Origin of the sequence: Halobacillus litoralis, assembly GCF_020524025.1 — a bacterium.
Taxonomy (GTDB): Bacteria; Bacillota; Bacilli; order Bacillales; family Halobacillaceae; genus Halobacillus; species Halobacillus litoralis_D.
In genome coordinates, this window is sequence record NZ_JAIVKN010000001.1 from 863710 (window position 1) to 921380 (window position 57671).

The window sequence follows — 57671 nt, forward strand, 5'->3', positions numbered from 1 at the left end:
TTCTTTATTGAAGAAAAATCGAGAAGGAATCCTTGTGGGTTCCGGGTGTGATAAAGGTGAAGTATTTGAGACAATGATGCAGAAATCCGAAGAAGAAGCAGAAAAAGTAGCGGACTTTTATGATTATATCGAAATTCAGCCTCCAGGAAATTACCGTCACCTTGTTGAAAAAGACCTAGTTCAGACAGAAGCACAAATCCTGGATATTTTGAAGCGTCTTGTAGCCATGGGAGAGCGAATGGGCAAGACAGTTGTTGCTACTGGGAATACCCATTACGTGGACCCTCATGAAAAGCAGTACAGGCAGATACTCATATCCTCCCAAAACGGTAACCCGCTGAACCGTCAGACGTTACCAGAAGTTCACTTTAAAACGACCAACGAGATGATTGATGAACTCTCTTTTCTGGGACAGGACAAAGCCAAAGAACTGGTTGTAACAAACACGCATAAAATTTCCGGGCAGATTGGTGAAGTTTCCCCTGTAAAGGAAGACTTGTATACACCGAATATTGAAGGTGCCGACCAAGAGATCAGGGAAATGTCCTATAACAAAGCCAAAAGCCTTTACGGTGAAAATGTTCCTGAATTAATTGTCAAACGATTGGAGAAAGAACTGGATAGTATCATTGGTAATGGGTTTGCCGTTATCTATCTAATCTCCCAAAAGCTTGTAACAAAGTCCCTTGAGGATGGTTACCTTGTTGGTTCGCGGGGTTCTGTCGGCTCTTCCTTTGTTGCGACAATGACCGAAATCACCGAGGTCAACCCTTTACCTCCTCATTATGTCTGTCCTTCCTGTCAGTTTAATGAGTTCTTTACAGATGGCTCTGTTGGTAGTGGCTTTGATTTAGAGGAAAAAGATTGTCCAGAATGTGGTACGCCGTTGAAAAAAGATGGGCAGGACATTCCGTTTGAAACATTCCTTGGGTTTAAAGGGGATAAAGTTCCCGATATTGATTTGAACTTTTCAGGGGAATACCAGCCGCACGCCCACAACTATACGAAAGAGTTATTCGGTGAAGACAGCGTCTTCCGTGCTGGAACCATCGGCACGATTGCTGAGAAAACGGCTTATGGTTATGTGAAGGGGTATGCCGGCGACCATCAGCTTCATTATAAAAATGCTGAAATTGACCGCTTAGTCCAAGGCTGTACCGGGGTCAAGCGTACAAGTGGACAGCACCCAGGTGGAATTATAGTTGTACCGGATGATATGGAAATTTATGATTTCTCACCGATTCAATTCCCTGCAGACGATACGAAATCAGAATGGCGGACGACGCATTTCGATTTCCATTCCATTCATGATAATTTGTTGAAGCTTGATATACTCGGGCACGATGATCCAACCGTTATTCGTATGCTGCAGGATCTAAGCGGAATAGACCAAAAAGAAATCCCTGTGGATGATCCGGAAGTTATGAAAATTTTCAGTGGTCCAGATGCTCTTGGAGTAACTGCTGAGCAGATCATGTGTAAAACCGGCACGCTTGGAGTACCTGAATTTGGAACGCGGTTTGTCCGCCAGATGCTGGAGGATACAAAACCGAAAACATTTGCCGAACTTGTCATCATCTCGGGCTTGTCTCATGGGACAGATGTTTGGCTGGGGAATGCAGAACAGTTAATCAATGACGGTATTTGTACGTTACCTGAAGTAATTGGGTGCCGTGACGATATTATGGTGTATTTAATGCATAAGGGGCTCGATCCTTCTCTTGCTTTTAAGATCATGGAATTCGTTCGTAAAGGACGCGGGCTGCAGGACGAATGGATTGAAGAAATGAAAAAGCATGGTGTACCGGATTGGTATATTGAATCTTGTAAGAAGATTAAATACATGTTCCCGAAAGCACACGCGGCTGCTTATGTATTAATGGCTGTGAGAATTGCATATTTCAAAGTGCATTATCCGATCTACTTTTACGCGGCTTACTTTACTGTGCGAGCTAGTGACTACGAGTTAGAAACGATGACCAAAGGGTCTGATGCAATCCGTGCCCGGCTTCAGGAAATCCAAAGTAAAGGGCTGGATGCTACTCCTAAAGAGAAAAGCTTGATGACAGTTCTTGAAATTTCTCTTGAGATGTGTGAAAGAGGGTATGGATTTAAGAATGTCGACCTTTATCGTTCAAGTGCGACAGACTTCTTAGTCGAAGGAAATGAATTAATTCCTCCATTTAATGCAGTTGATGGCTTAGGTACAAACGCCGCTATCAATATAGTAAATGCTCGTGAGGAAGGTGAATTTCTATCTAAACAGGACTTAAGAGAAAGGAGCCGTATTTCAAAAACGGTTCTTGAATACCTGGATAACTTCGGCTGCTTAGAAGGAATGCCTGATGAAAATCAGCTCTCACTATTCTAAGTAAACACCTTCAGGCTCTGGTGCCATTGACTTTCCTGTGTTGCAAAGATCAAGTATCTATGGTATATTTTCTATGGTGAGAAGAGCGATATGAACGACAGAAGAGTGGGGAAACCCACTCTTTCTTCATATATCAGACTCTTGCTTGTGGAGAAATTTCGATGCATCAGGGGCTGGGATGCCCACGAGAAGAACCGCTATGATCCTGTCATAGCGGTTTCTCTTGGCGCCTGATATTGGAAAGCCCTGGTACTTAAATGAAATAAGCCAATACATCCCATACTATTAAGAAACAAACATTATTGTGTTCAAAGGAGGGAAGAGCATGAGTAATCATGTTACATCCGTTACGGAACGTCTTGTCCAACCTATACTGGATGAAATGAACTTGGAGCTTGTCGATATCGAGTACAAAAAAGAAGGTCAGAATTGGTACCTCCGCGTCTTTATTGATAAAGAAGGCGGCGTTTATATTGAAGAATGCGGTCAAGTATCTGAACAGTTAAGTGAGAAACTGGACGAAGAGGATCCGATTGAAATTCCTTACTTTCTAGAAGTTGCTTCTCCTGGGGCTGAACGTCCATTAAAAACAGAAGCAGACTTTCACAAATACGTTGGCGAACATGTGTATATGAAGTTATATGAACCAATTGACGGCGAGAAAGAGTTTGAGGGAACACTTAAATCCTTTGAAGACTCAACGGCTGTTGTTGAAATTCGTATTAAAACAAGAAAAAAACAGCTGGAAGTGCCGTATCAAAAAATAGCCAAAGCAAACTTAGCTGTTACGTTTAATTAAGGGGGAGAAACTGTTGAGTAGTGAATTATTTGATGCCATGGATTATTTAGAGAAGGAAAAAGGCATCGACAAAAATCTGTTGTTGGAAGCGCTTGAAGCCGCTTTAATTTCTGCTTATAAGAAAAACTTCAATTCTGCAACAAATGTTCGTGTGGATATTAATGAAGAAGAGAGCGCTATGAAGGTTCTTGCCAGAAAAGAAATAGTAGAAGAGGTCATGGACCCGCAGCAGGAAATTTCATTGGAAGAAGCAAATGAAATTGATCCAAACTATGGTCTGGAAGATGTCATCGAAGTCGAAGTGACACCTATGGACTTTGGCCGAATTGCAGCTCAGGCTGCTAAGCAGGTCGTTACTCAGCGCGTCAGAGAAGCTGAGCGTGGCATAATTTATGGGGAATATGTGGATAGAGAAGAAGATGTAATGACGGGAATCATTCAACGAAAAGATCCACGATTTGTTTATGTGAATCTTGGTAAAATTGAAGCACGACTTCCTGAAGGTGAACAAATGCCGACAGAAACGTATGAAGTGCATGACCGTCTGAAAGTATTTGTTACGAAAGTAGAAAACAGTAACAAAGGACCGCACATCTATGTTTCAAGAACACACCCGGGCTTGTTGAAGCGGTTATTTGAAATGGAAGTGCCTGAGATTTACGATGGTACCGTAGAGGTAAGATCGGTGGCTCGTGAAGCGGGTGACCGTTCCAAGATTTCTGTATACGCTGAAGACCAGGAAATCGATCCGGTTGGTTCTTGTGTTGGTCAACGCGGCCAGCGTGTACAAGCGATCGTTAATGAATTAAAAGGGGAAAAAATTGATATCGTTCAGTGGTCTGAAGACCCTGTGGAATATGTTTCTAATGCCCTGAGTCCTTCTAAGGTTGTTGAGGTACTCGTTGATGAAGAAGATAAAGCTACAACAGTCATTGTGCCAGATTATCAACTGTCCCTGGCTATCGGCAAACGCGGGCAGAATGCTCGTCTGGCGGCTAAATTAACGGGCTGGAAGATTGACATCAAGAGTGAAAGTGAAGCTCGTGAACAAGGATTGCTGTCTGAGCAGGAAGACGCTGATCATTCCTCAGATCTTGATGAAGAAATGTTCGAAGATTAAGGAGGGGTAAGAAAAATGACCCGTTCCAAAAAACAACCACTTCGAAAATGTATTGTTACACAAGAAATGGTCCCTAAGCAGCAGTTGATTCGTGTCGTCCGCAATAAAGATGGAGAGGTTTTTGTGGACGATACAGGGAAAAAGAATGGACGAGGTGCTTACCTTTCAAAGGACCTTGAAGTGATCGAGCAAGCAGAAAAGCAGCAGATTCTGAACCGTCACCTTAAAGCGAACGTAGATCGTGATATATACGAAGAATTAAAAGCGAAAGTGAAAAGAGACCAATCATGAGCGGGAACTATCTTAATCTAATTGGTCTGGCAATGAGGGCCGGTCAGTGTACGCTTGGAGAAGAATCCATTATAAAGGATATTCAAAAGAAAAAAGCGAAGCTGGTTTTAATTGCTGGTGACACAGGTAAACAAACAAAGAAAAAGCTCACAGACAAGTGCAGCTTTTATGAAATACCCTGTTATGTGGTTGATGATAGAGACACACTATCACAAGCCATCGGAAAGGCAGGGAGAGTCGCGATCGCAGTTCTTGACCAAGGATTTGCGAAAAAGTTGCAATCGCTACTCGATGAATCTATTCGGGGGTGAAGATTTTATGAGTAAAATGCGCGTATATGAATATGCCAAGAAAAATGAACTATCCAGTAAACAGGTGATCGAAAAACTGCAAAATCTAAATATAGAAGTAAATAACCATATGTCTACATTGGAAGATGATGCAGCGAAGAAACTAGATCAAGCATTTGGTAAAGCAGCAAATGCCGGCCAGCCGAAACAGGATAAAGGTCCTAAGGGCAAAACCAATAAGAAGCCTGGTAATAATAAGGCGAAAAACAACAACCAGAAAAAACATAAACCTGCACCACAGCAGCAGGGACAGAAGAAGCCTAAAAAACAAACACCTGACAAGATTACTTATGCTGGTACTTTATCAGTAGGTGAATTAGCTGAAAAGCTGAACAAAGATTCTTCTGAAATCATTAAAAAGCTGATGTTCCTTGGGGTTATGGCTACCAAAAACCAAGAGCTTGATGCTGATTCAATTGAATTGATCTGCGGTGAATTCAATGTTGAAGTTGAAGAAGAAGTGATCGTCGATGATACAGATATTGAAAGCATGACTTTTGATGATGATCCTGAAAGTCTGCAGGAACGTCCAGCTGTTGTAACAATTATGGGTCACGTTGACCATGGTAAAACAACACTATTGGATCGAATCCGCCACACGAAAGTTACAGAAGGCGAAGCAGGTGGGATTACTCAGCATATCGGTGCCTACCAAATTGAAGAAAACGATAAAAAAATCACTTTCCTTGATACTCCAGGACACGCAGCGTTCACTAGCATGCGTTCACGAGGAGCACAAGTAACAGACATTGCCATCCTTGTTGTTGCCGCTGATGACGGTGTAATGCCTCAGACAAAAGAAGCTATCAGTCACGCGAAAGCTGCTGAAGTTCCTATTATCGTAGCTGTTAACAAAATGGATAAAGAAGGGGCAAACCCCGAGCGTGTGATGCAGGAATTGATGGAGTATGAGCTGATCGCAGAAGACTTCGGTGGTGAAACCATCTTTGTTAAAATGTCTGCCGTAAACGGTGAAGGTATTGATGAACTACTGGAAATGATCGTTCTCGTATCTGAAATGGAAGAGCTTAAAGCAAATCCAGACCGTCCAGCTTATGGTACAGTAATCGAAGCGGAATTGGATAAAGGACGTGGGCCTGTTGCGACACTTCTTGTTCAAAATGGAACACTGAATGTAAGTGATTCCATTGTTGTTGGTAATACTTGGGGACGAGTTCGTGCGATGGTCAATGATATTGGCCGACGCGTGAAGGTAGCAGGTCCTTCCACACCAGTCGAGATTACTGGTCTGAACAACGTGCCGCAGGCTGGGGATCGTTTCTTAGTCTTTGAAGATGAGAAAAAAGCCCGCTCCGTAGGTGAAGCCCGTGCCCAGAAACATCTGGAAGAGAACCGCAGCTCCACGGCTAAGGTTAGTCTTGATGACTTGTTTGACCAGATTAAACAAGGGGATGTAAAAGATATTAACCTGATCGTTAAAGGTGATGTGCAGGGTTCAGTTGAAGCTCTTGCCGGCTCTCTTGAGAAGATCGAAGTAGAAGGTGTGAAGGTTAAAATTATTCATACAGGTGTAGGAGCGATTACAGAGTCTGACATCGCGCTTGCTTCTGCTTCTAATGCCATTATTATCGGTTTCAACGTGCGACCAGACGGGAATGCTAGAAAAGCAGCAGAGTCCGAGGATGTAGAAATCCGACTGCACAATATCATATACAAAGTTATGGAAGAAATTGAATCCGCAATGAAAGGGATGCTTGATCCTGAATTTGAAGAGAAGATCATTGGACAAGTCGAAGTTCGTGAAATCTTCAAAGTATCCAAGATCGGTACGATTGCCGGTTCCTATGTAACAGATGGTAAAGTCGGACGTAATTCCGGTGTACGTGTCATTCGTGATGGCGTAGTCATTTATGAAGGTGAAATTGACGCTCTTAAACGCTATAAAGATGATGCCAAAGAAGTTCAACAAGGGTACGAGTGCGGAATCACTATAAAGAATTTCAATGATATTAAAGTCGGCGATATCATTGAGCCATTTGAAATGCAGGAAATTGAACGCACATGATTATAAGCGCTGAAGTGGATTGTATAATCTATGATGCGCAATCGTTGAAGAATAAACGCGCTGTATTGAAACGGATCAAGACGAGGCTTCAAAATGAATTTAATATCGCTGTCGGCGAACTTGAGTTTCAAAATCTATGGCAGCGCACCCGTCTTGGTCTTGTTACAATTTCAAGTGATAAACAAATCGCTGAAAAAACAATGCAGCAGGCGTTAGCTTTCATCGATTCATTTCCAGAGATTGAACGGACAGAAACGCACCTGGAATGGCTGTGATGTCTTGTTAGAAGAGGTGGATAAATATGAATGATTTGAGGGCCAACCGCGTAGGGGAACAGATGAAAAAAGAGATGAGTGACATCATCAGTAAAAAAATTAAAGATCCACGCGTCGGTTTTGTTACAGTTACAGAAGTAAAGGTAACAGGAGATTTACAACAAGCAAAAGTATATATTTCCGTCTTGGGAGATGACAAGCAGAAGCATGACACTCTTGTAGGTCTTGCGAAAGCTAAAGGGTTCATCCGATCAGAAATCGGACAACGAATCCGCCTTCGTAAAACTCCGGAAATCATGTTCGAATTCGATGAAGCGATTGAAAAAGGAAATCGTATTGAAACAATTCTGCGTGATTTAAATGATACGGACAGTTAAGCAGAAATCCGTGCTCCCAGCAGCACGGATTTTACATATGAAAATTTATTAGTATAGAGGTGGAATAGATGGATGGTATTCTTCCATTATGGAAGCCCAAAGGGTTTACATCTCATGATTGTGTAAGTAAAGCAAGAGGGATGTTAAAGACTAAAAAGATTGGACATACAGGCACATTGGACCCTGAGGTCGAGGGAGTTCTTCCGTTATGCGTCGGAAAAGCCACTAAAATTGTACCTTTTCTAACGGATACAGACAAAGTCTACGAAGCGAGAGTAACATTAGGTTATGCAACAGACACCGAAGATGCAACAGGTCACACGATCTCAATGGAGCCTGTTAAGCATGCATGTTCTCAAGAGGATATACAAAAGGTGATTTCAGAATTCAAAGGAGAAATTGTTCAAACCCCTCCTATGTATTCGGCTGTAAAAGTGAATGGAAAAAAACTTTATGAATACGCACGAGAGGGTATTGAAGTAGAGCGGCCATCCAGGAAAGTCCTCATTAAGGGCATTGAAATAACCTCTATTCAAGAAGACGTGCAGGATGATACATACTCCTTCTCCATACGAGTGATCTGCTCTAAGGGAACCTATATCCGCACATTATGCGTGGATATAGGGAAGGCTCTTGGTTATCCTGCTCATATGTCTGAATTAGTCCGTACAAGGACGGCTGACATTTCAGGTGAGGAGTGTTTTACTTTCAGTGCGGTACAGGAGGTCGTTGATGAAGGGCATCCGGAGAAAGTCCTTCTTCCGCTTTCCCGCGGGCTTATTCATATGGAATCATGGAAAGTAGATGAACAGATACAGATAATGATTAAGCATGGACGGGTTTTAGAAAAGCCTGAAGAACTCCAGGCTGAGGTTTTCACGGTAATGTATGATGAAGATGTACTCGCCATTTATCAGCAGCACCCTACAAAGCAGGGCCTTATTAAACCTGTTCGCGTATTTTAATCCTCTAAATGAGCGGGTAAACGCCAGGCCCCAGGTAGTCTTTCGGTGCAGGATCATCCGTTAAGGAACTATATAAGCTCTTGAATAAATCAAGCTTACTATTTAAAAAAGCAGGTGAATGTAGTGAAAACATTTCATCTATCTCATAACACTTCTCCTTTTCCACCACCTGAACCAAGTGTTGTCGCGGTAGGTTTTTTTGATGGTGTTCACAAAGGTCATCAGCAAGTCATTCATTCGGCTGAACAGGAAGCAGCAGCGCTGGGTGTGAAAAGTGCCGTGATGACTTTTGATCCACATCCCTCAGTTATCCTAAAAAAAGGGAAACAGCAGGTTCACTATATTACTCCGTTAAGAGAAAAGGAACAGATTATTGAACAACTGGGAATTGATTATTTGTTTGTGGTCCGCTTTGACTTAACCCTGGCCTCACTATCACCTCAATCCTTTGTAGATCAATTTTTTGTACGCCTCCGTATTCAAAAAGTAGTGGCAGGCTTTGATTTTAGTTATGGATTTAAAGGAGAAGGTTCTATGGAAACACTCCCCAATCATGCAAAGGGAAGGTTCACCCATAAAGTAGTGGATAAAGTTGATCTGAACGAGGAGAAAATCAGTTCGACAAGAATTAGGCAGTTGTTAGATGAAGGGGCAGTAGCGGAAGCAGGAAATCTACTTGGAAGACCCTTTTATTTAAAGGGGGAATTGGTACAGCCACCATCTGATACGGGGACATCGGGTGAGTCCATGACATGTATTCGGACAGCTGACTATTTTTACCTTCCAAAGGACGGCACCTATTTTATAACCATTCGATATAAGGAAGAAATCGATTATGGTATGATAGTTATTGAAAAATCTTCAACTCTTCACGATGATTGTTCTCTATTTAATCTCTATTTGTTAAGCGGGCAGCCTTCATTGAAAGAAAAAGAAGTGACGGTTCAATTTTGGGGGTTTTTCAATGAATCCTCCACTACCACCAAAACATACTCAGAAGAGCAGAATAGTCTGATTGTGGGACATATTCAAAGATTTTTTGGCTTATCATAGTAGTTTTCCTTGCATTTCAACAGAAAAAATTGTACCCTTTAATATGGAACCTTCGCTTGGCGGTACGTAACTCCGACGACCGCTCGGGGAAAGGGAATTCTTAAAATTTTCTAGGAGGTGTAGTCATAATGGCTATCACACAAGAACGTAAACAAGAACTAATCAATGAGTACAAAACTCATGATAACGACACAGGTTCTCCAGAAGTACAAATTGCTGTACTTACTGAGCAGATCACTACTTTGAACGATCACCTGCGTACACACAAGCAGGACCACCACTCTCGTCGTGGACTGCTTAAAATGGTAGGTAAGCGTCGTAACCTATTGAACTACCTTCGTAATAAGGACATTACACGTTACCGTGAGTTAATCAAGAGCCTTGGCTTGCGTCGTTAATGTATGGGAAAAAGCGGGAGTATTCCCGCTTTTTCTGTATGTTTACATACAGAAGGGTGTAAACTGACAATAAACCCTTAAGTTGAATAAGAAGAGTTATCGAGAGGAGTTAAGTTCTTTATGGCAGAAGAAAAACAAGTTTTTTCGATTGATGTCGCAGGCCGTACGTTTACAGTTGAAATCGGTGAACTGGCTAAACAAGCAAATGGCGCGGCACTTATCCATTATGGAGATACGACTGTCCTGTCCACAGCGACTGGTTCCAAAGAACCGAAGGACCTGCCGTTTTTCCCTTTGACTGTAAATTATGAAGAGCGTTTATACGCTGTAGGTAAAATACCAGGAGGCTTTATTAAACGTGAAGGCCGTCCAAGTGATAAAGCTGTATTGGCATCACGCTTAATTGACCGTCCAATCCGCCCATTGTTCCCGGAAGGATTTCGTAATGATGTTCAAGTAATCAGCTCTGTGATGAGTGTAGACCAGGATTGTTCATCTGAAATGGCGGCAATGCTTGGGTCCTCTATCTCCCTTGGCGTATCTGATATCCCATTTGAAGGTCCAATTGCTGGTGTGATTGTTGGTCGTGTAGATGGCGGATTCGTTATTAATCCGACGATAGAGCAGCAGGAGAAAAGTGATATCGATCTGACCGTTGCAGGGACCAAAGATGCGATTAATATGGTAGAAGCAGGAGCCAACGAAGTATCTGAAGAAGATATGCTTGAAGCTATTATGTTCGGGCATGAAGAAATTAAGCGTCTCGTTGCATTCCAGGAAGAGATTGTAGCTGCTGTTGGTCGTGAAAAGATGGACGTTCAGTTGTTCGATTTAGATGCTGAGCTGAAAAGCAAAGTGGAAGAAGAGGCAACGAGTGCCATTGTAGAAGCGATTAAAACAGAAGAGAAGAAAGCTCGTGAAGCAGCCATTGATCAAGCAAAATCTGACGTCATTGCTTCTTATGAAGAGCAGGAAGCTGATGAGGAGACTTTGAAGCAGGTAGGATCAATTCTTGACAGTATGGTTAAGACAGAAGTCCGCCGCTTAATTACAAAAGATAAAGTCCGCCCTGATGGTCGCGGTGTAGATGAGATTCGTCCTTTGACATCCCGCGTAGGGTTACTTCCAAGAACACATGGCTCTGGTTTGTTCACACGTGGGCAGACACAGGCTCTAAGTGTATGTACTTTGGGTGCGCTGGGTGATGTTCAGATTTTAGACGGGCTGGACCTGGAAGAATCCAAACGTTTCATGCACCACTATAACTTCCCTAAATTCTCTGTTGGGGAAACCGGCCCGATCCGAGGTCCAGGACGTCGCGAAATCGGTCACGGTGCGTTAGGAGAACGCGCTCTTGAAGTAGTTATTCCTTCTGAGAATGAATTTCCTTATACGATCCGCCTTGTATCCGAAGTTCTTGAATCAAACGGATCGACATCTCAGGCCAGTATTTGTGCAAGTACGCTTGCCATGATGGACGCAGGTGTGCCAATCAAAGCCCCTGTCGCTGGTATTGCTATGGGTCTGGTTAAGTCTGGCGAAGATTACACCATTTTGACAGACATTCAAGGTATGGAAGATGCTCTTGGTGATATGGACTTTAAAGTAGCTGGAACTGAAAAAGGTGTAACCGCTCTTCAAATGGACATTAAGATTGACGGTCTTTCAAGAGAAATTCTTGAAGAGGCACTTGCACAGGCGAAGAAAGGCCGCATGGAAATTCTCGGTCACATGCTTGAGACAATTCCTGAGACACGAAACGAACTGTCTGAACATGCACCGAAAATTATGACAATGAAGATTAATCCGGATAAAATTCGTGATGTCATTGGACCAAGCGGTAAGCAGATCAATCAAATTATTGATGATACAGGTGTGAAAATTGACATTGAACAGGATGGCACCGTGTTTATTTCTTCTACAGATGCCAGTATGAACGCAAATGCTCAAAAAATTATCGAAGACATCGTACGTGAAGTTGAAGTAGGAGAACTTTATGACGGTAAGGTAAAACGAATTGAAAAATTCGGTGCGTTTGTTGAGCTGTTCAAAGGCAAAGAAGGTCTTGTTCACATCTCTGAAATGGCTGAGGAACGTATTGGTAAAGTCGAGGATATCGTATCTATTGGAGACACGATTCAGGTGAAAGTCAAAGAAATCGACAACCAGGGACGTATTAATCTCTCTCGTAAAGCCGTTCTCTTGGATGAGAAGAAGAAACAGGAATCAAATGTTGAACAATAATAGATAGAAAAGAAAAGATTCTGGCTTGCCAGTCTCTTTTTTTTTAGTCTAATTACTCGAATGAATCCATATAATGGTCTCAGGGGTGAATGTCCATGAGTTTTCGAGTAGTTGGACTTTTTTTTATTGTCCTTTCTTTTTTTACTGGTGTTGGACTAGCATTTGTTACAAATAATGAAGCGGTTTCTGTAAATACAGACAGTTCGCTGTATCAAAAAATTTCTGAGGAAAAAAGTAAATATGAATTAGAAGCAGAAGATGCCAAAATTGATTCTGTATGGAAAAAGACACCCGGCATTGTGGGGCGAAGAGTAGACGTAGAAGCATCTTATAAGAATATGAAAAAAAAAGGAACGTACGATCCGAAAAAACTGGTGTTTAAATTAATCAAACCAGACGTATCATTAACAGATCTTCCACCTTCCCCTATCTATAGAGGGCATCCAGATAAGGTGGCTGTCTCCTTTCTTATAAATGTTTCCTGGGGGGAAGAATTCATTCCTGAGATGATTGAAATCCTGAATAAACATCAGGTGAAAGCTACCTTTTTCATAGATGGAGCTTTTGCCAATGATTTTACCGACCTTGTACAAATGATTGAAGAAGAAGGGCACACGATTGGCAGCCACGGCTATAGACATAAGGATATGGCCAAGATGACAAAAGCTGATGCTGAAGCAAACCTCACACAGGCGGATGAAATTTTATTTGCTTTAACAAAAGAGAAGATCCGCTATTTCGCACCGCCATCAGGCAGCTACAATGACGGTACGGTTGAAGTGGCTCATGAAATGGGGATGGAAACCATTCTATGGACGGTCGATACAATTGACTGGAAAAAGCCTACAGAGGCAGTTCTTCTCAGCCGAGTGATGAATAAACTCCATAATGGCGCTACGATCCTGATGCATCCGACTCAAGTGACAGTAGACAGTCTTCCAGATCTTATCGAGGGGATTCAAAAGGAGGGCTACCGGATAGCTGCTCTTCCAAGACTGTTAAGTGAGGAGCGGTAAGGAGGAAAGAATATGAGGATGAAGTCATTAGCTAAAAAAGAGGTCATTGATGTGGAGAGTGGAGTAAAGCTTGGAGTGCTGGGCAGAGCCGATTTAATCATTGATCCAGAATCCGGTGATATTAAGTCACTGATTATTATGAATCAGGGATTGATTGGATTTGGTGCTTCAAGAAAAGAGTTGACGATCGATTGGAATCAAATTGAAACTATTGGCGAGGATACCATCCTTCTAAAAAAAAGCTAAAACACCGCAGCATAAGCTGTGGTGTTTTTTTGTTGTTGGACCAAATCACTAACTCTGCATTCCGGCATAGGATACAAAGAGATAAGACACTAGAAAAGGAGACATCCGGGATGCTAACAGGACATCATGTTGCGGTAATAGGAGGCGATGCCCGGCAGATTGAGCTCATTCGTAAATTGAATGAGTGGGACGCCACCGTATACTTGGCAGGTTTCGATCAACTGAACGAGAGCTTCCGAGAAGCCATCGATCTGGATCTTGAAAGCAGTCAAGTCGAAAAATTAGACGCCATTATCCTTCCGGTTCCAGGAACAGATGGAGATGGGAAGATTGAAGGCATCTTTTCTAATCAGTTGATTCATCTTTCTGAAGAATGGTTAAAACAAACTCCAGAACACTGCCAGATCTATACAGGAATTGCTAATGATCATCTCATCAATTTAGCAGCTAAAGTGAATCGAAAACTGATTCCGCTTATGGATCGGGATGATGTAGCTATTTATAACTCTATTCCTACTGTTGAAGGTACCTTAATGCTGGTCATTCAACATACGGACTTTACCATTCATGGTTCAAAAGTCATTGTCCTTGGACTTGGCAGGGTAGGAATGAGCCTTGCAAGGACCTTTGATCATTTAGGAGCTCAAGTATCTGTTGGCGTTCGTTCTACGAGCAGTGCAGCGCGGGTATATGAAATGGGATTAACTCCGATTGATATGAAAAATTTAGAAAATACATCTATGGCTTGTGACATTTTATTAAACACAGTCCCTCACCAGGTTGTCGATGCCTCTGTAATTAAACAACTCCCTTCACATGCACTGATATTAGACTTAGCTTCAAAGCCTGGAGGTACAGATTTTAAGTATGCAGATAAAAGAGGGATAAAAGCGCTGCTTGCGCCGGGTCTCCCTGGTATTGTTGCGCCAAAGACAGCAGGTAGAATCATAGCTGATGTTGTTTCGAGGCTAATAAAAGAAGGGTCACGAAAGGAGAATAAATCATGACAAAATTAAAAGGCAAAGTCATTGGTTTTGGATTAACAGGATCACACTGTACGTATCACGAAGTGTTCCCTGTCATGCAGGAGCTTGTAGATATGGGAGCGACAGTAATTCCGGTTTTGTCCTATACGGTTCAAAAAACGGATACTAGATTCGGTGATGCTGAAGATCATCTGAAGAAAATAGAAGAAATTACAGGTGAAAAACCGATCATGACGATTCCTGATGCTGAGCCATTAGGACCGAAGAGGCCGTTGGATTGTATGGTCATTGCACCGTTGACTGGAAATTCTACAAGTAAGTTTGCCAATGCTCTTACTGACTCTCCAGTCTTAATGGCCGCGAAAGCAACCTTGCGTAACGAAAGTCCTGTTGTTGTAGCTGTATCAACGAATGATGCCCTTGGGTTAAATGGTGTGAATGTAATGAGGTTAATGGCGACAAAAAATATTTATTTTGTACCATTAGGTCAGGACCATCCGTATAAGAAGCCAAATTCTCTGGTCGCAGATATGACGTTAATACCAGAAACGATCGAAGCTGCCCTTGAAGGGAAACAGCGTCAGCCTGTTTTAATTGAAAGGTATCCAAATTAATTCAACTTTTCGTACCAGGTATTCGAGCAAATGTGATAAAATAACAAAAATAGTGACATGTCTTACTATTCTTACAATAAACCTATAGAAAAGAGGATGCCGAGTATGAGTGAAACAACATATAATGTAGCTGTCGTAGGTGCTACAGGAGCTGTAGGCCAAAAAATGCTGGAAACACTGGAAGAACGTAACTTTCCCATTAAGGAATTAACCCTTCTTTCATCCAGCCGTTCTGCTGGTCTGAAAATGACATTTAAAGGGAAAGAATACACGTTGCAGGAGGCAAAGCCTGAAAGCTTCGAAAAAATCGATATTGCCCTGTTTTCAGCAGGTGGATCGATCTCAAAACAATTAGCTCCTGAAGCGGTGAAACGCGGGGCTGTTGTGATCGACAATACAAGCGCTTTTCGAATGACTGAAGGCGTTCCTCTTGTTGTGCCTGAAGTGAATGAAGAGGATATCCGAAATCACCAGGGGATTATTGCCAATCCGAACTGTTCAACGATCCAAATGGTGGCTGCGCTTGAACCTGTCCGAAAATCATTGGGAATGAAACGAGTCATTGTTTCAACTTACCAGGCTGTTTCAGGAGCTGGAAATGAAGCTGCAGATGAACTGCGTGAACAGTCTCAGTCTTTTTTAAATGGTGAAGAACTTGAGGCGAATATCCTGCCTGTCAAGGGAGATAAACAGCACTATCCAATTGCGTTTAATGCTTTACCTCAAATTGATGTCTTCCAGGACAATGGATATACATTTGAAGAAATGAAGATGATCAATGAAACAAAAAAGATTATGCATGCGCCTGATCTTTCTGTAGCAGCCACATGTGTAAGACTTCCATTCTTTACTTCCCATGCAGAAAGCGTCTACGTAGAAGTGGAGAAGGAGGGGGTTTCGGTTGAGGAAATCAAGCAGCTGATGGAAGAAGCTCCCGGTATAACCCTGGAAGATGATCCATCTGCACAATCTTATCCTACACCGCTGAGTGCAGCAGGAAAGAGGGATGTCTTCGTAGGTAGAATCCGTAAAGATCTGGATGATGAAAAAGGGTTCCACTTATGGGTTGTATCCGACAACCTTTTAAAAGGGGCAGCCTGGAATTCTGTACAGATCGCAGAGCGTCTTGTTGCTAATCAGTGGCTGTAAACTTCTTTTGAGTTGAGGTGGCCAAATGAAGCTACTAGTACAAAAGTTTGGTGGTACATCGGTCCGGGATCAAAAAAGCAGATCCCGGGCAATCCATCATATTAAAAAGGGATTAAAGGAAGGGTACAAAGTCGTTGTTACGGTTTCGGCTATGGGTCGAAAAGGCAGTCCTTATGCAACGGATACCCTCCTTGGTCTTATAGATTTTCCAAATACGCATGTGTCATTGAGAGAGCAGGATTTAATGATGTCCTGCGGAGAGACGATCTCTTCTATTGTGTTTTCTCATGAATTATGTGAGGAAGGGATAGCTGCGGTTTCACTAACCGGGGCACAAGCTGGAATTGTTACCAACAATGACTTTACGAAGGCAAAAATCACTCAGATGAATCCTTCGAGAATTTTAGAAGAGCTTAAAGAAAAAGATGTAGTAGTTGTTGCTGGCTTTCAAGGTCAAACAGTAAGAGGTGAAGTGACTACGATTGGCCGGGGAGGCAGTGATACGACAGCTGCAGCTTTAGGAGCTGCACTTCAGGCTGAGTATATCGATATTTATACAGATGTAGAAGGGATAATGACAGCAGATCCCAGACTTGTTCAGGAAGCAAGACCTCTCAACACGATTACCTACAATGAAATTTGCAACTTGGCCTATCAAGGTGCCAAGGTTATCCACCCTAGAGCTGTAGAAATAGCCATGTATGCAAAAGTTCCCATCCGTGTCCGATCCACCTATTCAGATCTTCCAGGCACCCTTGTCACAGGGATGAAAGAACAAAGGAGCGGTCCGGATATAACTGAAAAGACCGTGACCGGTATTGCACATATGGACGGTCTTACGCAGATAAAGGTTCAATCCAAGGAAGATCCATCAAAACTTCAATCGGATGTCTTCAAGTCCATGGCTTCAGCAAACATTTCGGTAGACTTCATAAACATCTCTCCAAGCGGTGTCCTGTACACCATCAACCACTTATATACAGATAAGGCGGCACAAATTCTCCGTAAGCTGGGGTATGAACCTGAAATAAGAAAAGGCTGTGCTAAAGTGTCGACGGTAGGAGCAGGCATTACCGGCATTCCAGGTGTGACGGCAGATATTGTTCAGTCGCTGACGGATGAGGGCATCCAAATCTTACAATCCGCCGATTCCCATACAACCATCTGGGTATTAATAAAAGAAGAAGATCTAATTTCTGCTGTCAATGCACTCCATACAGCCTTCGGTTTAAATAAGACATCTAAGAAGGGAGAACGACAGACATGAAATTTGGTAAGGTTTTGACAGCTATGGTGACGCCTTTTGACCAGCAAGGTTCAATTGACTTTGAAAAGACCACTGATCTTATTGAATATTTGTTAAGCAACGGAACAGACGGGTTAGTTGTTGCGGGTACAACAGGAGAATCACCAACCCTTGATAACAACGAGAAAGTCCAGCTATGGAAACATGTGGTGAATGTTGTTAACAATCGTGTCCCGGTGATAGCGGGAACAGGCAGCAATAACACCAAACAGTCTATAGAGCTGTCTCAAAAAGCTGAAGCTGTCGGCGTTGATGCGGTCATGCTTGTTGCTCCTTACTATAACAAACCAAATCAAAAAGGACTTTATTCACATTTTAAAACAATAGCCGATTCTGTTTCCCTTCCTGTTATGCTTTATAATGTTCCAGGGCGCTCAGTCGTGCGAATTTCACCAGAAACTATAATTCAATTATCTAAAGTCAATAATATCGTGTCCGTCAAAGAAGCAACAGGAGACCTAAATGGAATGGCGGAAATCATATCTAAAACAGGCGATGATTTCTCATTATACTCTGGAGATGACCATTTAACACTTCCTTCTTATGTCATCGGAGCCGCTGGAATCATCTCTGTCTCTTCTCATGTAATAGGAAACGAAATGCAGCGCATGCTGAGGCTTTTTGATTTAGGAAGAGGAAAAAAAGCGGGAGTACTTCACCGAAAGCTGCTGCCTGTTTTCGAAGCAATGTTCAGTGCACCTTCTCCAGGACCCGTGAAAGCAGCCTTGAAGTTGAAAGGCTTAAATACAGGAGGAGTCCGCCTGCCGTTGGTTCCTTTAACCGAAAGCGAAGAAGACTTTATTTGTCAGCTGTTTAACAACCTCACAGTAGAGGAATGACCGGTCTCCCCAGACCGGTTTTTTCGTTTTTAAAGCTATGAATGGAAAAACACCGCATTCTTTATTCACACTGTGTCCTAATGGAACCTGAATCCCTGATTACTCACGCAATCGAATGCCGTATTTAAACGTTTATCAACTCTCATTGCTGGTCACTTAGATTACTGGCACGAATCTTTTCTTCGTATGATTCATTAAGGCGTGAGTCATACTACGGGAAAAGAGTGAAAGGAGCCGGTTATATGAAAGACGATTCTTCAAAAGAAAAGGAAAAAGATCAATCCAAGTCACAATCTTCCCTTGTGGATAAAATTCAACAGCTGGGCCAGAGTAATGTACCTCAACCTGCTGATTCTAATATTCATGTTTTACCGATCATTGGGCAGGTGGAAGGCCACGTACAACTGCCTTCCCAGAACAAAACAACTAAATATGAACATTTAATTCCTCAGTTAATTGCAATTGAACAAAACCCGAAAATTGAAGGACTTGTAGTTTTACTGAATACTGTTGGAGGAGATGTAGAAGCAGGTCTTGCAATATCAGAAATGATTTCCTCTCTGTCTAAACCAACAGTGTCGATTGTGCTTGGAGGAGGGCACTCCATCGGTGTTCCGATTGCTGTTTCTGCAGACTATTCATTTATTGTCGAAACAGCTACGATGACAATTCATCCCATTCGTATGACTGGTCTTGTCATTGGGGTTCCTCAGACTTTTGAGTACATGGATAAAATGCAGGACCGGGTTATAAGTTTTGTTACAGGACATTCGAATATTCCTGAGGAAAAATTTAAAGAACTTATGTTTGATAAGGGAAATTTAACCCGTGATATAGGAACGAATGTTGTTGGACAGCAAGCCGTTGATACTGGACTTATCGATGCTGTGGGCGGAGTTAAGCAAGCCATGTCTAAGCTGAATGAACTCATTGAACAAGACAAAGAAACGAAGAAGCAGGTAGTCCAATGAGTGTTCTTTATACCCCTCTCAGCCAATACGATGTGTTTCCAAATGAAGAAGAAATGTCAATGGTATACCATGAACATAAAAACTGTCCGTTAATGTGCCGTCAAACACAAGATGGAAAAAAACAAATCATGCAGGTCCTTTCAACAGATCCTTCGCATTATATGGATCCGTCTCTTCAACCAGGTCAATGGTTGGACTCGTAACTCCATGTCAGGCTGTGGTATAATAGAATAACTGAACGGTAGGATGTCGGTGTTATATTCTTCAAATAATTGAAGGAAACATCGGCATCCTTCTCTTTTCAGTTTTTGATATGGAGGTGGGAAACAATATGGCTGGAAAACGGAAAAAGAAGAAAAAAGACTCAAATATGAAAAGCCATGTGAAGTTTGAATTAATCGGACTCCTTTTCCTTTTTATTGCTGTGATCGGCAGCGGGGCTTCCGCTATTAGTGACGGAGCTATACCAGGGGGGCTGGAGAGGTTCTGGCAGTTCTTATTTGGCGTGTGGTATTTTATCGCCTCCTTGTTCTTTCTTGTTGTTGGCATTTATTTAATGGTGAAAAGAAAGTGGCCTACATTTTTACATAAACGTCTTATAGGCATGTACATTATTCTCGTATCGCTTATTTTATTCACCCATTTGGAAACCTTATCAGCAGAGTTAGGAACAGGGAATGGTTCCATACTTACGATGACGTGGGAAAGAATTACTGAAATGATGAGGGGGGAACGTTCGTTTTACAGTGCAGGCGGTGGATTGACAGGAGCAATTTTATTATCGATTACTTATTACCTTTTTGCAAAAGCAGGAGCAGCGATTGTCGCTTTCTTCTTATTTATCACCGGTGTTCTTTTTGTTAGTGAATGGTCCATTGGGGATGTATTTTCTAAGGTAGGCGGCAGGATGAAGGCATTGGGTAAAGAGCAGGTAGAAAGAATGAAAGAGAATAAAGAGAAGAAAGCAGAGAAGAAAAAGTCAGCCACCGATCATGACGAGGATACCGTTGTTTATGAGGTCAACGATACAAGCGTAGAGGAAGATAAACAACCGGCTGCAGAAGAGCCTATTATTCAAGACTTCACAGAGCATGCATACCAAACAGCTGATTCTGGAAGGGATGAACAGAAGGATATTTCAGGAAAATCTAATGGGAATGGTACGGAGATCGACGAGGTCAATCTTGAGAAATCTATGCCTACAGCTGAACTTGAAAACCATGACTACAAACTTCCTGGTATAGAGCTGCTTGATGAACCGACATCCTCTCCTCAAAGTCAGGGTCGTTCTCATATTCAGGCAACAGTACGGAAGCTGGAAAAAACATTTCAGAGTTTTGGCGTCAAGGCGAAAGTCACAAAAGTCCATGTCGGTCCTTCTGTAACGAAGTACGAAGTGTACCCGGATGTAGGCGTTAAAGTGAGCAAAATTGTAAACTTAAATGATGACCTTGCATTGGCATTAGCGGCGAAGGATATCCGTATAGAAGCTCCGATTCCTGGTAAGTCGGCCGTAGGTATAGAAGTGCCCAACCAGGAAGTTTCCATGGTTTCTTTACGTGAAGTTCTGGAAACAGGAAAGTCCAGTCCTGATGCTAAACTTAGCTTCGCTCTCGGCAGGGACATCTCCGGAGAGGCCGTCATGTCTGAGTTAAACAAGATGCCTCACCTTCTAGTTGCAGGTGCGACAGGTAGTGGTAAAAGTGTGTGTATCAATGGAATTATCACAAGTATACTTATGCGTGCCAAGCCTCACGAAGTGAAAATGATGATGATTGATCCAAAGAAAGTCGAACTGAATGTATACAACGGGATCCCACATCTGCTGGCTCCTGTAGTAACAGATCCTAAAAAGGCATCAAGAGCTTTGAAAAAAGTAGTATCTGAGATGGAACGCCGCTATGACCTCTTTTCAGATACAGGTACAAGAAACATTGAAAGCTACAATGAGTATATTAAGAAGCATAATCAGGAACAAGAGGACGAACAGCCTCAACTGCCATATATCGTCGTACTTGTTGATGAGCTGGCGGACTTAATGATGGTCGCTTCCAACGAAGTTGAAGATGCAATTACCCGTCTTGCACAGATGGCGCGTGCAGCCGGCATACACTTAATTATTGCCACGCAGCGTCCTTCTGTGGATGTTATTACAGGAGTGATTAAGGCTAATATTCCTTCAAGAATCGCATTTAGCGTGTCATCTCAGACAGACTCCCGTACAATTCTTGATTCCGGCGGAGCTGAGAAACTTCTTGGACGAGGAGACATGCTGTTTACACCTGTCGGTTCAAATAAACCTACACGTGTACAGGGGGCCTTCTTATCCGATGAAGAGGTTGAGCGGGTTGTTAACTTCTGTGTGGAACAGCAAAGAGCTCAATATCAGGAAGAAATGATTCCTGAGGAAGAAAATGAAGTAAAACAGGAAGTCGATGACGACCTATATCCAGAGGCGGTCCAAATGGTTATTGAAATGCAGAGTGCTAGTGTTTCTATGATTCAAAGGCGCTTCAGAGTAGGGTATACAAGGGCCGCACGTCTAATTGATGCAATGGAGGATAACGGAATCGTTGGTCCTTATGAAGGGAGCAAACCTAGATCCGTTCTTGTTTCCCAGCAAGCAGAAGAACAACATACATCGTAGGAAGGTATAAAGCCGTCGGGGGGTGACCTCGGCGGCTTTTTTTGTCTTTCTATATTCCATACTCTAAGGTTTGCAATTTTCTTGAACGGTGCGGAAAGTGTATAAAGGACTTAATAAAGTATGTCTATTCTATCAAAGGGATGTCCTGGTCATTCCAATTGATAATCTAGTTCATATTAATGAGGATCTATTTCCTACAATCAAATAAAGCCGTTTATGATTTTCAGGGTTGCATTTATAATTTTCATCATTGTAGCAAAATTCATAAAAATGACCTAATTCTATTTATTTATTTGCCGAATAGTGTTATATTATTGACAAAATATGATGTGTCGAACGTCAGAGGTCAGATCTTTAATCTTTCAACTGATGGTTCAATAGATTCGGGGTGAAGAAATGTCCATTAGACAAGATACTAGGCACCTTTATTTACAGGTGATCGAACAAATTAAAAGAGACATTGATAACGGGATATTCTTAGAAAAACAAAAACTTCCTTCTGAGTTTCAGTTGTCCAAATCACTGGGAGTCTCAAGGGCCACTCTTAGAGAGGCACTTCGAATACTTGAAGAAGAAGGAGTAGTTACACGTCGTCACGGAGTAGGAACGTTTGTTAATCCCAAACCTCTGTTCACGTCGGGGATTGAGGAACTGGACAGTGTCACTGGGATGATTGCAAAATCCGGGATGAAGCCTGGGTCCCAATATTTATCGGCCGAAATAATAGAAGCGACAGAGGAAGATCGTAAGCGCTTCTCTCCATTGGAAGTACATAATATCGCCAAGGTCGAACGAGTGCGTACCGCCGACGAGCAGCCAGTGGTTTACTGTACAGATAAAATCCCGGAAGGTCTACTGCCCATAGACCATGTAAGAGAAGCGGATTCTCTATTTAATGTTCTTGAGAGATATACAGGTAAGACGATAGGGTACGCGGTTACACATATAGAACCAATTGGGTTTCATGATAGAATTTCCCCTATTCTAAATTGCGAGCCCGACCAGGCTTTATTGTTACTAAGACAAATGCACTATTCACAAGACGATATCCCTATGCTTTTATCTTCCAACTACTTTCGAGCTGACAAGTTCAGCTTTCACGTTTTAAGAAAAAGAGTGTAAGCGTTTACATTTATTTCTCCATCTTAAGGAGGTGAGGCTGTTTAGAGATTCTCGAGTACAAAAGCTTCTTTATTGAAACACTTGATACTTAATTTATTAGGGGGTAATGGTTTTGTTTAAAAGTCGTTTTCTTTTGGTTTTCGTACTTCTATTGACTTTTGGTGTTTTTTTAGCAGCGTGTGGATCTTCTGAAGAAGGTGGAGAAACAAATAGTGATTCTGGTTCAGAAGGTACTTCTGAAGACAACAGCGGTGGAGATTTCACTACAGCCATGGTAACAGACATTGGTGGAGTAGATGATAAATCCTTTAACCAATCCGCTTGGGAAGGACTTAAAGCGTTTGGTGAGGAGAATGGCATGAGCAAGGGCGAAGGGATAAATTATGCTCAATCGAAAAGTGATGCAGACTATTCCACTAACCTTAACCGTCTCGTCCGTGAAGACTATGATTTGATTTTTGGTATCGGGTACCTTCTGCAGCCTGCAGTTGAAGAAGTAGCAGGACAATATCCTGATACAAACTTCGCTCTCGTAGACGCTGTTCAGGAAGGCGATAACATTGCAAGTATCGTGTTTAAGGAGCAGCAAGGTTCTTTCTTAGCTGGTGTAGCTGCTGCTAAGAAAACAAAAACAAATAAAGTCGGTTTCATCGGTGGTATGGATGGAAGCTTGATTAACAAGTTTGAAGCTGGTTATGTTGCAGGTGTGAAATCTGTAAATGCTGATATTGATGTAAAAGTTGAGTATGCTGGAAGTTTTGGTGATCCTCAGCAAGGTCAGGCCCTGGCTTCAAATATGTATGACCAAAACATCGATGTTATTTATCATGCCTCCGGAGGTACAGGCAACGGTGTGTTTGCCCAAGCGAAAGACATTAAAAACAGCAACCCTGATCAAGATGTATGGGTTATCGGCGTAGACCGTGACCAATATGAAGAAGGTCAGATTGGTGATGCAAACGTTACACTTACATCCATGGTTAAACGAGTGGATATCGCGGTTCAGGATGTTGCTGAACAAGCCATGAATGGCGAATTCCCAGGTGGAGAAGTAATTGAATACGGACTTTCTGATGAAGCAATCAGTATTGCACGTACGAACGAAGAAGCGATGACGGAAGAGATCATTGCTTCCGTTGAAGAGTGGAAAGAGAAAATCGTAAACGGCGACGTTGAAGTTCCAAGTACACGCGAAGAACTTCAAACCTTTATAGACGCTTTGTAAGAAAAAGGGGAAAAGGCTGGTGAGAGCCGGCCTTTTTCTTCTGTTAAAGGAAAATCACCAAATGAAAAGATCGTTCCGGCCCTTTTCCTTTGGTGATTTTTATAGGTCAATTGGGGGAGGGAAAGAGACAGATGAATTATGTAATTGAAATGTTGAACATTAGAAAGGAATTTCCGGGAATTGTTGCCAACGACAACATAACACTGCAGGTAGAGAAGGGTGAAATTCACGCTTTACTAGGTGAAAATGGTGCAGGAAAATCGACCCTTATGAACGTTTTATTTGGTCTCTATCAGCCGGAAAGAGGCGAGATAAAAGTTCGGGGAGAAAAGGCAAATATTACAGACCCAAATATAGCCAACAGCCTGGGGATTGGGATGGTTCACCAGCACTTCATGCTTGTGGATACATTTACTGTAACGGAGAATATCGTCCTGGGCAGTGAGCCTAAGAGAGGGGCGACGGTAGATATCCGTCAAGCGGAGCAGGAGGTTGCTGAACTTTCAGAGCGGTATGGATTAAATGTAAATCCTAAAGCGAAAATCAGGGATATCTCAGTAGGTATGCAGCAAAGAGTGGAGATATTAAAAACACTCTATAGAGGTGCAGACATCTTAATATTTGATGAACCTACAGCTGTTCTGACACCACAGGAGATTAAAGAATTGATTGATATAATGAACAGTCTGGTTAAGGAAGGGAAATCGATCATTCTTATTACCCATAAATTGAAAGAAATTATGGAAGTATGCGACAGGTGTACAGTTATCAGAAAAGGGCAGGGCATTGGGACAGTTGAAGTTTCAAAAACCAATCCTACAGAACTTGCTTCTTTAATGGTTGGACGTGAAGTGAATTTCTCAACGGAAAAAACACCTGCTCAACCGAAAGAGACATTCTTATCCATTAAAGATCTCGTAGTTAAGGATGCCCGGGGAGTGGAAATGGTTAAAGGTCTGAACTTAGAAGTAAAAGCAGGTGAAATCGTCGGCATTGCCGGGGTGGATGGAAATGGCCAATCAGAATTGATTGAGGCTATTACAGGATTACGTAAAAGCGAGGCAGGCTCTATCCATTTACATGACAAAGCGATTACGAATCTCACCCCACGCAAGGTTTCACAGTCCGGCGTTTCCCATATTCCACAAGACCGGCACAAGTTCGGGCTGGTTCTTGATTTTCCGATCGGAGAAAATATGGTTCTTCAGACCTATTACCAGAGCCCCTATTCGAAAAAGGGCGTTATGAATTTAAAGAATATCTATAAAAAAGCAGAAAGTCTCATTAAAGAGTATGACGTACGTACACCGGATGCCTATACAAAAGCGAGGGCATTGTCGGGTGGAAACCAGCAGAAAGCCATTATTGGCCGTGAAGTTGATCGATCCCCTGACTTAATTATTGCTGCTCAGCCTACACGTGGGCTGGATGTGGGAGCGATTGAATTTATCCATAAAAAATTAATAGAAGAGCGTGATAAAGGCCGGGCTGTCCTGCTTTTGTCTTTTGAACTGGATGAAGTTATGAATTTAAGTGACCGAATCGGTGTGATGTTTGATGGCAGGATTATCGCTGATGTCAAACCTGAGGAAACAAATGAGCAGGAACTGGGTCTCTTGATGGCTGGAAACGCGGATAAGAAAGCGGGTGATCAATAATGTTTTCCAACCGTATGATTAATATACTAATCCCTGTTTTGTCTGTAGTTCTTGGTTTATTATCCGGTGCTGTCATTATGCTTGTTTTTGGTTACAATCCTATTTCAGGCTTTGCTGCCCTATGGAACGGCGCTTTTGGAGATGCTTATTTCTTTGGTGAGACTGTCCGTCAAGTAACGCCTTATATTCTGTCCGGTCTGGCCGTAGCCTTTGCGCTTCGTTCAGGACTTCTAAACATTGGAGTTGAAGGACAGGTGTTTGTTGGCTGGCTCGCATCGGTATGGGTTGGGATTTCATTTGATCTCCCAATGGTCCTTCATTTACCACTGGCCATTCTGGCTGCTGCGGCTGCCGGTGCTTTTTGGGGGTTTATTCCTGGACTATTGAAAGCGAAACTCGGCGTTCATGAAGTTATTGTGACGATTATGATGAACTACATAGCTCTTTACAGTAGTAATGCGATCGTTCGAAACTTTTTAAGTGAGGAAGGAGATCGAACAGAAAACATTGCAGAGACAGCTTCTTTGCAGTCGGATTGGCTGGCTCAGATGACTTTTTACTCAAGAATCCATTATGGCTTCATACTTGCCTTATTTATGGCTCTTGTGATGTGGTTTGTATTAAATAGAACAACAAGAGGGTTCGAACTGCGCGCCGTCGGATTTAATCAGCACGCTTCGAAGTATGCAGGAATGAGTGTTGGTAAAAACATTATTTTAGCCATGGTTATTTCGGGAGCGTTTGCTGGATTGGCTGGTGCAATGGAGGGCCTTGGTACATTTGGTTTTATGTCCATAAAATCAGGCTTCACCAACATTGGTTTTGATGGTATTGCAGTCGCTCTTCTTGGGGCCAATACAGCTGTTGGTGTCGTTTTCGCTGCCTTTCTTTTCGGTATCTTAAAAATAGGCGCCCTGAATATGCCTACAGAAGCTGGGGTTCCTACAGAACTTGTAGAGATCATCGTAGCTTTAATCATTTTCTTTGTAGCATCCAGTTATATGATCCGATGGGTCATTTTGCGGTTTAAGAAGGAGGGAAAATAAATGGAGTTTATAGAAATTATAAGCAGGATTCTCGGTTCATCAATCGTATTTGCAACCCCTCTGATTTTTACTGCTCTGGGTGGCGTTTTCAGTGAGCGGTCCGGTGTTATCAATATTGGTTTGGAAGGTTTAATGATTATGGGAGCGTTTGTGGGGATTGTATTTAACTTGACGTTTTCTTCCTTCTTTGGGGATGCAACCCCCTGGGTTTCCATTTTGGTGGCTATGATTGTTTCCGCACTCTTTGCGCTTGTTCATGCGGTTGCTTCTATTACATTCCGTGCTGATCAGGTAGTCAGTGGAGTGGCCATCAACTTTTTAGCTCTTGGTATTGGTTTGTTCCTGACCAAGCAATGGTATGATAAAGGACAGACGGACTTTGTTGAAAAACCTTTCTATACAGCAGATGTCCCTTTTTTGAATAAAATACCAATCATCGGAGATATGTTTTTTAGTGGCTGGTACTGGACATCTTATGTGGCTATTCTATTAGCGTTTGTCGCGTGGTTTGTTATTTACAAAACTCCGTTTGGGTTACGTCTGCGATCTGTAGGAGAACACCCGATGGCTGCCGATACAAATGGAATTAACGTGTTTAAAATGAGGTACATCGGTGTTATGATTTCTGGCGCCCTCGGCGGCTTAGGCGGTTCCGTTTATGCTTTAACTGTGGCTTTAAACTTTTCTCACGGCACGATTCTAGGTCAAGGCTTTATTTCCCTGGCAGCGGTTATCTTCGGTAAGTGGCATCCGCTTGGTGCATTAGGAGCTGCCATATTCTTTGGCTTTGCTCAAAGTTTAAGTATCGTCTCTTCAGACATTGCTTTTCTTGAGAATGTTCCTTCTGTTTTTATGCTGATTGCTCCTTATGTATTGACCATTCTGGCTCTAGCTGGATTTATTGGCAGGGCAGAAGCTCCGAAGTCCCTCGGTGAACCTTATATTAAAGGGAATCGTTAAACTTTTAAGCCCGGTACTTTTGTGCCGGGCTTAATTTTTTTACTTTTTCAAACATATACCTTAGCATAAGACTTAGTTATAATGGATGAATATGGACGTGTCCGTCTATAATAAAAAAGAATGAGAAGGAGGATGTATATGAAATTAACTAAAGAAACGTTACTCGAAAAAGATGGGTATCGACTACATATCTTACCTAGTAAAAAATATAAGACCATTACAATCGTAGCTAAATTTAAAGCACCATTGAAGCGCGAAGGCATAACAGAGAGGGCTCTTCTCCCGCATGTTCTTCAAAAAGCAACCAACAACCATCCAAATGTACGCTCTCTTCAATCAGCGTTTGAGAACCTTTATGGAACGGCTCTATCAAGTGATGGTTCGAAGAAAGGTGAGAATCATGTAATCAGCTTCCGGATGGAAGTCGTAAATGAAACGTACCTAAATGACCAGGAGCCTATCTTGGAAAAAGCTTTTCAGTTGTTCCATGAAGTGTTATTTGATCCTAAGGTAGAAGGTGACGGCTTTGATGAGTCCATTGTAAACCGGGAGAAACAGACACTTGAGCAAAGAATTACTTCCATTAAAGATGACAAGATGAGTTACGCCAATCTCCGCCTGATGGATCAAATGTGTGAAAATGAACCTTATTCTCTACATGTCCATGGCTATCAAGAGGACTTGAAAGGGATAACAAAAGAAAAGCTTTATAATTATTACCGTGAGATGATTACGAAGGATATGCTTGATGTCTATGTCATCGGGGATATGGACCAGGAAGCCATGGAGAAAATGGCCGATCAGTACTTCTCTAGAAAAGGAAGCAGTAATAAGGACGATGATCAAGCTTCTGTTTCCAAAAAAGTAGAAAAAGTGAATGAAATCGTAGAGCGCGAAGAGGTAAACCAGGGCAAGCTTCATTTCGGATATCGTACGTACACGAAATTCGGCGATGACGATTACTATGCTCTGCAGATTTTTAATGGCATTTTCGGAGGTTTCCCCAGCTCTAAACTTTTCATGAACGTCAGAGAGAAGCACAGCCTTGCCTATTACGCCGCTTCGCGCTTTGAAAGTCACAAAGGGCTTCTCCTCGTTTTCAGCGGAATCGACCCTAAGGACTTTGATCAGGCTAAGTCTATTATTATGGAACAGATGGACGCCATGAAAAAAGGGGATTTCACTGAAGAACAAGTAGAAGAAACAAAAGAACAAGTCGTTAATCAGCTGCAGGAAACGATGGATAACGCTAACGGCTTAATAGAAGTTTTGTACCATCAAATGTTGTCAGGTGCCGAAATGCCTGCGGATGAATTAATAGAAAATGTTCGTAAAGTATCGAAGCAGGCGGTTGTACAAATGGCGAACAAGATTGAACTGGATACGATTTACTTCTTAACAAGTAAAGAGGGAGGGGAATAAAGATGGAAGCACTGGTATACAAGCAGCTAAACGAAACAGTTTATCAGGAAACGATGGATAATGGCCTGAAAGTATTCCTTCTATCTAAGCCTGAAATGGCAAAAACGTTTGGGATTTTTACTACGAACTATGGTTCCATTGACCAGACGTTTACACCGATCGGGAAAGATGAAAGTGTAACAGTCCCGGAAGGAATCGCTCACTTCTTAGAGCATAAACTTTTTGAAAAAGAAGACCGTGATGTGTTTCAGGATTTCACACGCCTTGGTGCTTCAGCGAATGCGTTTACTTCCTTCACAAAAACGGCCTATCTATTCACAGCCACCAGCCAGATTGAAAAAAATGTTCAGACACTACTCAATTTTGTGCAGGATCCTTATTTCTCTGAAGAATCAGTAGAAAAAGAAAAAGGGATCATCGCACAAGAAATCCGGATGTATGATGACCAGCCGGATTGGCGTTCCTTCTTCGGTACGATTCAGAGCCTTTACCATAAACATCCGGTCAAGGTAGACATAGCCGGAACGGTTGAAAGCATACAGGACATTACGAAAGATGATCTTTATACATGTTATGAAACATTCTATCACCCTTCTAATATGGTGTTATTTGTCGCAGGAAACATTGAACCGGAGGCAATGATGGACTTAATTCGGGAAAATCAATCCCAAAAAGAATTTCCAGACGCTCCAGAAATCAACCGTTCCTATCCAGAAGAACCTGAAAGTGTTGCTAAAAAGGAACATTCCATTACAATGCCTGTCACAACAGCAAAGGCAATGGTGGGGGTTAAAGAAAAAGTAAAAGACTTATCGGGTGAAGAATTATTAAGAAGTGAACTGCTGTCTGGAATGATTTTGGATTATTACTTCTCTAAAAGCGGTGCTTTTTACGAAGAATTGTATAAAGACGATTTAATTGATGACAGCTTTCAGTTTGAAACAGAACTTGACCGTCACTTTGGGTTTACAATTTTAGGAGGCGACTCCCGTAAGCCGGATCAAATGGCCGCCAGGGTTAAGGAAATGCTGCATGAATTGAAAGAACAGCGGATCTCTGACGAAGATTTTACAAGAATGAAGCGCAAGAAGATTGGACAGTTCATGCGTGCTTTGAATTCGCTTGAATTTATTGCCAATCAGTTTACTCATTATCATACGCTGGGTGTCGATTTATTCGAAGTTCTCCCTGTGATTGAGTCTTTAACTGCTGATGATGCAGAGAGGTATTTACAAAACTGGCTGGACGAAGAAGCGATTTCAGTGTTTCAGGTAAAACCACAGACCGATGCATAAAAAGTGCCTGATTATAGGAGCAAGCGGAGGGATCGGTCAGGCTGTCGCCAGATACCTTGCTCAAACAGGATATAAAGTCGGCTTGCAGTATAACAGCAACAGCCGGACGATCGCAGACCTGAAAAAAGAAATTTCAAAAGAGCAATGGATAGGGGCGTATCAGGCAGATTTATCCTCAACAGAGGGCATCTATACTTTATTAGAAGCTATGGACGAACAGTGGGATGCCATAGTCTTTGCGGGGGGGCATATGTGGAGCGGGCTGTTTCAAGACATGTCGCCCCGGGATATGGATGCACTTTACCACGTTCATATTAAAGCTGTCTGGATGATTAGCCGTCAAATCCTTCCGTCTATGATTACGAAGAAATACGGCCGGATTGTTGTTGTTTCTTCTATATTTGGAGTTGAAGGGGCAAGCCTTGAGGCAGCCTACAGTTCTGTCAAAGGAGCTCAAAACAGTTTTGTTAAAGGTTTGGCTAAAGAGGTTGCTCCAAGTGGAATTCGTGTAAATGCGGTAGCTCCGGGTCTTATTCAGACAAAAATGAACGCCCATTTATCCGATGAAGAACTCTTCTCTTTGGAAGAAGATATTCCAATGGGACGGGCAGGCTCTGCTGAAGAAGTGGCTGAAACAATTGAATTTTTGCTGGGTGACCAGTCTTCTTATATCACCGGGCAAATAATTCAAGTAAACGGTGGCTGGGCTTGAAATGTTTGAATAAGAAAGCACCTTCCTCCTCATACTAAGCATGAAAAAAATTAGAGGAGGTTACTGTGATGTCTGTTCTCGATAATTTTGATACTTGGAAAGACTTTTTAGGTGATCGTTTACACCAAGCCAAAGGTGATGGAATGCAGGAGCAAGCTGTTTCTGATCTTGCTTATGAAATTGGTACCTACTTGGCGAATTCCGTAGATGCAAAAAATGATCAGGAAGCGATACTCCGTGATTTGTGGAATGTAGCTGATCAGGAGGAACAACATACCATTGCAAATATGATGGTGAAATTGGTACAAAACGAAGGAACACAACGTTAACCTCAGAGGAAATCCGCACAGGTTGCTGTGCGGATTTTTCTTTTTTATCAAAGGCTTTCTTTTACGAATATTTCGTGTACATATGTCGTTTCTGCCTTTCCTATTTGAATAAAATCCTTTATGATAGATAGAGAGTGAAAAATTCCATCAATCACTCGACTTTGACAAATAACAACAATTTATCAGAGGAGTGGTGTCATGGAAAAGACCGAGTGGTATTTAGAGTATGAAATTCAATACAATCGCCCAGGACTTTTGGGGGATATATCTTCGCTTCTAGGAATGATGGCTATTAACATCGTTACGATTAATGGTGTAGAAAATTCCCACAGGGGAATGCTTCTGCTATGCAAAGATGATGAGCAGATCACCCGGCTGAGATCGATTCTAAATACAATGGACACAATAAAGGTGACCAAACTTCGAAGACCAAAATTAAGAGATCGTTTAGCTGTAAGGCATGGGCGGTATATACATAGTGATGTTGATGATCGCAAAACCTTCCGCTTTAACAGAGAAGACTTAGGACTTTTAGTTGACTTTATGGCCGAACTCTTCATGAAGGAAGGCCACAAATTAATTGGTATTCGAGGAATGCCTCGTGTAGGAAAGACGGAATCAGTTGTTGCCGCTAGTGTTTGTGCAAATAAACGCTGGCTGTTTGTTTCAAGTACGCTGTTAAAACAAACGGTACGCAACCAATTAATCGATGAAGAGTATAGCGAAGATAATCTTTATATTATTGATGGAATTGTATCGGCTAAAAGAGCGAATGAAAAACATTGGCAGCTTGTCCGGGAAATTATGCGTCTGCCAGCAACAAAAGTGATCGAACACCCTGATATTTTTGTGCAGGAGACAGAATATTCAATGAAGGATTTTGACTATATCATTGAACTTCGAAATAACGAGGATGAGGAAATTACTTATGAACCTGTGGAAAAACCGGAAATGACGATGAATGAAGGGTTTTCCATGTTTGATTTTTAAAATTGGATGGTGTTACACATGGAGATTGGAGCGAGACTGAAGGAAGCTCGGGAATCGAGAGACATTTCTTTAGAAGCATTACAGGAAACAACGAAAATACAAAAAAGGTATCTCCAGGCGATAGAAAAGAATGAGTTTGACGTTCTGCCTGGAAAATTTTACACGCGCGCTTTTATCCGGGAGTATGCGTCAGCTGTAGGATTAGACCCTGAGCAGATCATGGAAGAACATAAAAATGAACTTCCGAGCTTTGAGGATGAAACGTCTGTTCAATACAGCCGTGTTCAAAAATCCAAGAAAGAAGCGTCTCAAAATAGAGGAGGCGCATCCAGAGTCCTGCCTACCATTTTGACGGTCGGATTAATTGTCGGTTTAATTTTTGTTGTCTGGCTTTTCTGGCAGAATGGCAATAGCGCAGAAGAGGATGGCAGTACTCCTCAAGCAGAGTCTAATGATGAGATTAACGTACCTGAAGAAGATTCAGCGGATGAGAATGCAGAGGAATCTGCGGGAGAAAATACAGATACCGGCAGTGAACAGTCAAACGATGAAGAAGAAACTGCGAGTGATGAAAATTCAGATCAGCAGACAGAAGAGTCAGAAGATGCGGAAGAAACACCTGAAGATTCCATGGACATTCAATTGAAACAAGAAGGATCAGGCGGGTTTCCACAGCACGTTTATGACATTACTGGTGCAGAAGACGAGAAAGTAACGATTGAATTAACAGGCACAGCCTATATGGAAATTCAAACTCCTCAAGGCGGCGAAAACCTGGTGAAACCTCGTGAATATTCAGCAGGTGACTCTCCAATCTCAGTTAATGCAGGCGATGAGAATGAGTTGTATATTAAAACAGGCAATGCTCCTGGAACAGTTGTAAAAATAAATAATCAGGAAATTCCTTTTCCTAACAAAGAATTATCAACCCAGAAGTTATTGTTGAAATTCAAGGAATAACATTTATATCATCGTGACTAGGCTGCCCTTTTTAAGTATCTAGTAGAGTTTTCTCTCTTATTAGGACGGGCAGCCTTTCATGTAGAGAAATTTAGGAGAGTGGACTTATGAATTTACCGAACAAGATTACATTATCAAGAATTTTCTTAATCCCAATCTTTATCATTCTTATGAGCGTACCCTTTAACTGGGGTGTGTTAGATATGGGAGAAAGAGAACTCCCTGTATCCCATCTTGCTGGAGCGCTGCTGTTCATCATAGCTTCGACCACAGACTGGATCGATGGCTATATAGCAAGAAAACACAATCTGGTAACGAACCTTGGGAAATTTTTAGACCCATTGGCAGATAAGCTCCTGGTAAGTGCAGCCTTGATTTTACTTGTTGAGATAGGCTTGGCTCCGGCATGGATTGTTATTCTTATCATCAGTCGTGAGTTCGCTGTTACCGGCCTCCGCTTAGTTGCTGCCGGTGAAGGAAGCGTCCTTGCTGCCAGTCAGATGGGTAAATTGAAAACCTGGATTCAAATCATTGCCATATCATTACTTCTATTACACAACTGGCCATTTGCATTTGTTGGCTTTCCACTGGGTACAGTTGCCCTTTACTTGGCTTTGATTATCACTGTTTATTCTGGATATGAGTACTTTAAGAAAAACTGGCATGTAATGAGGGATTCTAAATGAAAACGGAAATTATTGCAGTGGGAACCGAATTATTGCTTGGACAGATTGCCAACACAAACGCTCAGTGGATATCGAGCGAAATGGCTGATATCGGTCTGCCTGTTTTTAGGCATACAGTTGTCGGGGACAACTTTAACCGGGTAGCAGAAACATTTGAACAGGCTCAAGAGAGATCAGACGTCGTCATTGTGACGGGAGGTTTAGGACCTACAGAAGATGACCTCACCCGGGAGGCTGCAAATGTAGTCTTTAAGCAGGAATTAATAGAGCATGAAGAGACAATGAAAAGAATTAAAGGGTATTATGACCGAAATAAAATAGCGATGGCTTCAAATAACAGAAAGCAGGCGCTCGTATTTTCTGAAGCGGCTGTATTGGATAATCCTGAAGGAATGGCTCCAGGGCAGATTGTTAATCATCAGGGAGTATGCTGGGTATTCCTACCCGGTGTTCCAAGGGAAATGAAAAAATTAATGGGTGGTAAAGTCATTCCATATCTAAAGGAAAATAACACTTTACCTTCACAGATCGTATCTGAAATGATGCATTTTATTGGGATCGGTGAATCGGATTTAGAAACGAAGCTTCATGATCTTATTACGAATCAGACCAATCCTACAATTGCTCCGTTAGCAAGTGAAGGGGAAGTAGGATTACGATTAACGGCAACAGGTGAGACAACAGAGGATGCTGTAGATAAAATTGCTGCTCTTAAAAACAGCATACTTGAAAAAGTAGGCGCTTTTTACTATGGTAGTGATGATGTTACAGTAGAGGAGACAGTACTTGACCTCCTTAAAGAGCGTGGATACACACTGGGTGCAGCGGAGAGTGTGACAGGTGGGAAATTCATGGAACATATCGTTTCTATGCCTGGAGCATCTCACGTATGTCAGGGAGGATTCATTGCTTATACAGAGGAAATGAAAGAGCAGATCGTGCAGGTGCCGAAGTTCCTTATTAAAGAATATGGTACAATCAGCCGGGAATGTGCAGAGATTATGGCACTGAATACACAGTCTTTACTAGGTGTCGATGTAACCGTAAGCTTCACAGGAGTGGCCGGGCCTGATCCTAGTGAGGGACATGAACCTGGAACAGTATTTATAGGTGTTCAATTTGGAGACGATAAGCCTGATGTTCATCAGTTCCATCTCAATGGCGGTCGGACGCAAGTGCGCAGCCGGGCTGTAAAGAAAGCATTTGAGCTTCTTTTTCATCGCTTAAAAAAATAAATCTTTAGTATAATATACATGCGGTTTTTGCGATTTCTTCTAAAGAAAAAGAAAAAACCGCATTTTTCTTTCGTGAAAAAAAGGGAACATTTATTCGCTTTTTGGTTGGCAAACTATGAAAAACAAGTTATGATAGGATTAGAAATTTCGAAAGGCGGTATAGTATGAGCGATCGTAAACAAGCATTAGATATGGCATTGCGTCAAATAGAGAAACAGTTCGGCAAAGGCTCCATTATGAAAATGGGGGACGGTGGGGAGCAAAAAGTAAACACCGTTCCAAGTGGCTCCCTGGCATTGGATGTTGCCCTTGGGGTAGGCGGGTATCCGCGGGGAAGAATCGTAGAAATTTATGGTCCTGAATCTTCCGGTAAGACCACAGTAGCGCTTCATGCTATTGCGGAAGCTCAAAGAAAGGGCGGTCAGGCTGCCTTTATTGATGCTGAGCACGCGTTAGACCCTGTCTATGCAAGAGCACTTGGAGTAGATATTGAAGAGCTTCTTCTGTCTCAGCCTGATACAGGTGAGCAGGCTCTTGAAATTGCAGAAGCATTAGTGCGCAGTGGAGCTGTCGACATGGTTGTTATTGACTCCGTTGCTGCTCTTGTGCCTAAAGCAGAAATCGAAGGGGAAATGGGCGATTCACACGTTGGTTTACAGGCGCGTTTAATGTCTCAAGCTCTTCGTAAACTATCAGGAGCGATTAATAAATCGAAGACAACGGCTATCTTTATTAACCAAATTCGTGAAAAAGTAGGAGTTATGTTCGGTAACCCTGAAACGACACCAGGTGGACGGGCACTTAAATTCTACTCCTCTGTTCGTCTTGAAGTCCGTCGTGCGGAAACTTTGAAACAAGGAAATGAAATGGTTGGTAATAAAACGCGACTTAAAGTTGTTAAGAACAAAGTTGCCCCTCCATTTAGACAAGCAGAAGTAGACATTATGTATGGAGAAGGCATTTCCAGAGAAGGCGAATTGTTAGATATCGGCACGGACCTTGACCTCATTCAGAAGAGCGGTTCATGGTACTCTTATAATGAAGAAAGATTAGGTCAGGGCCGTGAGAATGCTAAGCAGTTCCTTAAAGAGAATGTGGAAATCTATGACGAAGTTAAACGTTTAATTCGTGATCACTATGGTATGGAGCTGGATGAAGAATCGGCTGATAGTAAGACCAAAGATGGTCAGGAAACACTCGATGTTTAATTAAGGTTTTTCAATAAAAAAGCAGTGCCTGCTCTTTGGCACTGCTTTTATTCAATCTCTTGAAAAGAGAAAACGCATTTCTTAATAGACAGATATTTTTTAATTTTTCAATATGTCAGCAGATACATAGCGTGTTTCCTTGACATTCCGCATAGTCAAGCATAAAATGAATGTGTATCATTTTCATCTTTATACCCTTATTTTTAAACAAATGAAACTGAAAATGAAGCGTTTGTAATTACCGACAAACGGACCAACATCATAGCAAGAGGAGGTGAAAATATGGATTTGATATCCTCGCTCATCTTCATTTTGCTTGCCCTTATCATCGGTTCTGTTGTTGGTTATCTTATTCGGAAATCGATTGCGGAGGCGAAAATTTCCAGCGCTGAAGAACTTGCGAAACAGATTGTAGAAGAAGGTCATCGCAATGCTGAATCAGCTAAAAAGGAAGCTCTTCTCGAAGCGAAAGAAGAGAATCAGAAATTTCGCCAGGAAGCGGAGAACGAAATCCGTGAACGCCGCTCGGAACTGCAGAAAACTGAAAATCGTTTGAATCAGAAAGAAGAGAATCTTGATCGTAAGAGTGGTACGCTTGACCAGCGTGATCTTTCACTCGAGAAGAAAGAAGGGACTCTTGCCGAGAGACAACAACAAATTGAAGAAATGGAAAGCAAAGTGGAAGCTATGCTTCAAGAACAACAAACAGAGCTTGAGCGTATTTCAAGCTTAACATCAGACCAGGCGAAACAAATGATCCTAGAACGCGTTGAACAAGAAGTATCGCATGAGTCAGCTATTATGATCAAAGAGGCTGAAAACCGCGCGAAAGAAGAAGCTGACAAAAAAGCGAAGAGCATTCTTTCACTGGCCTTACAACGTTGTGCTGCAGATCACGTTGCTGAAACAACTGTCTCTGTCGTCAACCTGCCAAATGATGAGATGAAAGGTCGAATCATTGGTCGAGAAGGTCGGAACATCCGGACACTGGAAACCTTGACAGGGATTGATCTAATTATTGATGATACACCTGAAGCGGTTATCCTTTCAGGGTTTGATCCTATCCGCCGCGAAACGGCACGGATGGCGTTGGAGAAACTTGTCCAGGATGGTCGTATACACCCGGCCAGAATTGAAGAAATGGTGGACAAGTCCCGGCGTGAGGTTGATGACTATATTCGCGAGGTGGGTGAACAAACGACATTTGAAGTGGGCGTACATGGCCTGCATCCAGACCTTATTAAAATATTGGGTCGTCTCAAATATCGTACAAGTTATGGACAAAACGTCTTGAAACACTCGACTGAAGTTGCATACTTATCAGGCTTGCTTGCTGCTGAACTTGGTGAAGACGAAACGCTTGCACGTCGTGCAGGACTCCTTCATGACCTTGGTAAAGCCATTGACCATGAGGTAGAAGGAAGCCACGTTGAGATAGGTAAAGAGCTTGCGATGAAGTACAAAGAAAGCGAAACAGTCATTAATGCCATTGCTTCTCACCATGGTGATGAAGAACCGACATCTATCATTTCTGTTCTAGTTGCTGCTGCAGATGCTTTATCTGCTGCACGTCCAGGAGCAAGAAGTGAAACGTTGGAAAATTACATTAAGCGTTTAGAGAAACTAGAGGAAATCTCTGAGTCTTATGAAGGCGTAGAGAAGTCCTTTGCGATCCAGGCAGGTCGTGAAGTTCGGATTATGGTTCGTCCTGATGAAATTGATGATCTTGAAGCTACAAGATTGGCACGAGATATTCGAAACCGAATCGAGGGTGAACTCGATTATCCAGGTCACATTAAAGTTACTGTTATTCGTGAAACACGTTCTGTGGAGTATGCGAAATAAAAAAATGAAGCGGCCCACAAGGCCGCTTCATTTCTGTTTTATCGGGAAGAATAATGGAATGACGTAAAGAAGGAAGGATTTGTTTATGAGAATATTATTTATTGGTGATGTTGTAGGATCCCCCGGCCGTGAAATGGTAGATGAGTACCTGCCAAAACTAAAACAAAAATATCAGCCAGCTGTTACCATTATTAACGGGGAGAATGCAGCTTCTGGAAAAGGGATTACAGAGAAAATATACCGCCGCTTTTTAGAGAAAGGCGCACAGGCAGTTACACTAGGCAACCATGCCTGGGACAAAAGAGAGATCTTTGAATTTATTGATGAAGCAGATTATCTTGTCCGTCCTGCAAACTTTCCTGAAGGAACACCAGGAAAAGGCCTTACTTTTGTAAAAACACCAAAAGGAGAAGTGGCTGTCATTAATTTGCAGGGAAGAACTTTTATGTCACCCAACGATGACCCTTTCCAAAAAATTGATGAGCTCATAAAAGCCGCAAAGAAAAGAACCTCCATCATCTTTCTTGATTTCCATGCTGAAGCGACCAGTGAAAAACAGGCCATGGGTTGGTATGTAGACGGACGTGTAAGTGTTAATGTAGGAACGCATACCCATATTCAAACAGCGGACGATCGCATTCTGCCTGGTGGGACAGCTTACATATCCGATGTTGGCATGACGGGTCCTTATGATGGAATCCTTGGCATGGAAAGAGAAGCGGTTCTAAAACGCTTCAAAACAAACTTACCTGTACGTTTTGAAGTTCCGAAAAAGGGAAGAGCACAATTAAGTGCCTTCTTGGTAGATGTGGATGAGAGTACAGGCAAATCTACAAGAGTTGAAAGAATTCTAATTAACGACGATCATCCATTTTTTACCTGATTATTTGAATTTTGCGACAAATTCATTCATAATGAAAAGGTAATATCTCACATCTCCAAGAATATAGTAGTTATGGAACAACTATAGTGATTGAAGGAGGAGCTAGTAATGGAAGTCTTAAAAGTATCAGCTAAATCCGTACCTAATTCAGTAGCAGGAGCCTTGGCTAATGTTGTACGTGAGCGCGGCACTGCCGAAATTCAGGCTATCGGGGCAGGTGCACTTAACCAGGCGGTGAAAGCCGTTGCGATCGCGCGGGGTTTTGTAGCACCGAGCGGAATGGATTTAATATGTATTCCGGCCTTTACAGATATCATGATTGATGAAGAAGAACGGACGGCAATTAAGTTGATTGTCGAACCTCGATAAGATTGATCCTAAGCTTGCCTTCCGGAGTTTCCGGGTGAACTTGGATTGTGGATGAGAATTCCTATTTATTAAAGTGAATGAAGAGAGTATCGTATTAATTTAAGAGATAAAGCCGCCTTCTTTATGTGGAGGACGGCTTTATTTTAATAGATTTAAAAGTCTTCACTCTTCTGCAATAAAATAGAGCGAACTACAAAGGACTGATTGATAGAACTGTCTTTGACTATAATAAGGATTAAATTCAATGGCTTTATTCAATACTATAATTTCCTGAGGCTTCATAAAAAATCCTCCAGTTTTCATGAAAAAATGACCCCTATAATATACTCTATCTTCCTTCCTCGTATCGGCAGATATTTTTCACTCAATAAAGAAAGAGCATTATTTATAGAATAAGGACCAGGTGATAAATGTTGTGTCCTGATCTCGTTAAGACAAGCCTTTTCAAGCTTCTCTCTGTTCTAATCTATTTTTAAGTTGTACATTTCCAGCTTTCTGCCTCTCTATACTTTTAATTTTCTAAAAAACGTAATGGAGATCCTTCATTTCCAGTTAATTTTACAGTCGTTAAGTAATCATGGACTATATTTAAACCCTGGCCAGCTGCAAATAAAAAATCTTCCTTTAAAAAATTCGTCCTGCTAAAGGCTTTGGAAAATCTAAAGTTTGGGGTTAATTTTCTATTTAACCAAGGAGTGACATCCAAGAGGAAACATCGTTATTCCTTATATAGTCTTTTGTGTTTTTCCAGTGGACAGTTAGGGTTGATTTATTTCAGTTTCATGGTAATATGTTGGTATAATAGCTTTATTTTGATTCATGAAGGTTAGGAGATGTTCACTGTGAATGGAACGATGAAAGCAATCGTAAAACATCACCGCGGTGCTGGAGCCCAGCTGAGAGAAGTACCCATTCCTCAAATCGGTGAAGAAGAAGTATTAATACGTGTGAAAGCTACATCTATCTGCGGAACGGATGTTCATATTTATAATTGGGACGAATGGTCTGAAAGCCGTGTCCACCCTCCATATGTGTTTGGTCATGAATTTTCTGGAGAAATTGTAGAAGCTGGATCAAAAGTCCGCAATTTCAAAACCGGCGATTACGTTAGTGCTGAAACGCATTTAGTCTGCGGACACTGCCCTCAATGTCTTACGGGGAAATTCCATATTTGTGAAAATACGAAAATTATCGGAGTCGATACTCAAGGTTGCTTTGCAGAATATGTTGCTCTTCCGGCTGAAAACTTATGGAAGAATCCTGATAACTTACCAACAGACATCGCTTCTATACAAGAACCTATGGGTAATGCTGTACATACTGTCCTGAACGGGGACGTTGCAGGGAAATCCGTGGCGGTTATTGGCTGTGGACCTATAGGATTGATGGCTGTTGGAGTAGCTAAAGCAGCAGGAGCCTCTCAAGTGCTTGCTTTTGATCTTAATTCCTACCGACTGGAATTGGCTGAGAAAATGGGCGCCTCAACTACGATCAACTCTGGAGAAATCGATCCTGTAGAAAGAGCGAAGCAGTTGACAGAAGGTCATGGTGTCGATGTGGTGTGCGAAATGAGTGGACACCCTGTAGCTATGGATCAAGGGTTTAAGATGATTACAAATGGCGGTCGCGTTTCCATACTGAGCCTGCCTACTAAACGTGTAAGTTTAGATGTTACAAATGATATTGTCTTTAAAGGTGTTGAAGTTCAAGGCATTACAGGCCGTAAAATGTATGAGACTTGGCAGCAGGTTTCAAGACTGCTTCATTCCGGCCAGGTCGACGTTAAGCCGCTCATTACCCACCATTTGAAGTTAGAAGAATTTGAACATGGATTTGACCTGATGAATAAAGGTCAATGTGGAAAAGTAGTATTACACCCTTAATCGAAGAGGAGGACTATCAATGAAAGGTTTTGAATACCTACAAAAAGAATTGGATGAAATGCAGGAACAAGGAACTTTCCGTAAGTTGATTCCACTTGAATCGGCACAAGGTTCAAAAGTGAAAATAAAAGGGAAAGAAGTTATTCAACTTTCTTCCAATAATTACCTGGGGTTGACTTCCCACCCTAAAATGAAAAAAGCAGCTGATAAAGCGAATGAAGAATACGGTGTTGGTACAGGTTCAGTTCGAACTATTGCCGGTACTTTGAAGATGCATGAAGACTTTGAGGAAAAATTGGCTGAGTTTAAACACACAGAAGCAGCCCTTGTATTCCAGTCCGGATTCACAACGAATCAGGGAGTTCTATCTTCAATACTAGGAAAAGAAGACGTCGTGATTTCCGATGAATTAAACCATGCTTCCATTATTGATGGGATCCGCTTAACAAAAGCTGACCGTAAAATCTATAAACACGTGGATATGCAGTCTCTTGAGGATGCACTTAAACAAAGTGGTGACTACCGTACACGCCTCGTTGTTACAGATGGTGTTTTTTCGATGGACGGGAATATTGCACCTCTGCCTGAAATCGTAGAGCTCGCGGAAAAATATAATGCCCTGGTGATGGTTGATGATGCTCATGCCAGTGGAGTGTTAGGGGATAACGGCCGCGGAACGGTTAATCACTTTAACTTAGATGGCCGCGTCCACATTCAGGTAGGGACATTGAGTAAAGCTATTGGCGTACTGGGAGGCTATGTGGCAAGTACCAAGACGTTAAGAGAGTATTTGATTCATAAAGGTCGACCGTTCTTATTCAGTACATCCCATCCGCCGGCTGTTACAGCTGCCAATGATGCAGCGATCGACGTACTTCTTGAGGAGCCGGAGCTTATTGAAAAACTTTGGGATAATACCAAATTCTTTAAGGATGGCTTAAATGCGCTCGGCTTTGATACAGGAATAAGTGAGACGCCAGTAACACCTGTAATGATAGGCGATGATGCTTTGACCCACCAATTTTCAGATGAATTGTTTGAAGAAGGGGTGTTTGCTCAAGGGATTGTGTTCCCGACTGTCCAGCGCGGCAAAGGAAGAATCCGTACCATTGTGACTGCTGAACATTCGAGAGAAGAGCTTCAAGATGCGTTGAATGCTTTTGAGAAAGTCGGCAGAAAACTGGGGATTTTATAGAGTTCAAAAGACCGCTATGCTGGGACATAGCGGTCTTTTATAATTGCATTATTTATGTACATAAAAAGGCTTTTCATGTTTATACTTAAATTTTCAGTCAAAACTTGATATAATGGTACAGTTAGAAGGATCGGCTTGAAAGGAGATCATTATGAACGAACAGCAGCGAAAAGAAATGTCGCAGATTCGACAAGAAGAACCTGGGAGTAAGTCACAGGAACAAGAAAATTTAAATCGATTAAAGCAAAAAACGAGTGAAGATTTTGTAAAATATTTTGAAACCACATACCAGCCTCCAAATATGAGGGATGCGCAGCGCCGTAAACGTAAGGAAACGGATGTGCATTATGACTTTGAAATTCCTGAGGACATGGACCAGGCAGGCAGAGGAAAGAAATATATGATCCGTACATACGGCTGCCAAATGAATGAACATGACACAGAAGTAATGGCCGGGATTTTTGAAGAGATGGGATATGAAGCAACAAAAGATACAAAAGAAGCAGATATCATTCTTTTAAATACATGTGCCATCCGAGAAAATGCAGAGAATAAAGTTTTTGGTGAAATCGGCCACTTAAAACCATTGAAAATGGAGAACCCGAACTTGATTATCGGAATCTGCGGATGTATGTCGCAGGAAGAATCCGTTGTCAATCGAATTTTGAAAAAACACCCGTTTATTGACCTGATCTTCGGCACGCATAACATCCATAGAATTCCACAGCTCGTGAAAGAAGCGATGTTTGGGAAAGAAATGGTTATTGATGTCTGGTCTAAAGAAGGCGATATCATTGAGAACCTGCCTCGTTCCCGTAAAGGAAAAATTAAGGCGTGGGTAAACATTATGTACGGTTGTGATAAATTCTGCACGTACTGCATCGTTCCTTATACCCGGGGGAAAGAGCGGAGCCGTCTTCCTAAGGATATTATTCAGGAAGTACGTCACCTGGCGGCCCAGGGGTATAAAGAAGTTACGCTTCTAGGTCAAAATGTAAACGCGTACGGCAAGGATCTGGATATCAACTATGGGCTTGGCGATCTGATGGATGAACTACGCAGTATCGACATTCCCCGCGTTCGTTTTACAACCTCTCACCCGAGAGATTTTGATGACCGATTAATTGAAGTGTTAGCTAAAGGTGGAAATATGCTGGATCATATTCATCTGCCTGTTCAATCTGGTAATACAGATGTTCTTAAGATTATGGGCCGGAAGTACTCGAGAGAAGAGTACTTAGAGCTTGTACGTAAGATCAGAGCAGCTATGCCTGAAGCTACATTGACGACGGACATTATCGTAGGCTTCCCTAATGAAACAGAAGAACAATTCCAGGATACATTATCATTAATGGAAGAAGTTGGGTTTGAAGCCGCGTATACATTTATTTATTCTCCAAGGGATAATACGCCGGCAGCCAAAATGAAAGATAATGTTTCCATGGAAGAAAAGAAAGACCGTCTTCAGCGTTTAAATAAGATCGTCAATCAACAATCTGCTGATGCTATGAAAGAGTATGAGGGCGAAGTTGTTGACGTACTTGTTGAGGGAGAGAGTAAAAATAATCCAGAAGTCCTTGCAGGGTATACGAAGCGGAATAAATTGGTTAACTTCCGCGCTCCGCGTTCTGTGATTGGTCAAATAATTCCTGTTAAAGTAGTAAAAGCAAAAACATGGTCTCTTGATGGAGAAATGGTAGAATTAAGCGCAGAGGTGAAATGATGGCACAGTATACACGGAAAGAAGTTGTAGATGAAGCAAAGAAATTAGCGAAAATGATGGCGGATATTGAAGAGATTGACCGCTTTAAGCAGATCGAGGCGAAGTTAAACGATAATCAAAAAGTTCAGTCCCATATTAAAAAAATCAAGGCCCTCCAAAAACAGGCGGTAAACTTTCAGGCCTATGGGAAAACAGAAGCCTTGCAGAAGATTGAGAAGGAAATTGACAGGCTTCAGGATGAACTGGATGAAATTCCAGTTGTCGCAGAATTTAAAGATTCCCAGACAGTTATCAATGATATACTGCAAATGATTTCTAATACAATTTCCCGTGAAGTCACGAATGAAGTCATTCGGTCTACCGGCGGGGACATTCTTCAAGGAGAAACAGGTTCTTCAAATAATCAAAGTCATGGCTGCGGCCACTGATGCATACACTTCCGTCAGAGGGTTTTCCCCTCTGGCGGATTTTTTTCGTACAATTTTATGGGCTCGTGCATACAATGAATTAAACACGTCCTTACGCCAGTATCCTGGTAGTCACCATCCGCCCAACCCCTGCATAGGATGGGTGGTAGAATAAGGAGGAGTGAAACCCTATGTCTTTTTTTGAGCGAGATTACAGAGAGATTATTACAAAAGCTGTAATCGGAAAAGGTAAAAAGTTTACAGAATCAACGCACACCATCAGTCCCTCGCACCGCCCGACCAGTATTTTAGGATGTTGGGTCATCAATCACATTTACAATGCTAAAAAGAAAGGAGATCACGTCGAAGTATCTGGTAGTTACGATATCAACGTATGGTATTCCTATAACGACAATACAAAAACAGAAGTTGTCACTGAAAGAGTCAGCTACTGCGATCACGTGAAATTGTATGTGAAAGATGATAATTGTGTCCATGATGAGTTTGAAGTTATCGCCAAAGTTGTACAGCAGCCAAATTGTCTTGAAGCGAACATTTCTGCCAATGGACAAAAAATTGTTGTAGAAGTAGAAAGAGAATTTATTGTTGACGTTATTGGTGAAACGAAGCTGTGTGTGAAAGTGAACCCGCACGGCTGTGACCACGATGATGATTATGAACATGATCTTTCATCTGATGATTTCTCTGCCATTGAAACGGACTTCCTTCCATCCTCATCCAGCAGTCATGATCATAAGGATTAATCCCTATCTCCTTGCTGATTCAGCGAGGATTTCTTTTTTTATCCGGGTGTACATGAAGTGTGCACCTGGAGATGTTTTAAGGAAAGGACATTGAGCTCTTCATTCAAGAAGGTTGTCCCCGTGTGCTATAATGGGTGGAGAATCTTACGTACGTTTTGGAGGAGTAACATGATGTCACAATATACACCGATGATGCAGCAATATTTAAAAATTAAAGCCGATCAAAAGGATGCCTTTCTATTCTTCCGGTTAGGCGACTTCTACGAACTTTTCTTCGAGGATGCATTAAAAGCATCTCAGGAACTTGAAATTACGTTGACCAGTCGTGATGGAGGGGGAAGCGATCGAATTCCGATGTGCGGAGTCCCTTACCATTCTGCCGAAAACTACATAAAGCAGTTGATAGAAAAAGGGTACAAGGTAGCCATATGTGAACAAGTGGAAGACCCTAAATCAACAAAGGGTGTAGTGAAACGCGAAGTTGTTCAGCTGATTACTCCTGGAACTGTAATGGAAGGGAGTATGCTTGATGACAAAGAGAACAATTACCTGGCTTCATTAAGTGTTTTTGAAGATGGTTCCTATACAGTGAGTTACAACGATCTTACAACAGGAGAGAACAGTGTGGCGCTTATCCCAGGCGGGTTTGATGCAGCGATGAGTGAATTGTACAGCCGTCCTGTGAAAGAAGTGGTTGTTTCATCTAACTTTCATGAAGAACATCAAAGCATGCTTCGTGACCGCTTAGGATATACCGTCTCCCACCAGGATGAAACGGAGATAGAAGAAGCCTTTCTTTCTTTAGTGGAAGGGGTTAATCAAGAGAAACTTCTCACTGGTTTTGGGCGGCTGCTTAACTATATTCAGCACACTCAAAAACGGTCCCTGGACCACCTGCAGCCGGTTAAAGTGGTCGAACTAAAGCAGTATATGACATTGGACATGTATTCGAAGAGAAACTTAGAGCTCTTAGAAACACTAAGGAAACAAGGGAAGTCCGGTAGTCTGCTTTCGGTTGTTGATAAAACCATTACCTCTATGGGTGCGAGGATGCTGAAAAAATGGATGGAACGACCATTATTGTCGGCTGATGCTATTTCTACCCGTCACAATCAGGTAGAAGGCTTTTTAGATCAGTTTTTTGAGCGTGAAGCACTAAGGGAAGAATTGACAAGTGTATATGACTTAGAACGCCTTGCTGGGCGAGTCGCTTTTGGTAACGTGAATGCGAGAGACTTGATCCAACTGCGGAATTCATTAAGCCGGATCCCTGCTATTTTATCTACTCTTTCAAGTTTTCAAAATTCCTCTATAAAGGAATTGTATGAAACCATTGATCCGCTGGAGGACTTGAAAGAACTCCTGGATAACAGTATCGCTGAGGACCCGCCAATTTCAGTCAAAGAAGGCGGCCTTATACAAGATGGATTTAACCAACAGCTGGACGAATACCGCTTTGCTTCCAAAAACGGTAAGCAGTGGATTGCCGAACTGGAACAGAAAGAACGCCAGAAGACAGGCATTAAATCCTTAAAGATCGGTTATAATCGTGTGTTCGGCTACTATATAGAAGTCACCAAAGCGAATCTGCGTCATCTTCCAGAGGGGATGTATGAGCGCAAACAAACGCTTACAAACGCGGAACGGTTTATAACTCCTGAACTGAAAGAAAAAGAGTCGATCATTCTTGAAGCACAGGAGAAAAGTGTGGAACTAGAATATGACTTGTTCTTGAATGTAAGAGAAGAAGTGAAAGCTTATGTACAAAGGCTGCAGCATTTAGCTGAACAGATCAGCCGCATTGATGTGCTGCAAGGCTTTGCCCAAGTTGCTGAAGCTTACCAGTATGTAAGGCCGACTTATAAAGAAGATCGAATCGTTGATATCAAACAAGGCCGTCACCCGGTAGTAGAAAGGGTTATGAAGGATGGAACGTTTGTACCTAATGATATATACATGGATGAGAAGACCGATGTGTTACTTATTACAGGACCCAACATGTCCGGTAAAAGTACCTACATGCGGCAGCTTGCTTTGACAGCTATCCTTGGTCAGATGGGATGTTTCGTTCCGTGTCAATCTGCCACACTTCCAATATTTGATCAGGTTTTCACACGAATTGGAGCAGCGGATGATCTTGTATCCGGGCACAGCACATTTATGGTGGAAATGTTGGAGGCTAACCACGCCCTTTCTCATGCCACAGAGAACAGCATGATTCTCTTAGACGAAATCGGCAGAGGAACGAGCACTTATGATGGAATGGCTTTAGCACAGGCCATTGTCGAATATATTCATGAAGAAATTAAAGCTAAGACACTATTTTCGACTCACTATCATGAACTGACCTCTCTAGATGAGGAATTAGAACATTTGAAGAACGTCCATGTTCGTGCGGAAGAATATGAAGGGAACGTTGTATTCCTGCACCAAATCAAAGAAGGACCAGCCGATGAAAGTTATGGGATCCATGTCGCAAAACTTGCCGACCTGCCTGATTCTTTAATACAAAGAGCGTCGAGTCTTTTGGAACAATTAGAAAGTGCGACTTCTTCTAAGGAAGTTTCAGCGGGAAAAGAAGCTGAAGAGCAGCTGACACTTTTTGTGGAAGAACCAAAGCCGAAAAAATCGAAAAGTCATCAACCCACATCAGTGGAAAAACACTTAGAATCTCTTGACTTAATGGAAATGACACCAATGGATGCAATGAATGAGTTGTACCAACTACAAAAACGTTTGAAGTCTTAAAGGAGGAACAGAGATGGCGCGTATCCGACTTATGCCAGATCATTTAGCCAATAAAATAGCGGCCGGAGAAGTTGTCGAGCGCCCCGCCTCTGTCGTAAAAGAACTGGTAGAAAACAGTATCGATGCTAATGCGACATGGGTGAAAATCGATTTAATGGAAGCCGGGCTGCAACGGATCCGAATTATCGATGATGGTGCAGGAATGGAAGAGGAAGATTGTGAGCGGGCCTTCCATCGTCACGCGACAAGTAAAATCATTGATGAAAATGACTTGTTCCATGTGCGGACGCTCGGTTTTCGCGGCGAAGCATTAGCGAGTATAGCAGCGGTCAGCCGGTTGAGCATCCAAACCTCAACAGGGGAAGAAGCCGGGACCAAGATTGATTTAGAAGGTGGGAAAGTTACACACCAAGGAAAAAGCGATGCAAGAAAAGGAACGGATATTACGGTTGAGGAACTCTTTTTCAATACCCCTGCACGGCTGAAATATATGAAGACGATTCACACGGAGCTTGGGCATATTACAGATGTATTGAACCGTGTAGCATTAGCTCATCCGGAAGTACAATTTATCTGTACTCATAATGAAAAGCAGATATTTAAGACAAATGGCCGGGGCGATCTGCTTCAAGTTATTGCGAGTATATACGGGATGAACGTTGCAAAAAAAATGCTCCCCATTGAGATGGAAACGGCTGATTTTAAAGTTCAGGGGTATATCGCTAAACCCGAAGTGTACAGAGCTTCCCGCCATTATATGTCTACAATCATCAATGGCAGGTTTATTCGCAGCATCCCATTAAATAAAGCCATTCTGCAGGGATATCATACGTTGCTGCCTATTGGGAAGAGCCCTATCGTAGGTCTCAATATCGATATGGATCCAATTCTCGTAGATGTCAACGTACATCCATCAAAAATGGAAGTCCGCTTTAGTAAAGAGAAGGAACTTTATGATCTTCTTGAAGAAACGGTTCGACAGACATTTAGAAAACAAACACTGATACCAAATGTTCAGGAATCGAAGCCGAAGCCAAAAAAAGAAAAATCGGAGCAAAGGTCGTTTGAATTCTATGAATCAAGAAAAGAGGATGCCCACAAACAGAGGGAAATGACTGTGGATCATTTAGTTGAACAGGAAGGTCCGACGACTTCAAACAATGAAGGTTTCTCCCGCCAACAGGATGAGCTTTTAAAAGAACTGGTCCCTTCCTTTGAACCGGAGAAATTAAAAGAAGAACCACCTGTACAAGAAAAGAGTGAAAAAGAGGAATTCGCCCAGGACAGGAAAGAGAACCGCGTCCCGACAATGTATCCAATAGGACAACTTCACGGTACCTATATCCTGGCTCAGAATGAAGATGGCATGTATATTGTGGACCAGCACGCAGCTCAGGAGAGGATTAAATATGAGTTTTTCCGAGATAAGCTTGCACAAGTTCACCATGAAGTACAAGAATTACTTGTTCCGATGACTTTTGACTTTTCTAAGCAGGAAGCTCTAAGGATCGAAGAATATAAAGATCAACTGGAAGAAGTCGGCCTGTTCTTTGAACCATTTGGGGACACCACTTATATTATCCGCAGTCATCCTCAATGGTTTCCGCAAGGGTTTGAACAAGAGGTCATTGATGAGATGATCCAACAGCTGATGAATGAAGAACGGATCGACATTTTAAAATTGAGGGAAGAAGCGGCTATTCTTATGTCCTGCAAGCGATCCATTAAAGCTAATCATTATCTCAACCAGACCGATATGTTTCAACTGCTTGAAGATTTGAGGCAATCGACCGATCCATTTACCTGCCCACATGGACGACCGATTATTGTGTTTTTCTCCGAATATGAAATGGAAAAAATGTTTAAACGAGTGATGTAAAAAAAGAGACCCATAAACGGGTCTCTTTTTTTATTAGAATAAAAGTTTACATAATATTATTGCGATAAACTTCAAAACCGACTTCTCTACACGGGAGAGGAGGGATTAAGATATATTTTTCTGTTGGAGTAAAAATCTGAAGTAATTATCAATTTGTTTAATTTCATCTGGTTGAATTCCAAACCAGGCCTTTTTGTCAAAAATGACAGGCTTTGTATACCCTTTTGTTTCCAGGAGCTGCTTAATTTCTCGCATTTCATCTTCAAGTTCATCACTTAATCCAAGAAGATAATCTGCGGTGGTATGAAGAGCATGGGCGATCTTTGATAGATCCTCAAGATCTGGAGATGTATAATTCCGTTCCCAATTCGATACGACTTGTGCGGACACACCGACTTTTTCAGCTAACATCGATTGTGTTAAACGCCTTTCTTTTCTAAGTGAACGAATTCTTTCATGAACCACTTAAGACGCCTCCTTTTCTATACTATAACACATACTAACGAAATGCGATAGTTAAACTAACGAATATTTTGAATATTACTAACGGGATTCGTTAGTAGGTATAACGGAATCCGTTAGTTTATGCGCTGAGGTATGATTCCAGAGCCATTCATGTATAATAGGTAGCAGAGTGAAAGGGAGGTGGAATTATGAAACCGGTAGTGATATCTGTCGTCGGTCCGACGGCGGTAGGAAAATCGGAATTGGGTATCAGGATTGCTGAACGTTTTGGTGGTGAGGTAATAAGCGGGGATTCCATGCAGATTTATCGCACGATGGACATCGGGACGGCTAAAGTAACTAATGAGGAAATGAGAGGGATCCCCCATCATATGATTGATGTGAAGGAACCTGAAGAAAACTTTTCTGTAGCTGAGTTCCAGGAGTGCGTGCAACAGTTAATTAAAGACGTACATACTCGTAACAAGCTTCCTATTATTGTTGGAGGAACGGGTTTATACATACAGGCAACACTTTATGATTTTAATTTTTCAGAAGAAAAAAAAGATACGGAAGTTATTCTTCGTCTGGAGGAGGAGGCTTCACAAAAGGGGAACGCTTATATGCACGAACGCTTAAGAGCTGTTGATCCTCTGCAGGCGGAGCGTATCCATCCGAACAATCTGCGTCGCGTTCTCAGGGCGCTGGAACATTTTGAGACAACTGGACAGAAGATGAGTGACAAACAAGAAGAACAGGCAGCTGAATCTCCTTTTAATCCGATCCTGATTGGTCTTGAGATGGACCGTGATCTTTTATATGAAAGAATTAATAAAAGGGTGGACCGAATGGTAGAGCAGGGATTGGTACAAGAAGTTAAGGATCTTTATGACCAGGGGCTTTCAGATGCACAATCTATGAAAGCCATCGGCTACAAAGAATTAATCCCTTACTTCCAGGGGACATGTGAGCTCAGCGAAGCGGTCGAGCTGTTGAAGCGGAACTCAAGAAGATATGCCAAGCGTCAGTATACGTATTTTAAAAATAAGCTGAACGTTGACTGGTACTCCATCACTCCGACAGACTATGAAGAGAAATTTGAAACAATTTTAGACGATTTAGCAGGAAAGCTTGATGAATACGTAGAATCGTAATACTACAGATAGAAAAGAGGAGGAAGATCCATGGCCCAATCCGTAAATATCCAAGATAACTATTTGAATCAATTAAGAAAAGAACGTATGCAGGTGACTGTTTTCCTATTGAACGGTTTCCAGTTAAGAGGCATTGTTAAAGCTTTTGACAACTTTACCGTTTTGTTAGAAACAGAAGGGAAGCAGCAGCTGATCTTTAAACACGCGATCTCAACATTCGCTCCAATAAAGAACGTATCTTTGGATAAAGAGTAGTTGCGTACATACGCCTCTCGAGTTCATTAATAAAAGCGGGGGTCCGTTACTGGGCTTCCGCTTTTATTGTTTTTTGTATAGGCGTTTGTCACAGCCTCCCAGCTCAAAGCGTATGATGAAACAGAATGAGGAGGGATCGATGTGCATCCGCAGGCAAAAACAGCGAAAACCGGCACGATTAATATCGTCTTGAATGAAACAAAGCGTAAAGCTGTTACGGACCAGAAGGCACTCGTAAGGGAGCAGCCGGCTGCCCCTTTTCGAAGGATCGATGAGTTTTTCTCAACCATTATAGGATTGCAGGATTTAAAGATGCGCCTTAAAGAAATTTATGCTCAAGTGATGATAGCCAAGAAACGAGAGCATGCGGGACTAAAAAAGAACAGTCAGGTTTTACACATGGTCTTTAAAGGGAATCCAGGCACGGGTAAAACAACAGTGGCAAGGATGGTTGCTGAACTATTTCAGGAAATCGAAGTCTTGGAGAAGGGTCATTTTATTGAAGCTGATCGAAGTGACTTAGTCGGAGAGTATATTGGGCATACCGCTCAAAAAACGAAAGATCTGATCCATAAGGCACTTGGCGGTGTGCTCTTTATTGATGAAGCGTACTCGCTTGCCAGAGGTGGAGAGAAGGACTTTGGTAAAGAAGCGATTGATACCTTAGTGAAGTGTATGGAAGATCACCATGATGAGTTAATTATCATTCTAGCTGGGTATCCTGCTGAAATGGAAGATTTTCTAACAATAAACCCGGGGCTCGCTTCCAGATTCCCCATTCAACTGTCATTTAAGAATTATCAGGCAAGGGAACTTACCTCCATTGCTCATGGAATGATTGAAGAAAGGGAATATTGTTTAACAAATGAAGCGCATGAAAAATTGCAGCAGCATTTAAAAGCTGTCTGTTCTCGTCGATCGGTTAATTTCTCCAATGCCAGGTATGTGCGGAACCTGGTTGAAGAGGCGATACGCAAGCATGCCTGGCGGGTCATCAGCCATTCAAAATTAGAAAAATCCACTCTCATGACGCTTGAGGCGGAGGACTTTTCAATCCAGCCAGATGAGCCTGCTGTTCATTAGGTGGTAATGATATTCATGGGCATTGTTTTTCTGGTATGATTAGTAAGACACAACGTGAAGAAAAGAAGGTGTAGATATGAAAACAAACGAGTTAGTGATATTAGTAGCACGAAGAGATCCTCAAGAACAAGAAGAACGTTTTCAATCTTCTCTTCAGGAACTTCAATCCCTCACAGAAACAGCCAATGGTGAAGTATGTAAGATCATTACTCAAAAGCGCGACCGGGTTCACCCGGCTACATACCTTGGTGAAGGAAAACTGGAAGAAATTAAAAACGCTGCTGAGGAAGCAGATGCAGAACTAGTGATATTTAATGATGAGCTGTCGCCCGGACAGCTCCGGAACATATCCGATAAAATAGGTCTTCGTGTCATTGACCGCAGTCAACTTATTCTGGATATATTTGCAGGAAGAGCAAACACAAAAGAAGGGAAACTGCAGGTGGAATTGGCGCAGCTTCAATATCTTCTGCCGAGGCTTGCCGGTCAGGGTACAGCTTTATCTCGTTTAGGCGGGGGAATCGGTACTAGAGGACCAGGGGAAACGAAATTGGAAACGGACCGCCGTCACATCCAGCGTAGAATCGATGATATTAAAAAGCGTTTGGATACAGTAGTGAAGCAGCGGGAGCAGTATAGAAAGAGGCGGAAGGAAAACCGTGCATTCCAGGTAGCTATTGTCGGTTATACCAATGCGGGGAAATCAACCTTCTTTAATCGTGTGACCGACAGCGATTCATTTGAGGAAGACCTTCTGTTTGCCACCCTTGATCCTTTAACACGTCAAATGAGTCTTCCTTCCGGATTTCAAGCTCTAGTATCAGATACGGTAGGCTTTATTCAGGATTTACCAACAACGTTAATTGCCGCCTTCCGTTCAACATTAGAAGAAGTGACAGAAGCCGACTTTGTTCTGCATATGGTTGATGCCTCCCACCCGGATCACCATCAGCAGGAAAGAACCGTCCTCACTCTCCTGGAGGATCTTGGTGCCGGCAAGCTGCCTATTCTGACTGTATATAACAAGAAGGATCTTTTAAGTGAGGATTATATCCCGAATTCTTTTCCGTCTCTGACGGTGAGTGTTCATGATCCAATCGATTTGAAACGTATTTTGTACAAGATTGAAGAGGTTTTGAAAGAAGAGTGGGACGAATATGATGTTTTTATCCCTGCTGCAGAGGGGAAACGGCTGCAGCAGTTTAAAGCTTACAGCATGGTTACATCCATGACCTTTTTTGAGGATAAAGAAGGCTATGCTCTTCATGGATATATTCATCCCGAGCATCCATTGAAACACCAGATTTTATAAAGTTAGGAAGAGAGACAGCATGAATATTCAAAATATAAAACAACAGACAGAAGAACAAATCTATGAACAACATAAACAGGTGGATAAGATTGTAGAGGAAAATCAAGCAAAAGTTCTGCGGGCTTTTCATAAGCTGCGTGTCAGCGATTCGCATTTCAATCCAACGACTGGATATGGATACGATGATTTTGGCCGTGATACGCTTGAGAGTTTATATGCAGAGATTTTCAATGGTGAGGATGCATTGGTCAGACCTCAGTTAATCTCCGGGACTCATGCCATTACGACAGCACTATTCGGCGTCTTAAGACCGGGAGATGAATTATTGTACATATCAGGTGATCCATATGACACATTAGAAGAGGTCATTGGGCGTCCAGAGGGAGAAGACACAGGCTCATTGAATGATTTTGGTATTGCTTACCGCTCCATCCCACTGACATCCGATGGGGATTTCTCTGAACAAAAAATTAAGGATTCGATTGGTGAACAGACAAGGGTAGTAGCTATCCAACGATCTAAAGGTTATGAGAACCGCCCTTCATTCCGCATCGATAGAATTAAATCGATCATACAGCTAGTCCGTCAAGTGAAGCAGGATGTCATTATCTTTGTTGATAACTGTTACGGAGAATTTGTAGAAACAAAGGAACCGCTGGAAATCGGTGCTGACTTGATTGCAGGCTCCCTTATAAAAAATCCCGGAGGCGGAATTGCAAGGATCGGCGGGTATATTGCAGGAAATAAAAAACTGATTGAGCAGTGCAGTTACAGGCTTACAGCTCCAGGACTCGGCAAAGAGACAGGAGCGAGCTTAAATAGCCTGCAGGAGATGTATCAAGGCATTTTTCTAGCTCCCCATGTGGTTGGAGAAGCTTTGAAAGGGGCCATCTTCACTTCGAAGTTTCTTAGTGATCTTGGTTTTAATACGAACCCTCAATTCGACGAAAAAAGGACAGATTTAATTCAATCTGTGAATTTTGAGACACCTGAACAAATGATCCGTTTTTGTCAGGCTATCCAGCAGGCTTCTCCGGTTAATTCACATGTGCTACCTCAGCCAAGCCCCATGCCAGGTTATGAAGATGAAGTAATCATGGCAGCGGGAACGTTTATTCAGGGAGCAAGTCTCGAGCTGACAGCAGATGGTCCCATCCGTCCTCCATATACGGCCTATGTGCAGGGAGGACTTACGTATGCACACGTGAAAATCGCTGTTACACAAGCGGTAGAACAACTCATGGAAGCGGGAGTATTCCGTGCGGAGGAAACTCTAAATTAAAGCCCTTTCATTAAGGTGACAAAAGCAGTGTGAACATTTCTCACATTTGTTGACATATCCCCTGCGTGACGTATAATGAAAGTATCATTCTTATGGGGAGGAGGCACATCGATGAGTGATGATATTCGTCGTTCTATGCCATTGTTCCCGATGGGGATTGTTCAATCTTTAACGGACCTTACTGCCCGCCAGATTCGGTATTATGAACAACATGAGCTGATTCATCCGGCGAGGTCAGAAGGTAACCGCCGTATATTTTCCTTCAATGATGTCGATCGTTTGTTAGAAATCAAAGACTTGATTGACCAGGGAGTAAATATGGCGGGAATTAAGAAAGTTCTTAAGCTTAACGATCAGCCTGAGAACGAAGCGTATGATGAAGAGCAAGTACAGGAGGTTCAAAATGAACTTTCCGAAAAACAGCTTCGTCGTATGCTGCAACAAGAACTATTCACAGCGGGAAGACAAGGTAAATTAGCAATCAGACAGGGAGAAATGTCAAGGTTCTTCCATTAATTTATGTTTGGGAGGAGAAATTCTATGGGTTTAACGAAAGAAGAAATATACAAGAAAATCGATGAAGAAAATGTCAAGTTTATCCGACTTCAATTCACAGATATGCTGGGCACAATTAAAAATGTGGAAATTCCACTCAGCCAGTTAGATAAAGCAATAGACGGAATGATGATGTTTGATGGATCCTCTATTGAAGGATTCGTACGTATTGAGGAGTCCGATATGTATTTAGTGCCGGACCTTGATACATTCGTCGTTTATCCTTGGACATCTGAAAAAGGAAAAGTGGCGCGCTTCATCTGTGACATTTACAACCCTGACCAAACTCCTTTTGAAGGATGCCCGCGCTATAACTTAAAGCGCAACATCAAGAAGATGGAGGAGCTTGGATTTTCTGCTTTCAACATTGGAACAGAACCTGAGTTTTTCTTATTTAAATTAGATGAAAAAGGCGATCCAACGATGGAGCTGAATGATAAAGGCGGTTATTTTGACCTTGCTCCAACGGATTTAGGCGAAAACTGCCGTCGTGACATTGTTCTTGAGCTTGAGGAGATGGGTTTTGAAATTGAAGCCTCTCACCATGAAGTAGCTCCAGGGCAGCACGAAATTGATTTTAAATATGCAGATGCTCTTAAGCACTGTGATGATATTCAGACGTTTAAACTTGTAGTTAAAACGATAGCAAGACAGCATGGGCTTCATGCAACCTTTATGCCGAAACCGCTATTCGGTGTAAACGGATCTGGTATGCACGCCAACATGTCCCTGTTTAACGAAAAAGGGAACGCGTTCTTTGATGAAAAAGGAAAAGAGCAGCTTTCTGATATAGCTTTCCAATTTACGGCAGGCATTATTAAGCATGCGACAAACTTTACAGCTGTAACAAATCCAACTGTGAATTCCTATAAGCGTTTAGTTCCTGGTTATGAGGCACCTTGTTACGTTGCATGGTCAGGACAAAACCGCAGCCCTCTGGTACGTGTTCCTACGTCCCGTGGTCTGAGTACACGTATTGAAGTACGCAGTGTTGACCCA

54 protein-coding genes (2 of these 54 only partly in view) are annotated in these 57671 nt (G+C 42.1%); 53 read left to right on the forward strand and 1 reads right to left on the reverse strand.

Going from position 1 to position 57671, the window contains the following annotated elements:
- The 46 genes from LC036_RS04605 to mutL all read left to right on the forward strand — a co-directional run.
- Positions 1-2371: the 3' portion of a PolC-type DNA polymerase III gene (locus LC036_RS04605; protein WP_226578848.1), read on the forward strand. The gene continues 1922 nt to the left of window position 1, outside the view; 2371 of the gene's 4293 nt are visible here — the last part of the coding sequence; its start codon lies off the left edge, out of view; it ends in the stop codon at positions 2369-2371.
- A 325-nt stretch (positions 2372-2696) separates the two neighbouring features.
- On the forward strand, positions 2697-3170 hold the full coding sequence (gene rimP / locus LC036_RS04610; RefSeq protein WP_226578852.1) for a ribosome maturation factor RimP: 474 nt from the start codon (positions 2697-2699) through the stop codon (positions 3168-3170).
- Positions 3171-3183: 13 nt separating this feature from the next.
- Positions 3184-4290 carry a transcription termination factor NusA gene (nusA, locus tag LC036_RS04615; protein ID WP_226578855.1) on the forward strand — a complete coding sequence of 369 codons (1107 nt, stop codon included), beginning with the start codon at positions 3184-3186 and terminating at the stop codon, positions 4288-4290.
- Between the two features lie 15 nt (positions 4291-4305).
- A complete protein-coding gene (rnpM, locus tag LC036_RS04620; RefSeq protein WP_226578858.1) occupies positions 4306-4581 on the forward strand; it encodes an RNase P modulator RnpM in 276 nt (91 codons plus the stop codon).
- A complete protein-coding gene (locus LC036_RS04625) occupies positions 4578-4892 on the forward strand; it encodes a YlxQ family RNA-binding protein (protein WP_226578861.1) in 315 nt (104 codons plus the stop codon). Before rnpM ends, LC036_RS04625 begins: the two co-directional genes overlap by 4 nt.
- Before the next feature lie 7 nt (positions 4893-4899).
- Entirely contained in the window at positions 4900-6957 is a 2058-nt protein-coding gene (gene infB / locus LC036_RS04630; protein ID WP_226578864.1) for a translation initiation factor IF-2, read from the forward strand.
- A complete protein-coding gene (locus LC036_RS04635) occupies positions 6954-7232 on the forward strand; it encodes a DUF503 domain-containing protein (RefSeq protein ID WP_226578867.1) in 279 nt (92 codons plus the stop codon). Before infB ends, LC036_RS04635 begins: the two co-directional genes overlap by 4 nt.
- Before the next feature lie 26 nt (positions 7233-7258).
- Positions 7259-7609 carry a 30S ribosome-binding factor RbfA gene (gene rbfA / locus LC036_RS04640; protein WP_226578869.1) on the forward strand — a complete coding sequence of 117 codons (351 nt, stop codon included), beginning with the start codon at positions 7259-7261 and terminating at the stop codon, positions 7607-7609.
- Between the two features lie 68 nt (positions 7610-7677).
- Complete coding sequence (gene truB, locus LC036_RS04645; RefSeq protein WP_226578871.1) at positions 7678-8574, forward strand: tRNA pseudouridine(55) synthase TruB; 897 nt, start codon at positions 7678-7680, stop codon at positions 8572-8574.
- 123 nt (positions 8575-8697) lie between these two features.
- A complete protein-coding gene (locus LC036_RS04650) occupies positions 8698-9627 on the forward strand; it encodes a bifunctional riboflavin kinase/FAD synthetase (protein ID WP_226578873.1) in 930 nt (309 codons plus the stop codon).
- A gap of 128 nt (positions 9628-9755) precedes the next feature.
- A complete protein-coding gene (gene rpsO / locus LC036_RS04655; RefSeq protein ID WP_226578875.1) occupies positions 9756-10025 on the forward strand; it encodes a 30S ribosomal protein S15 in 270 nt (89 codons plus the stop codon).
- Positions 10026-10145: 120 nt separating this feature from the next.
- Positions 10146-12269 carry a polyribonucleotide nucleotidyltransferase gene (gene pnp / locus LC036_RS04660; protein WP_226578877.1) on the forward strand — a complete coding sequence of 708 codons (2124 nt, stop codon included), beginning with the start codon at positions 10146-10148 and terminating at the stop codon, positions 12267-12269.
- Positions 12270-12364: 95 nt separating this feature from the next.
- Positions 12365-13285, forward strand: a complete 921-nt coding sequence (locus tag LC036_RS04665; protein WP_226578879.1) for a polysaccharide deacetylase family protein — start codon at positions 12365-12367, stop codon at positions 13283-13285.
- 12 nt (positions 13286-13297) lie between these two features.
- Positions 13298-13531: a YlmC/YmxH family sporulation protein gene (locus tag LC036_RS04670; RefSeq protein ID WP_226578882.1), complete on the forward strand. Its 234-nt coding sequence runs from the start codon at positions 13298-13300 to the stop codon at positions 13529-13531.
- Positions 13532-13641: 110 nt separating this feature from the next.
- Positions 13642-14538, forward strand: coding sequence for a dipicolinic acid synthetase subunit A (gene dpaA / locus LC036_RS04675; RefSeq protein WP_226578885.1), 897 nt, complete (start codon positions 13642-13644; stop codon positions 14536-14538).
- A complete protein-coding gene (locus tag LC036_RS04680) occupies positions 14535-15131 on the forward strand; it encodes a dipicolinate synthase subunit B (protein WP_226578888.1) in 597 nt (198 codons plus the stop codon). Before dpaA ends, LC036_RS04680 begins: the two co-directional genes overlap by 4 nt.
- A gap of 105 nt (positions 15132-15236) precedes the next feature.
- Positions 15237-16280 (forward strand): aspartate-semialdehyde dehydrogenase, encoded by a 1044-nt coding sequence (asd, locus tag LC036_RS04685; protein WP_226578891.1) that lies wholly within the window; start codon positions 15237-15239, stop codon positions 16278-16280.
- Positions 16281-16305: 25 nt separating this feature from the next.
- Positions 16306-17547 (forward strand): aspartate kinase, encoded by a 1242-nt coding sequence (gene dapG, locus LC036_RS04690; RefSeq protein WP_226578895.1) that lies wholly within the window; start codon positions 16306-16308, stop codon positions 17545-17547.
- Positions 17544-18425, forward strand: a complete 882-nt coding sequence (gene dapA / locus LC036_RS04695; protein ID WP_226578898.1) for a 4-hydroxy-tetrahydrodipicolinate synthase — start codon at positions 17544-17546, stop codon at positions 18423-18425. Before dapG ends, dapA begins: the two co-directional genes overlap by 4 nt.
- A gap of 242 nt (positions 18426-18667) precedes the next feature.
- Positions 18668-19396 (forward strand): ClpP family protease, encoded by a 729-nt coding sequence (locus LC036_RS04700; protein ID WP_226578901.1) that lies wholly within the window; start codon positions 18668-18670, stop codon positions 19394-19396.
- Positions 19393-19599 carry a YlzJ-like family protein gene (locus LC036_RS04705; protein ID WP_226578904.1) on the forward strand — a complete coding sequence of 69 codons (207 nt, stop codon included), beginning with the start codon at positions 19393-19395 and terminating at the stop codon, positions 19597-19599. Before LC036_RS04700 ends, LC036_RS04705 begins: the two co-directional genes overlap by 4 nt.
- 128 nt (positions 19600-19727) lie before the next feature.
- Positions 19728-22043, forward strand: a complete 2316-nt coding sequence (locus LC036_RS04710) for a DNA translocase FtsK (RefSeq protein WP_226578907.1) — start codon at positions 19728-19730, stop codon at positions 22041-22043.
- A 396-nt stretch (positions 22044-22439) separates the two neighbouring features.
- Positions 22440-23165, forward strand: coding sequence for a GntR family transcriptional regulator (locus LC036_RS04715; protein WP_226578910.1), 726 nt, complete (start codon positions 22440-22442; stop codon positions 23163-23165).
- Positions 23166-23271: 106 nt separating this feature from the next.
- On the forward strand, positions 23272-24390 hold the full coding sequence (locus tag LC036_RS04720; protein WP_226578914.1) for a BMP family lipoprotein: 1119 nt from the start codon (positions 23272-23274) through the stop codon (positions 24388-24390).
- Positions 24391-24521: 131 nt separating this feature from the next.
- Positions 24522-26048: an ABC transporter ATP-binding protein gene (locus tag LC036_RS04725; protein WP_226578917.1), complete on the forward strand. Its 1527-nt coding sequence runs from the start codon at positions 24522-24524 to the stop codon at positions 26046-26048.
- Complete coding sequence (locus tag LC036_RS04730) at positions 26048-27094, forward strand: ABC transporter permease (protein WP_226578920.1); 1047 nt, start codon at positions 26048-26050, stop codon at positions 27092-27094. The genes LC036_RS04725 and LC036_RS04730 overlap by 1 nt, the downstream gene beginning before the upstream one ends.
- A complete protein-coding gene (locus LC036_RS04735; RefSeq protein WP_226578923.1) occupies positions 27095-28054 on the forward strand; it encodes an ABC transporter permease in 960 nt (319 codons plus the stop codon).
- Positions 28055-28192: 138 nt separating this feature from the next.
- Positions 28193-29476 carry an EF-P 5-aminopentanol modification-associated protein YfmF gene (gene yfmF / locus LC036_RS04740; protein ID WP_226578927.1) on the forward strand — a complete coding sequence of 428 codons (1284 nt, stop codon included), beginning with the start codon at positions 28193-28195 and terminating at the stop codon, positions 29474-29476.
- Positions 29477-29478: 2 nt separating this feature from the next.
- Entirely contained in the window at positions 29479-30771 is a 1293-nt protein-coding gene (gene yfmH, locus LC036_RS04745; protein ID WP_226578930.1) for an EF-P 5-aminopentanol modification-associated protein YfmH, read from the forward strand.
- A complete protein-coding gene (ymfI, locus tag LC036_RS04750) occupies positions 30764-31483 on the forward strand; it encodes an elongation factor P 5-aminopentanone reductase (protein ID WP_226578934.1) in 720 nt (239 codons plus the stop codon). Before yfmH ends, ymfI begins: the two co-directional genes overlap by 8 nt.
- Before the next feature lie 68 nt (positions 31484-31551).
- Positions 31552-31812 (forward strand): DUF3243 domain-containing protein, encoded by a 261-nt coding sequence (locus tag LC036_RS04755; protein WP_226578937.1) that lies wholly within the window; start codon positions 31552-31554, stop codon positions 31810-31812.
- A gap of 198 nt (positions 31813-32010) precedes the next feature.
- Positions 32011-32802 (forward strand): DUF3388 domain-containing protein, encoded by a 792-nt coding sequence (locus tag LC036_RS04760; protein ID WP_226578941.1) that lies wholly within the window; start codon positions 32011-32013, stop codon positions 32800-32802.
- Positions 32803-32808: 6 nt separating this feature from the next.
- Positions 32809-33762 (forward strand): helix-turn-helix domain-containing protein, encoded by a 954-nt coding sequence (locus LC036_RS04765; protein WP_226578944.1) that lies wholly within the window; start codon positions 32809-32811, stop codon positions 33760-33762.
- A 107-nt stretch (positions 33763-33869) separates the two neighbouring features.
- Positions 33870-34448 carry a CDP-diacylglycerol--glycerol-3-phosphate 3-phosphatidyltransferase gene (gene pgsA / locus LC036_RS04770; RefSeq protein WP_226578947.1) on the forward strand — a complete coding sequence of 193 codons (579 nt, stop codon included), beginning with the start codon at positions 33870-33872 and terminating at the stop codon, positions 34446-34448.
- The gene (locus LC036_RS04775) at positions 34445-35683 is read left to right on the forward strand and encodes a competence/damage-inducible protein A (protein ID WP_226578950.1); all 1239 of its coding nucleotides are present in this window, start codon (positions 34445-34447) and stop codon (positions 35681-35683) included. Before pgsA ends, LC036_RS04775 begins: the two co-directional genes overlap by 4 nt.
- 164 nt (positions 35684-35847) lie before the next feature.
- Positions 35848-36891: a recombinase RecA gene (gene recA / locus LC036_RS04780; protein WP_226578952.1), complete on the forward strand. Its 1044-nt coding sequence runs from the start codon at positions 35848-35850 to the stop codon at positions 36889-36891.
- Positions 36892-37173: 282 nt separating this feature from the next.
- Positions 37174-38736 carry a ribonuclease Y gene (gene rny / locus LC036_RS04785; RefSeq protein ID WP_226578954.1) on the forward strand — a complete coding sequence of 521 codons (1563 nt, stop codon included), beginning with the start codon at positions 37174-37176 and terminating at the stop codon, positions 38734-38736.
- An 85-nt stretch (positions 38737-38821) separates the two neighbouring features.
- The gene (locus tag LC036_RS04790) at positions 38822-39619 is read left to right on the forward strand and encodes a TIGR00282 family metallophosphoesterase (protein WP_226578956.1); all 798 of its coding nucleotides are present in this window, start codon (positions 38822-38824) and stop codon (positions 39617-39619) included.
- 108 nt (positions 39620-39727) lie between these two features.
- Positions 39728-39988, forward strand: a complete 261-nt coding sequence (locus LC036_RS04795; RefSeq protein WP_008640081.1) for a stage V sporulation protein S — start codon at positions 39728-39730, stop codon at positions 39986-39988.
- Between the two features lie 842 nt (positions 39989-40830).
- Positions 40831-41871: an L-threonine 3-dehydrogenase gene (gene tdh, locus LC036_RS04800; RefSeq protein WP_226578958.1), complete on the forward strand. Its 1041-nt coding sequence runs from the start codon at positions 40831-40833 to the stop codon at positions 41869-41871.
- A gap of 19 nt (positions 41872-41890) precedes the next feature.
- Positions 41891-43066, forward strand: coding sequence for a glycine C-acetyltransferase (locus tag LC036_RS04805; protein ID WP_226578960.1), 1176 nt, complete (start codon positions 41891-41893; stop codon positions 43064-43066).
- A 151-nt stretch (positions 43067-43217) separates the two neighbouring features.
- Positions 43218-44789: a tRNA (N6-isopentenyl adenosine(37)-C2)-methylthiotransferase MiaB gene (gene miaB, locus LC036_RS04810; protein ID WP_226578963.1), complete on the forward strand. Its 1572-nt coding sequence runs from the start codon at positions 43218-43220 to the stop codon at positions 44787-44789.
- Positions 44789-45217 (forward strand): RicAFT regulatory complex protein RicA family protein, encoded by a 429-nt coding sequence (locus LC036_RS04815; protein ID WP_226578965.1) that lies wholly within the window; start codon positions 44789-44791, stop codon positions 45215-45217. Before miaB ends, LC036_RS04815 begins: the two co-directional genes overlap by 1 nt.
- A 170-nt stretch (positions 45218-45387) precedes the next feature.
- Positions 45388-45960: an outer spore coat protein CotE gene (locus LC036_RS04820; RefSeq protein ID WP_226578968.1), complete on the forward strand. Its 573-nt coding sequence runs from the start codon at positions 45388-45390 to the stop codon at positions 45958-45960.
- 171 nt (positions 45961-46131) lie between these two features.
- Positions 46132-48708: a DNA mismatch repair protein MutS gene (gene mutS, locus LC036_RS04825; RefSeq protein WP_226578969.1), complete on the forward strand. Its 2577-nt coding sequence runs from the start codon at positions 46132-46134 to the stop codon at positions 48706-48708.
- Between the two features lie 13 nt (positions 48709-48721).
- A complete protein-coding gene (mutL, locus tag LC036_RS04830) occupies positions 48722-50587 on the forward strand; it encodes a DNA mismatch repair endonuclease MutL (protein ID WP_226578972.1) in 1866 nt (621 codons plus the stop codon).
- 105 nt (positions 50588-50692) lie between these two features.
- Here mutL and LC036_RS04835 read toward each other — a convergent pair whose 3' ends face one another.
- Complete coding sequence (locus LC036_RS04835) at positions 50693-51052, reverse strand: helix-turn-helix domain-containing protein (protein ID WP_226578975.1); 360 nt, start codon at positions 51050-51052, stop codon at positions 50693-50695.
- Between the two features lie 188 nt (positions 51053-51240).
- On the opposite strand from LC036_RS04835, the gene miaA reads away from it, so the two are divergent.
- From miaA to glnA, 7 genes are all read left to right on the forward strand, one after another.
- Positions 51241-52185 (forward strand): tRNA (adenosine(37)-N6)-dimethylallyltransferase MiaA, encoded by a 945-nt coding sequence (miaA, locus tag LC036_RS04840; RefSeq protein WP_226578978.1) that lies wholly within the window; start codon positions 51241-51243, stop codon positions 52183-52185.
- Positions 52186-52215: 30 nt separating this feature from the next.
- Entirely contained in the window at positions 52216-52440 is a 225-nt protein-coding gene (hfq, locus tag LC036_RS04845; RefSeq protein ID WP_226578981.1) for an RNA chaperone Hfq, read from the forward strand.
- 141 nt (positions 52441-52581) lie between these two features.
- Positions 52582-53523 (forward strand): AAA family ATPase, encoded by a 942-nt coding sequence (locus LC036_RS04850; RefSeq protein WP_226578983.1) that lies wholly within the window; start codon positions 52582-52584, stop codon positions 53521-53523.
- A gap of 76 nt (positions 53524-53599) precedes the next feature.
- Positions 53600-54835, forward strand: a complete 1236-nt coding sequence (gene hflX / locus LC036_RS04855) for a GTPase HflX (RefSeq protein WP_226578986.1) — start codon at positions 53600-53602, stop codon at positions 54833-54835.
- A gap of 19 nt (positions 54836-54854) precedes the next feature.
- A complete protein-coding gene (locus LC036_RS04860) occupies positions 54855-56117 on the forward strand; it encodes an aminotransferase class I/II-fold pyridoxal phosphate-dependent enzyme (protein WP_226578988.1) in 1263 nt (420 codons plus the stop codon).
- A 111-nt stretch (positions 56118-56228) separates the two neighbouring features.
- Positions 56229-56633, forward strand: a complete 405-nt coding sequence (locus tag LC036_RS04865; protein ID WP_226578991.1) for a MerR family transcriptional regulator — start codon at positions 56229-56231, stop codon at positions 56631-56633.
- A 24-nt stretch (positions 56634-56657) separates the two neighbouring features.
- Positions 56658-57671, forward strand: partial view of a type I glutamate--ammonia ligase gene (glnA, locus tag LC036_RS04870; protein WP_226578994.1) — the 5' portion only. 318 nt of this gene lie beyond the right edge of the window; 1014 of the gene's 1332 nt are visible here — the first part of the coding sequence; its start codon is at positions 56658-56660; its stop codon lies off the right edge, out of view.

Excerpts from the sequence above, each read along its gene's own strand:
- rimP (WP_226578852.1), top strand. The coding sequence starts at position 2,697 with ATGAGTAATCATGTTACATCCGTTACGGAACGTCTTGTCCAACCTATA.
- rnpM (WP_226578858.1), top strand. The coding sequence starts at position 4,306 with ATGACCCGTTCCAAAAAACAACCACTTCGAAAATGTATTGTTACACAA.
- LC036_RS04625 (WP_226578861.1), top strand. The coding sequence starts at position 4,578 with ATGAGCGGGAACTATCTTAATCTAATTGGTCTGGCAATGAGGGCCGGT.
- infB (WP_226578864.1), top strand. The coding sequence starts at position 4,900 with ATGAGTAAAATGCGCGTATATGAATATGCCAAGAAAAATGAACTATCC.
- LC036_RS04635 (WP_226578867.1), top strand. The coding sequence starts at position 6,954 with ATGATTATAAGCGCTGAAGTGGATTGTATAATCTATGATGCGCAATCG.
- rbfA (WP_226578869.1), top strand. The coding sequence starts at position 7,259 with ATGAATGATTTGAGGGCCAACCGCGTAGGGGAACAGATGAAAAAAGAG.
- truB (WP_226578871.1), top strand. The coding sequence starts at position 7,678 with ATGGATGGTATTCTTCCATTATGGAAGCCCAAAGGGTTTACATCTCAT.
- rpsO (WP_226578875.1), top strand. The coding sequence starts at position 9,756 with ATGGCTATCACACAAGAACGTAAACAAGAACTAATCAATGAGTACAAA.
- pnp (WP_226578877.1), top strand. The coding sequence starts at position 10,146 with ATGGCAGAAGAAAAACAAGTTTTTTCGATTGATGTCGCAGGCCGTACG.
- LC036_RS04665 (WP_226578879.1), top strand. The coding sequence starts at position 12,365 with ATGAGTTTTCGAGTAGTTGGACTTTTTTTTATTGTCCTTTCTTTTTTT.
- LC036_RS04670 (WP_226578882.1), top strand. The coding sequence starts at position 13,298 with ATGAGGATGAAGTCATTAGCTAAAAAAGAGGTCATTGATGTGGAGAGT.
- dpaA (WP_226578885.1), top strand. The coding sequence starts at position 13,642 with ATGCTAACAGGACATCATGTTGCGGTAATAGGAGGCGATGCCCGGCAG.
- LC036_RS04680 (WP_226578888.1), top strand. The coding sequence starts at position 14,535 with ATGACAAAATTAAAAGGCAAAGTCATTGGTTTTGGATTAACAGGATCA.
- asd (WP_226578891.1), top strand. The coding sequence starts at position 15,237 with ATGAGTGAAACAACATATAATGTAGCTGTCGTAGGTGCTACAGGAGCT.
- dapG (WP_226578895.1), top strand. The coding sequence starts at position 16,306 with ATGAAGCTACTAGTACAAAAGTTTGGTGGTACATCGGTCCGGGATCAA.
- dapA (WP_226578898.1), top strand. The coding sequence starts at position 17,544 with ATGAAATTTGGTAAGGTTTTGACAGCTATGGTGACGCCTTTTGACCAG.
- LC036_RS04700 (WP_226578901.1), top strand. The coding sequence starts at position 18,668 with ATGAAAGACGATTCTTCAAAAGAAAAGGAAAAAGATCAATCCAAGTCA.
- LC036_RS04705 (WP_226578904.1), top strand. The coding sequence starts at position 19,393 with ATGAGTGTTCTTTATACCCCTCTCAGCCAATACGATGTGTTTCCAAAT.
- LC036_RS04710 (WP_226578907.1), top strand. The coding sequence starts at position 19,728 with ATGGCTGGAAAACGGAAAAAGAAGAAAAAAGACTCAAATATGAAAAGC.
- LC036_RS04715 (WP_226578910.1), top strand. The coding sequence starts at position 22,440 with ATGTCCATTAGACAAGATACTAGGCACCTTTATTTACAGGTGATCGAA.
- LC036_RS04720 (WP_226578914.1), top strand. The coding sequence starts at position 23,272 with ATGGTTTTGTTTAAAAGTCGTTTTCTTTTGGTTTTCGTACTTCTATTG.
- LC036_RS04725 (WP_226578917.1), top strand. The coding sequence starts at position 24,522 with ATGAATTATGTAATTGAAATGTTGAACATTAGAAAGGAATTTCCGGGA.
- LC036_RS04730 (WP_226578920.1), top strand. The coding sequence starts at position 26,048 with ATGTTTTCCAACCGTATGATTAATATACTAATCCCTGTTTTGTCTGTA.
- LC036_RS04735 (WP_226578923.1), top strand. The coding sequence starts at position 27,095 with ATGGAGTTTATAGAAATTATAAGCAGGATTCTCGGTTCATCAATCGTA.
- yfmF (WP_226578927.1), top strand. The coding sequence starts at position 28,193 with ATGAAATTAACTAAAGAAACGTTACTCGAAAAAGATGGGTATCGACTA.
- yfmH (WP_226578930.1), top strand. The coding sequence starts at position 29,479 with ATGGAAGCACTGGTATACAAGCAGCTAAACGAAACAGTTTATCAGGAA.
- ymfI (WP_226578934.1), top strand. The coding sequence starts at position 30,764 with ATGCATAAAAAGTGCCTGATTATAGGAGCAAGCGGAGGGATCGGTCAG.
- LC036_RS04755 (WP_226578937.1), top strand. The coding sequence starts at position 31,552 with ATGTCTGTTCTCGATAATTTTGATACTTGGAAAGACTTTTTAGGTGAT.
- LC036_RS04760 (WP_226578941.1), top strand. The coding sequence starts at position 32,011 with ATGGAAAAGACCGAGTGGTATTTAGAGTATGAAATTCAATACAATCGC.
- LC036_RS04765 (WP_226578944.1), top strand. The coding sequence starts at position 32,809 with ATGGTGTTACACATGGAGATTGGAGCGAGACTGAAGGAAGCTCGGGAA.
- pgsA (WP_226578947.1), top strand. The coding sequence starts at position 33,870 with ATGAATTTACCGAACAAGATTACATTATCAAGAATTTTCTTAATCCCA.
- LC036_RS04775 (WP_226578950.1), top strand. The coding sequence starts at position 34,445 with ATGAAAACGGAAATTATTGCAGTGGGAACCGAATTATTGCTTGGACAG.
- recA (WP_226578952.1), top strand. The coding sequence starts at position 35,848 with ATGAGCGATCGTAAACAAGCATTAGATATGGCATTGCGTCAAATAGAG.
- rny (WP_226578954.1), top strand. The coding sequence starts at position 37,174 with ATGGATTTGATATCCTCGCTCATCTTCATTTTGCTTGCCCTTATCATC.
- LC036_RS04790 (WP_226578956.1), top strand. The coding sequence starts at position 38,822 with ATGAGAATATTATTTATTGGTGATGTTGTAGGATCCCCCGGCCGTGAA.
- LC036_RS04795 (WP_008640081.1), top strand. The coding sequence starts at position 39,728 with ATGGAAGTCTTAAAAGTATCAGCTAAATCCGTACCTAATTCAGTAGCA.
- LC036_RS04805 (WP_226578960.1), top strand. The coding sequence starts at position 41,891 with ATGAAAGGTTTTGAATACCTACAAAAAGAATTGGATGAAATGCAGGAA.
- miaB (WP_226578963.1), top strand. The coding sequence starts at position 43,218 with ATGAACGAACAGCAGCGAAAAGAAATGTCGCAGATTCGACAAGAAGAA.
- LC036_RS04815 (WP_226578965.1), top strand. The coding sequence starts at position 44,789 with ATGGCACAGTATACACGGAAAGAAGTTGTAGATGAAGCAAAGAAATTA.
- LC036_RS04820 (WP_226578968.1), top strand. The coding sequence starts at position 45,388 with ATGTCTTTTTTTGAGCGAGATTACAGAGAGATTATTACAAAAGCTGTA.
- mutS (WP_226578969.1), top strand. The coding sequence starts at position 46,132 with ATGTCACAATATACACCGATGATGCAGCAATATTTAAAAATTAAAGCC.
- mutL (WP_226578972.1), top strand. The coding sequence starts at position 48,722 with ATGGCGCGTATCCGACTTATGCCAGATCATTTAGCCAATAAAATAGCG.
- miaA (WP_226578978.1), top strand. The coding sequence starts at position 51,241 with ATGAAACCGGTAGTGATATCTGTCGTCGGTCCGACGGCGGTAGGAAAA.
- hfq (WP_226578981.1), top strand. The coding sequence starts at position 52,216 with ATGGCCCAATCCGTAAATATCCAAGATAACTATTTGAATCAATTAAGA.
- hflX (WP_226578986.1), top strand. The coding sequence starts at position 53,600 with ATGAAAACAAACGAGTTAGTGATATTAGTAGCACGAAGAGATCCTCAA.
- LC036_RS04860 (WP_226578988.1), top strand. The coding sequence starts at position 54,855 with ATGAATATTCAAAATATAAAACAACAGACAGAAGAACAAATCTATGAA.
- LC036_RS04865 (WP_226578991.1), top strand. The coding sequence starts at position 56,229 with ATGAGTGATGATATTCGTCGTTCTATGCCATTGTTCCCGATGGGGATT.